Source organism: Spirosoma pollinicola (genome assembly GCF_002831565.1).
GTDB lineage: Bacteria > Bacteroidota > Bacteroidia > Cytophagales > Spirosomataceae > Spirosoma > Spirosoma pollinicola.
Genome location: NZ_CP025096.1, coordinates 7,409,393 through 7,467,063 on the forward strand (window position 1 = coordinate 7,409,393; position 57,671 = coordinate 7,467,063).

The window sequence follows — 57,671 nt, forward strand, 5'->3', positions numbered from 1 at the left end:
GGCCCGGCTGGCGATTCCAACCGGGTTGGCAGCCCTTTTAGGCTGGTTCTTGGGTACGCCCCGGCCAGCCAGCGCCCTGCGAACCGAGCCGATCCCCCCGGCTGCGAACGAGGACCGGCCCGCGGGCGTAGTTTGGTGGCGCTGGCTGCTCGGGGCGCTGGCTTTACTGGCGCTGCTGTTTTTCTTACTGCGCGGGTGTAACCGCGATAAGACCCAGCAGACCGTTGACGCAAGCTCTACTGTGGCCTCTGACACCATCGCCAGTGATGGGAACGGCAACGGTCCCGAGGTGCGGGTGGGGGTTGATCTACCAGGGGGTCGAAAATTAAGCGTTGTCGAACATTCCTTCAACGATAGCTTAGCCCGCTATCTAGCGACTACCGGTAGCCAGACACCACGCGTGTTTACGTTTGACAACTTAACCTTTGAAACCGATTCGGCCCGCATTACGGCCCAGGCCCGGCCCCACGTGGATGATCTGATCCAGATCATGCAGGCCTACCCGACGCTGCAAATCCGCATCGAGGGCAACACCGACAGTACGGGCGACGAGGCCATTAATGACCCCTTATCGGGAGAACGGGCCGAAACGGTTAAACAAGCTTTGATCCAGGGTGGCATTGCAGCCAGCCGGGTGAGTACCCGGGAGCGGGGGGATACCAAACCCGTAGCCAGTAATCAGACCGCAGCCGGTCGTCAGAAGAACCGCCGAATTGACGTGATAATCACTAAGATCTAGTTTGATGGGCTGGGTTCGTTAATTACTTGCGTGAACCCGTTTTTATTGGTTCACGCAAGTAATGGTTTCTCGCACTCACCGAACCACTAAGGTAGCTCAGGACCGTTTCAACCCGTTGGTTCGGTGAGCGCGAAACCAACCATTGCTCTGCTTGGAAAATAAGCCTACCAGAGCGATCAATGAGATAAGCGTCGAGATCAAATCGATCACTGTCGACCCGGGGTGCAGACTATAGGCCAACGAAAAAGCGGATAGGGAACTGATTAGACCCAGGCCTATAATTCCCGCTAGTACCAGTCGGGCCCAGTTAGCGCCCCGATGGATCAGGCGCAGTAGCCCGTAAACGCATAAAGTGCCCAGTATGACACCCAGTATACTGCCCAACGAATAGCCGCCCGAGAAGGCAAAGCCCAGTAGTTCGATGCTGACACAAAGCACCACTAAGCGCAGGGCATTCAACAGGGAGGTCGGGGGACGGGTAAGCGATGGCATAGGTTGGTCCAAACGAGTTAGCGTAGGGATAACGACTTGAGACCGATTAAGTTTAGCAAGTCAAATAAGCAATAGTAAACGATGACGAGTTGATGAAACTAACCGAATTAGTTGCCATTCACGTGGGCCATACGACCCTCAGTCCTGCTATGGTAAGAGGGTTTCTGCAAACGCCCCCCCGATACCGGCAGTGGGGGGTCTATTGTCACCTTGCCCCGGCTTTTCTGGATCAACTTAATGCGACCGATCTGTTTGAGTTTTATCTGCGTCAGTACCTGATAGGCCGCCACAAAACCTCACAGGCTGTTTTGCGAGAAGTGCGCACGTTTGTTGATCATGACCCCAAGGGAGCGTATCACTTAATTAATTATTCCTTATCGAATATACGCTATCAACTACTCTCCTTGGAATGGTACGAGTTACTGCCTCGATTAGAGACAGCTAGGAAACGAATTGTCGAGTTGGCTCCGGAGATTGATCATCAAACCCGGCCTTTGGGGTCGGCTTTTCGAGAGAATCTTAGTAACTAGTTGACACCCTAGAAAGAATTCATTTACTGGCAATTAAAGGGTTCAATACGGCATTAGTGAGGGCAGTGGTTTTCTATCAGAACGTTCTAGTACCGTATAAGATAGATCGGGCATTTAACTCTGATTGTCGTTAACCGCCAGCTAAGGAGCGCAACTACCGACGTCAATCAACCAGAAATTGCCTCCTAACTGTCTATATATGGGCAGTTAGTCAGATAATACGATGCGAAACCGTTTTTCGTCGACTATAGACGAGTCTTATCTCAAGGACTAGCTTTGGAAATTCTCGTTACCTCGGTTAATTCTAAGCTTACTACTAATGGCTAAAAGGGCAGTTAAACAGATAGTAATAGAGGAGTTAATTGATCGAATTAACTTATCAGGACTCTCCTCTGCTGAAGAAGAAACTTTTAAAATCTGGCTGATCAAAAGCGCTCCTCTGCATACCTCGATTGAAACAGCATTGCGGAGAGGACACTCCGTGAAAGCCTGCGCAAACACGTATCGAAGACAAACCGAATACTGGGTACAAATTGAAGAACCGGAGAATTAAAGCTGATAATACTCGTCTTACTTAATTGTTACATTAATTTTGGAATGAGGGATTATGAGATATTATTTGAAACAGCCTACAAATATGATGTTATCGTGGCTAGATGATAGGTAGTGCCATTGATAAAAAGATGCCAAAAATTACACCGAGGTAGCCAATTATGAATCGCTTATAGTCAGTTCGAATATTTGTTGGCGACCATTGGTTATGCATTGAGTGTTAATCTGTTAACTTGTATCGCTTCACAAATGGGCGATAAGTGTTCTAGCGTTATGACTTTCCTGATTTCCAGCTTATATACATCAGTTTGGTTCTTGGGAAGAATTTGGTTCTTCCTATTTATGGGATTCTCTCCTGTAGCCTGGGCTCAAATCGATTCGATTCACGCTAGTCCAATCCAAATAAAGATGGCCCCCTTACCTCTTGAGAAATTCCGCAAACAAGCTATTAGGGCGGGAGCCATCGATTCGTCGATGGCTCTTAATATTACGGCCCTGTCGCCTAAAAGTAACCAGCGCGACAGCGTTTTTTATACCCGATTGAAAACCCGCATGTATAAACACCGGCTTACTCACCAGTTATATGACGCGGTTTTTCAAGATGTCTATAATAGTCATTCCCAAACGGGCGAAGTCAGCACGCTGGCCGTGAACCCCTTCTCAGCGTTTAAGGGTCAAACCATAGGTGCCATTTATATTCGTCGCCTGGGCGTGTTTGGCCGCTCGGTCTATGATACACTGCGCCAGTCAGGCAATAGGTTCGAAAAACTGGGCAGTCAGTTGCATACAAACACTAAAGAATATGTAATTCGCCATTCGTATTTACTCTTTAAGGTCGGCGATGCGTTGGACCCAATTGTACTTCAGGACAACGAGCGGCTTCTGCGAACGACTTCCATCTTCCATGATGCTCGGATTCAGGCCGTTGCTCGTCCGAGTGAGGAGTTTGTAGTCGATATCTACGTAATTACCCAAGATGTTTGGTCATTATTGCCAACAGGAGGCTTTGGTGGATTTGACAACTTTAGTGTTGGTTTACAACAACTAAATTTCCGGGGCCTGGGCCATCAGGTATCCGCCCAACTAGCTTATTCGGGTAGCGACCCTCGCCAGACCTTGGAGTACGAGGCTCATTATAAAATACCCTTTATCGGCAAAACCTTCTTAACGGCACAGGCAGACGGGGTATATCTACGTGACTTGAAACAAGCCTCGGTCAAACTCTACCGCCCATTCATAACGCCGGATACCAAATATGCGGGCTCATTTGAACTGAACCATACCCAGCTCAACACTCAGGTGATCACCCGACTGGACAGCGTAATACGGGTTCCGATCGGCTATTATTATTCTGACCTATGGCTGGGCCGCTCGTTTCGCTTGTTTTACAAGCCGTCGGGTACGGACACCAAGGGCCGTTCCCGGCTGATTGTAGCCCTGCGCAATACGAATTATGCGTACGTACAACGTCCCACCGTCACGGCGGATACCAATCAGGCCTACCAGAACAACCGCACTACGCTGGTTAGTCTGGGCTATTCCCGCCGCAAATACGTGAGGGATGTGCTCATTTATGGCTTCGGCCGGACCGAAGACGTCCCGGTGGGGGTCTCCCTGATTGCCACCGGGGGCGTTGATTACGCCGAGCTGGGCCAGCGCTTATACACTGGTCTATCATTCGCCCAGGGTAATTACGTGCCCCATCTGGGTTATCTCTACAGCTTAGTGAGTATCGGGGGCTTTCACCGGCGGCAGCGGATCGAGCAGGGGGTGTTCTCGCTGGAGACCAATTACTTTAGTCCCCTGCTACTTAACCGATGGGGCAATCTGCGGCACTTTCTCACGGGTCGTTATACGGCGGGCATTGGCCGGTTTAATAACGAATACATTTCGCTCAATACCAGCAGCGGCAACCAGAACGATGCCATCAGTGTAGCCAGTGATGCCCTACGGGGGACCCACCGCTTATTCTTGGGCTACGAGAACATTCTCTTCACGCGGGTCAGTGTGGTGGGCTTTCGGGTGGCACTGCTCAGCTTCGTGAGTGTAGGGCTGGTGAGCTTTGCCGATCGGTCTTTCTTGGCGGGTCCGCTTTACCAGGGTTACGGGCTGGGCTTTCGGTTGCGGAATGAAAACCTGACCTTTAACAGTATTCAGATCCGGCTAGCGTATTACCCTAACATTCCGGGCAACGCCACGCCCTTTCGACAGGCTTTCGAAGCAGTTCCCTCGGTTCGTTTTCGGGATTTTGATCTACCGGCTCCCCAGATTATTGCCTACCAATAACCGATAGAGTAGGGTCGTATGCTATTGATGGCGTTGGACAGTTATTAAAAAATCATTGTCTCACAATTCGCTCGTGGCTGTTGCACAACTCACGCATAGTCAAAAGTGTGGTTAGTAAAGCCACTGGCTGGTAAAAATCCTGTGTTTGTGGAAGGCTAAAACGACCCTTGCAGTATATAAGAAACCTCGGACTGCTCTTTGTTCTAGTTGTGCAACAGCCACGCTCCATTTGCATTACACAGAATTGAAAGCAAGTGACGAAATTTGGGTAGTTCTGCGGGAAAGTACATAATTCGTCACTTGGCTTATCTAATCGAATAAACTGCTCAAATAGGACGAAACGGCCTTAGGGTTCAAAAAGCCATACCTTTCTGAACCACAGTCGATTAAAAGTTTTACCAATCAAATCGTACCAAAAACTGGGGCCAGAAAATAGGTTCAATAATTCTATTGGGTTTGACTTTATGATACTAACTTTTTAAACCATAAAGCAAAGAGTATCAGATCACTAACTAACGAGGTTAGTTCAAACGACGAATTATGTACTTTTCCGCAGAACTACCCAAATTTACGCTTCGTCGCAACGATACAAAATGGCGAACCCACCCATTGACAACTACTACCACACCAACAACCTGTTTGCCCTGCTAAATGCTTTCATTCAACAAAGGGTAACACCCTTCCGGAGACTATTGATCAGCGATCCGGCTGCTGTCGATCGATAGCCTTACCTATCGGCGGCTTGGTGCCTGTTTCCAGGGTCAAACCTAAACAACCAGCAGGTAAGGATTGTCCAGGGATTAAACAGGCTTAACCTACTAGAGAATAAAGTCTACCCATTAGCTTGCTCATGCGCTATTTATCTCCGAGCAATTACTAGAAGGATCAATCACCTTGGGCTAGAATTGATCGTAGAGCCGAAAAAAGAATAGTATTCCCTTGTAGACTATGACCAAGCTTCGGTAATACGGTTACACTTACCAGAGAGGGCAGATGCTGAGTGGCCCGGCTCAGGCTGGCCTGATAGGGGTATAACTTATCTTGAGCGCCCAAGACTAAATAAAGTGGAGTTTGAACCGAAGCCAACTCCTCTTTAGCCAACGTCTGGTGCCACCAGGGAGTGAGTTCGAAGGAACTCAGCGAGTAGCATTGAAAATCAATCAACAGCTTTTCCTGCGCTGGGTTCAGCGGGGGGGCCAGTGGGCTAAAAACAGCTTCTCGCAGAAAAGCCTGTAAGGAGGCATGAGAGGGACCTCGTAAAGCTAGTAAGTAATACCGTAGCAAGGCGATCGAGAGTGAAAGTGGCTGAAGACCAGCGGGATTAACTAAAATTACTTTCTTGACAAGCTCAGGAGATACCCGGCAGGCTTTGAGACAGATGAGAGCACCCAAGGCGTGTCCAATCAGAGTCGCCCGGCTAATGCCCAACTGCTTGAGCACCTGGCGGGTCCAGTGACCATATTCATCTGTTCCCGGTTTGGGAATCATCCCTTCACTAAAGCCCGGCTGTCCATTGATATCAACCAGACACAACCGGTAGTTCTTGCTCAGGCTATTGATCCCCTGGCCAACCAGCCAGACAAGAGAGCTCGCGTTAAAGCCGGGAAGAAGCACAATTGTTTCGTAGATACGGCGCTGGGGCGTGTGAATCCAAACGCGGGTCTGGCCCCAGTCGGTGGTCAGGGTATGGGGGTGCAGCTGAAGCCCGTTCAGTTGCTGAAGTGCCTGAGCCCATTGATCATTGAAGTGGGCCGCTTGAGTGGGATCTTTGTAACGAGAGACCATGGACATTGAAGAGAGACTAATTAATCAGGAGGTTTCCTAAAGATGGGCGAAAAAGACCTTACTGTACTAGGTTATCAATGATTAAAATGCATTGATACCTACTAAGATGCTTAGTACAGCCATTTTGACTAGTTTATCTTTATTGTCGGCACGACTGTGTGGTTTCCGATTAATAGGTGGTGATTAAGCACAATTGACGCACTCTATCCCGGGAGCGTTAGTGCAATGAGTGCGCCGATAATATCATATTTGTCGGGTCTAAATCCATCCACCTTCCAAGCCCACAGAAGAGCCATGACAATGAAAAACCCGCCATAGGTGGTATACACGCGGCCAAATCCGGCCGGTTGAAACGTAGCTACAACACCATAAGCTGCCAGGATGATGCCACCTAAGAGGCCGTACCAAAGCGGTTTACCTTCTTTCATCCATTGCCAGACCAGATAACCGCCCCCGATCTCGCACAAGCCAGCTAAAATAAATACTAAAATAGATTTTAAGACAGTTAGAAGCCTACTCGTAAAACTCTAATTCGTTCGGTCAAAGATAGAGCTAGCAAGCGATGCGCAAATCTTCTGCATAGTTCCTGTGTAAACGCTCGTTTGATTGTGAACGAAGGATCAAATCACCCTTTCTTAAGCAAGTAACTATTACTTACTTATTCTCAAGTTACGCTCCCATGTGAGACAGAAGGAATTTAGCATTTTATAAACAGGGCGTTTTGTGATACGCATTTGTTTCATTAAAACCACTCAAAATGTCACAATAGTGAGTAATTTGTACTAGTTTTGTGACATGAAAGGGACGAAGGAAAAACTGATTGAAGCTGCTGTTGTCGCCCTCAACAGAGATGAATCAGCCACCATAGAACAGATTGCTAACGTTGCCGGGGTGACTCGACGAACGATACATCGCTGTTTCAACGACCGAAATACATTAGTGGAAGAATGCAAACAAACCATGCTCCGAGTTTGCAATCTCAAAATGACGGAAGCCTATCATAGTAGTGAACAACCTGCCGTCCAGATTGAAAACATGTTCTATGCGGCCCTAGAAGTAGGTGTTCAGTATTCGTTCGTCAAAAAACTGTTCAAACGCAATCAGTATACGGATCTGGGCAATAACCATGAAGTGGCCTATGACGATGTCAAAGCCAACTGGTTTAGGTTGGTCGAGCTTCTTCAGCAACAAGGAGCAATCGATAGGAAGCTGTCAATTCCCTGGATCTATAATTTGTTTGGAGGAATGGTGGACATCGCTATCGAAGCCCAACAAGCAGGCGACGTTGCTCGTAACGACATCAAAAAGTTTTCATGGACCTCATTCAAAGGAAGTATTGGCCTTCACTAACCAGCCATCAAACGTATGCAATCAATCAACACAGCCGACACCTATTTCGATAGCGAATTAGTCAAACAGCTCCCCGGTTTCACCAGCAACTATGTAACGGTTAATGGCATTCAACTGCACTATATCCTGGGTGGTCAAGGTAAGCCGCTAGTCTTATTACCGGGCTGGCCTCAAACTTGGTGGAGCTATCATAAAATCATGCCCTTGCTCGCTGACAGCTATCAGGTCATTGTAGTTGAGTTGCGCGGTATGGGAAGCTCGGATAAACCGATGACGGGCTATTCGAAAAAGAGCATGGCTAGTGATGTGTCTGCTTTACTCGACCAATTGGACATTGAGCGAACCTACATCGCCGGTCATGACATTGGGGCTGCCGTAGCCTTCAGCTTCGCGGCCCATTTTCCTCAAAAGACTGAAAAGCTGGTTTTGCTGGATACACCCCATCCTGACGAAAACATGTACAAGCTTCCCATGCTCTCGACTGGGGCGGGTGTTCATCCATGGTGGGTCGCTTTTAATCAAGTTAAGAACTTGCCGGAACAGGTCCTGGAAGGCCGTTTCCATCTGGTACAGGATTGGCTTTTTGACCAACTGCTCGAGGACAAGACGGCCATCAGTGGGTTTGACAGACAGGTGTACGCCCAGGCTTACAACAATCAGGATGCTATTAGAGCTTCAAATGGCTGGTATCAGACCTTTCCTGAAGACATTGAAGATATTAAAGGCAAGCATGTCGAGGCACCAACTATTGGCATAGCTAGTCCTACCGGCTACCAGATGCTTTCTTATGCGTTACCCCCTTACGTTGCTAAGTTGGAAATAAAAGAAGTGGTAGGAACAGGCCATTTTGTGCAGGAAGAGAGGCCCCTTGAAACGATTAGACTCATACACGATTTTCTTGGTTAGCCAGGCCCATAAATAACCGCAACTAGCTTGTTACGATATAAGTATTAGTTACTGAAGTTCAGTGGTTGCTGACCAATACTCTCGTTGATCTTGATTGGAAGTCCCGTTTCTTTAAACGCTCCTGCTTGAGAAAGGAAGGAGAATCCTTTTATGAATCAGCTCAATAGAATTAGAGCAGCTCAAAACTATAATGTCAATTATTCGAAGCGACAAAAGGTAGGCCTACTCAGAGATCATGTTCGGTTCTTTTCCCTTCACTGTCTTTATAAAAGTCGATAGGACCCTGGGGCTTATAAAAAACCAGTCCGGCTTGTCACAAAATCACCCGTATCCAGTCTTTGCTTAAAACGCTAACGCAAATGGATACGCCTTTTCTGACCCCCATTGAAAAACCCAAGAGCTTACTCTGGAAAGTGCTCTACTTCTTCACCCGAAAACGCTTCGGGAAAGTGATTACTCCCTTGAAAGTTATGGCCGTCCGGCTCCCGCTGGCCTTTGGCTCCTTTTCGGGCAAAATTGGCCAGCTCGACAGAAAGCTCAAACTACCCCCTGAAACGGTTATGCTCGTGCGGGAGCGGGTGGCTCAACTGAATGTATGCCTTTTCTGCATCGATATAGGCCGAGCCTTCACCATTATGGCCCACATGAATCAGGCGAAGTTTGAGGCCTTATCTGACTACTCACGCAGCCCCCTCTTTTCGGAAAAAGAAAAGGTTTTGCTCGATTTTGTCACCCGGCTCACCCGGGACCGCCAGATGGAAGCCGAGTTGTTCGACAAACTGGCTCAGCAGTATGACGAACGCTCAATCTGCGAGATTGTCTGGATTGTAGCTTCCGAGTTTTACTATAACATGAGTAATATTGGCCTCAATATTCACTCCGACATGATCTGCGATATAGCGCAGAAAAAAGTCATTTCTGATAAAAAGGAAGTAGCTGCTACGGCGCAAATAAATTAAACGCTGGCTTTATTTACTATCTGTCAACGCCTTATGCTCATTACAGCAGAAATCCTTCACCTTCGGCCTTACCTGTTTCGAATTGCTTATGCAATGTTGGGTATGATCCAAGAAGCGGAAGACATCGTTCAGGACGTGTACGAAAAATGGCTGTCGGTTGATCGTGTCCAGAATGCAAAAGCCTACTTGGGACGCATGACGGTCAACAAAAGTATTAACCGGCTCGAGGAGCTAAAAAAGCAACGGGAAATTTACCCCGGTCCTTGGCTCCCCGAACCCTATATCACCCTGGAGGCCGAGCAGCCACTGACCCTTGAATACGGTCTGCTGTTTCTAGTGGAACAACTCAATCCCATCGAACGGGCGGTGTTTATCCTGCGGGAAAGCTTTTCCCAGGACTACCGCAGTATTGCTGAACTCACGGGTCTTTCGGCTGACAACTGTCGTCAGCTGTTGCACCGGGCGCGGGAAAAACTCGCTGGTCGTAAACCTCAGCCGGTAGAGCCTGTTACTCATGGGGCTCTCACGGAAGCGTTCCTGGTGGCTTTACACCGTCAGGATCGAGATGCGCTCAACCAGTTGCTACGATCAGATATCGAATTGTTCAGCGATGGAGGCGGCAAACGTGCCGCTGGCCTCAAGCCCCTGTTTGGCCTTCAGAAGGTGCTAAAGTTTTTATTGGGTGTCATGCAGTTGCCAGCGAATCAGGGTAATGACTTTATCCACCGACCAGCTTTTGTCAATGGGCAACCTGGTTCGCTTATTTTTGAGGGGCAAACCGGTGAGCTAGACTCGATGACCTACATTGGCTGGGATGCTAACCAAATCACTCGTCTTTTGTATGTGCGTAATCCTGATAAACTACATATTCAGGCCAATCTGTGCTAATCGTTAATTCGCTTACTGTAGAAAATGGCACAAATCCCCCTCATTCTCATTAAATCCTCCTATTTGAGACAAGGGGCATCTACTGAGACATTATAGTAAGGCGATATACCCAGGAAATAATAGGGCTATTTCTTCCCAACGAGCAGATTTACACGGTGGGCAACTCTATATTTAGGCGAAGTTTAATTATCAGCTTCTCAACTTAATAAGTATAGGTAGTTCTGCCGAAAAGTACGACACGGACAGTCAGTCGCTGCTGCCGCCCCAATAGTTTGTCGTTTGGCCTTTCTAGCCAAGTTAACGGCTTTTATAAAAACAGATCACTCGTAAGGTGCAGTTAGGCATGCTTCGTTGACTGCTGCCGAAGCTTGTGAATTTTAGGCTGGTCCGTCGGCAAGAACGGCAAAACTACTCCTCTGCTAAAAACAACTGACTACTCATTTTAACGCACGCCTATAGCATGATTAAACGCCTTTTTTTACCTGTTTTGACTTGCTTTCTGCTTACCGCTTGTGTAGCCCCAACGATCCATCAGGATAATCCAGACTTAGCGGCCCTTTTCGAACGCTACTATCAGGAGCGGATGCAACTCGTCCCGATTGAATCAACCTTGAACGGCGAGAGTCTGAATAATGATAAGCTTTATCCGTATTTCACTGACAGCTATAGCCGGAAACTGACCCACTTTTTTATGCACTATCGTTCCGCCATTCAACAATTCAATCCTAAACAGTTAAGTCCTACTGATCAGCTTAGTTATGCCATCTTTATCCGTGAAATGGATATGTCCCTTCAGGGATTATCGGTCGGCTATTTCAACGGTTACTTTCAGGATCATCAGTATATGCCCTTTACCCAGAATGGAGGGGTGCCGCTGCTAATGGGTCAATTTGGTAGTGGCTCAGGCGCACAACCCTTCAAAACGGTCAAAGACTATGAGGACTGGCAAAAGCGAGCTACCGCTTTTTCGGCTTGGGCAGACAGTGCCATTGTTTACTTCCGCAAGGGGATGGCAGCCCATATTGTACTACCCGCTGTTTTGGTCAAAAAGATGATTCCTCAACTCGATGCCATGCTCATAAGGGATGCCACAAAAAGCCTCTTTTATGGACCCATCCATCAGTTGCCGATTAATTTTTGTGAAACCGATAAGAAGCGATTGACCAACGCGTACGTTCGATTGATCAACCAGCAGTTGGTCCCTTCTTACAAAAAACTAAGCTATTTTTTAACCACGGAGTACCTACCCAACGCCCGACAAACCACTGGTATCGAAGCGCTCCCCCACGGCAAGAAACACTACAGCTTCCTGGTTGCCTACCATACCACAACCCGCCAAACACCCGACGAAATTTATCAGATCGGTCTTTCGGAAGTAAAACGAATCCAGCAGGCTATGGATAGTGTTCAACAAACCTTGGGGTACAGGGGAAGCCAGCAGGCCTTTTTTCAGTATATGCTGACGGATAAGACGTTCATGCCCTTTACCAAGCCCCAGGATGTACTAACCACTTATCGGGCCATCCAGGCTAGGATTGATCCCCGCCTTAAAACGATGTTTAACCACGTGCCCAAAGCTAGTTTTGAGGTACGTCAGACCGAAGCGTTTCGGGCGGCCAGTGGCGGCCCTGAATACGTGCCGGGTACGCCAGACGGAAAAAGGCCTGGTATCTTTTATGTGCCCATTCTAGACGCCAAAACCTATAATGTAACCATTGGTATGGAAGCTCTTTTCTTGCATGAAGCCATACCAGGCCATCATTATCAGATCGGTCTACAAATGGAAAATGAGCAATTACCTACGTTTCGTCGATTTATTAATTTCAGTGCGTATGGCGAGGGCTGGGCACTCTACGCGGAAACATTGGGAAAAGATTTAGGGGTATACACCGATCCTTACCAGTACTTAGGCGCTCTGGTCAAAGAAATGCACCGGGCTGTTCGTCTAGTAGTGGATGTGGGCATGCATACGAAGGGCATGAGTCGGGAGCAGGCGATTCGCTACATGATGGCCCATGAGCCCTTAAGCGAAGCCGGGGCTACGGCTGAAATTGAGCGTTACATGGCCATCCCTGGTCAAGCCCTGAGTTACAAAATTGGCCAGTTAAAGATTAGGCAATTACGAACCGCCTATGAACAGCAGTTAGGGAAGCACTTTCAGTTGGGGGCTTTTCATGATGAACTGTTAGGGGGCGGTTCTATCCCTCTGGAAATCTTGGATAAACAACTGGCAACTTGGGCTAAAGGTCAGCTAAACTAAAAAGAACATCGAATGTCTAGGGTTTAAAGTACGGTTTGACGCAGTAGGATAGACGGGTCTTTTGCCGAATTGAAAACCCCCTCATGGCTACGATAACAACCGTATGCTATTGCCTGAAGTTGACATGTCTTATAATCCTATAAAACGCTCCCGTATGAGACGAAGGAACGTTCATGTATCTGCTCCATAAAACGGGCGTGGCTGTTGCACAACTCCTGCATAGTCAGGATTGTAGTTGGCAAAGCCGCTGACCGGTCAAAATCCCGTGTTAATGGAAGGCTAAAACGGTCCTTTCAGTACATCAGACACGCCAGACAGCCCTTCGTTTCGAGTTGTGCAACAGCCACGGGCGTTTAATTGGACAGCTTGTTTTGATAATTGTCAACTACAATTAGTCGCATACGGTTAGCTACTGTCTTCTTGTAAAAAACTACCTAGTTTGCCTTCATCAAAAGCGCTAAATATTACGGTCAACGTGTCACAGTCACCCGTAAGAAATTAACGGATATAGAGGTTTTATTCGTGTCGGTGCTTTTGTTCTGACTGGTAAACAAAACCTCTAATTCCTGCTGCAATTCTACGGCCTTACCACTCTTTTCCGCGGCCTCAAAAGCATTCATGGTTGGGCCGTAAAAGTTTTTGAACGTCTTCACGTATTCTGATGGGGGATAAGACGTGTTAAAGGTGAACGTATCTTTAAGGAAGGTTATGTTTTCTTTCGCCACACCCGCTTGTTCAAAACGTTCGATAACATGGCTCTCGACACCCCATAACATGGGACTAAGGAAGCCTTCGGGCGGTGGGGGTGTATAGGCCGAGCTGATCTTTAAGATTTGCGCCACCAGCGTCGGATCGCCCGGTATCCAGTTCCCCATCACAATTCGTCCACCGGGGCGGGTAACACGAACCATTTCCCTGGCGACATCAAACGGTTTTGGCGCGAACATAGCCCCAAATATGCTCACGAGCAGATCAAAACTCTGATCGGTCAGTTCATGCAAATCGGTCGCATCCCCTTCCTGGAAGGTGCAATTGGTTAGCCCTTCCGCTTTGGCCCGATCCTTGCCCGCTTCCACCAGATTCCTGGCAATATCAACCCCCAGGACAGTAGCGCCAAGTTTTGCTTCGGGTATGGCCGTGGTGCCATCACCACAACCCAGGTCAAGGACTTTTAGACCTTCGGTGATGCCCAGTTGGGCGACCAGTGCTGCACCGCTTTGGCGCATGGTTTGGGCAATTTGAGTAAAGTCCCCTTTTTCCCATAAAGCTTGGTTGGGATTCATCTTAGATTAGCGGATTAAAAAGTAGAAACGGTCTTTAATGAAAACCGGGGCTACATGCCTAAACCTAGCAAAATTGTTTTTACTAGATTCTCTTTTGATGTAGCAGATATTCCTAGAAACCGAGTACCAATTACGTAAAACCTATAATGCTATCTACGTACTATTTAGGAAACGGTTGTTTTCGCATATGCTACGGCTAGGGTTGGACAGATATTAAAAACCAGCGTCTCAGCAAACGCTCATATGCGAGACTAATTGGCTTTGATGGGTTTGCTTCTTAATTGGGGCGTTTACCAAACCACTTTTGAGCGATACAAACTGTTATGACTACGAAGGGAGAGCCTATTACAGTTATTACCTTCAAGTGCTCGGCAGACACGGGACAGGACCTGGTAGCTCAATGCTCTTTAGAAAGTTTCGGGTCGCAGGCCGCCTACGTCCATTTGTAAAAACGGATTTACTAGTTACTGCCAACGTGTTGCACCACCACGGTGGAACGTCACTTCGGCAGGAAACCTGAACGATGCGGGTTGTGACGAACTACGAACTAACTTAATTACACGGAGTCAATACAAATCAACGTTGATTATGTTTCTATTCCCTAAGTAGGTCGATCAGAATAAGCAGGGCGTCATTTGATAAGGCCTCAAACTCTAATTCTCCACTCTGTTCAAATTCTAAAGCCAGCCCGTCTTTTTCGTGAAGGAGTCGGTTAGCTACTTCAAACGCACCTTGAAGGATAAACACGAAAATCCGCCGTTTCTGACCACTCATGAAGGGCCGTACAAAATAAACACCATTTTGCCGGCCGGAATAGCGACCAATAAATCCCTGGTAACCAGTTGCTCCTTCAGGATCTGATTCACCAAATAAGGGTAATAGAGTATTCTGCTGAGTCAGGTCAAACCCAGTCTGACTAGCAACCGCCGAGAAGTCATTAAGCGGTTTTTTCAGCCAAAACTGAATGAAGTTAATCGACTCAGATGGGTAGGGGTTGGTGACACTGTAAGAAACACCAGCCACTAGTGACAATATACCGGCTTGACCCGGTACCAGTGAAGTCACTAAGTCGTTGAAGCTATAGTCAAGCTCACCCTTCACCGGTAGTAACACAACTTCAGTGGGTTCATCAATTTGCCAGCTTAGACTGGATTTTGCGGTAAGTCGTTCATCGTTTACAAGGTATAAAGCACCGAATGGCTCCCTACCTTCGGCCGAGTAAACACCGTAGTTAAAGGTATAATCACTTTGATGATTGCCCGACTCTGAATGGCCACGCTGCCCGGCTAAGTAGATCTGTACTTGAGCTTGCGTGTTCATTAATCGATCGTGGCAGGAAGAAGAGGCTGGTACGTCCATATGGTTAAATAGGGCTGAAGGGCGATTAAATCGGTGTTAACGACTTGCCCGGCTTGTAAGGCCGAATGCTGGTCACCGTAGGCGATTAAGAGCTGCCCATCAATGATATCAATCCAGCTGAGTGGGTCACTAAAAAAGGTAATGGCGATTCTATGCGCTTCTTTCCGCTCGACATACGACTCCAGGATCTCAAACTTGAACTCGGTAAAAGGCAGGCAAGTCTTTCCAAATGCATTTACAATGCCGGGAACGACCTGATTTAACTGCTTTAAATAGCCCATAGCGACCCGACTAGTTAGATAATGCAACCGGTCGGCATTCGGCGCATTCGCCAATAACTCCTGAAACGTTTGATACTTGTTTCCAGGGTTAAACAGCTGAGCTTGCATGAAAAACTCCTGGTAGGTTTCTTCAAAAACAAGCTTATCCCAGGGTTTCGCTGACGATAGATCAATAATCTTATAATACGCTAAACGAATCAGACCTTTCATCACTAGAGTCACTAAGTAGTCATGGGTGGTTAGTCATTGGTAAGTACACCTTTTGCCGTCGCTGGCTTAGGTGGCCGACTGACCACCCATGACCAACCGCCCATGACTACGAAGCGATGACAATACATCAAGCGTTGACGACGATTGTGTGCGTGAGGGTGTAGCCAGCCGTAATGCTGCCTGATACCGTTGCCAGCTCAGTGGTGAACCCATCACTGAACACGTTATCCCGTTCGTTCTTTGTGTCTTGTGCGCCTTTCGTATACCCCTGGGCTTGGGCCGTGGTGTAAACCGTATTGGTTATGTCATACGGGAAAGCAATCTGGGTTACCAGCAATGACTTTCCTGATGCATTATAAATGTGCACGTGAATATGGGGCGCCCGACCCGCATACCAACCTGGGAAAATCGACGTAAAACCAACCAGACCATTGGCGTCAGTCGTTTGCCGACCGCGCAGAAAGTCAACGCTTTGGAAGTTAACGCTTTGCATGCCGCTGCCCCCATACTCAGAATAGTAGCCATCTTTATCGCAATGCCAAACGTCCACGATTGCACCAGCCAGGGATGCGCAACTAGCGCTGGCATTCTTGATGGTGATGTTCATGGTCATCGGAATACCCGTCCGTCCGTCGGTAATGTCTTTCCGAATAAAATTGGCGGGCACCTTCGTAGGGAAAGGCCCCTCCGTTTCCGAAGGTGTAACCGAACAATCGCTGGCTGAACTCCCATTGGTCGAGCCCGATGAGGGGGTTGTACCGGAGTTCGTCCCGGTGGTGGCCGGGTCAATAGTTGTGTTGCTGCAGGCACTTAAGGCAGCTATACCCAACAGGCTACTAAATCCGCGCTTAAGAAATTCGTTGCGTTCCATTGTATGAAGAGAATACGGTTAGATTAATTGAATGAATTGTTGGTGATGGTTGCTTTGACGTCTTGCGTGGCGGCTTTAAACTCGCGAATGCCTTTCCCTAAACCACAGGCTAAATTGGGTAAGTTTTTGGCGCCAAAAAACAGAAGGATAGCGGCCAGAATCAGGTTGATTTCAGAGGTGCCTAAGCCAAACATATACCCGGGGTTTTCTTGTTAAGTTCTTGCTCTACTTGTTGGTATAACGCTACCGCTAAGGGGCTTCGTTGCAGGCCGAAGTCACTTAGCGGTAAACCAGAGCAATGTGTCGGTAAATGGGGGCTTACGACCGGAAACGCTCAATCAGATCCGGTTCATAACTGGCACCTATGGGAATGTCACGTCCGGCTAAACGAATGGTTTTACTACGGATGCCTTCGATTCGGCTAAAGGGAACAATGAACGACCGATGCACGCGAATAAACGGATGGGTAAGGTCATCAGCCCCGGGAAGTTTTTCAAGAATCGCCTTCATGGTCATTCGGGCTACGATAGGGCGGCTAATGTTCTGGCCAGGGGTTGGCGCGAGGTGAATTTTGAGGTAGTCGTCTAGTCCCTCAATGAATAGTACATCATGTAAAGCAATCTTGTAAACGGTATAATCGGCCTTGATGTATAGGTAGTCGTTGGCAGGATCGGTGCGCTGTTGCCAGCGGAAGAAATCTTGGGCCTTGGTCACCGCCTGCAAAAAGCGTTCGAAGGTAAAGGGCTTCAATAAATAATCGATCGCGTTGAGGTTAAAACCGTCTACGGCGTATTCGGCATAGGCAGTTGTGAAAATAACCATCAAAGTCTGCTCACCGTTGGCACTAATAGCCCGGTAAAAATCCGTACCGGATATGAACGGCATGTTGATGTCCAGAAACAAGAGATCGGTACCTGACTCCGCAATAAACTGCTGGGCCTCGTCGGTCCGAGTAAAGGTCTTTTGCATGTTAATAAAGGCGACTTGCTGACAGAAGTGGCTTACTACCCTAAGCGCTGGTGGCTCGTCGTCTAAAGCAATGGCGCGGATCATGAGAGAGTCAGGTTAAGTTCGACCGTAAAGCAATCGGGTTGGTCGTTGATCACCAACACATGCCGACCCGGGTACAAAAGTTGCAACCGCACTTTGGCGTTGGTTAAGCCGATGCCGCTACCCAAGGCTGTTGAATCAGCCACGCGTACTTTTCGGTTAAACACATAACAATAAAGCTGATCACTGTTTAGCTCAATGAGTATGTCGATGCGGGCCGGATCTTGCGGGCTAACGCCATACTTAAACGCATTTTCTATGAACGATATTAGCAACAACGGAGCAATTTGTAGCCCATTCGGATTGACAGTGGTAGAAAAATCAATGGGCACAGTTTCAGCTAAGCGCAACCGTTGCAGCGCAATATAATGACCGATGTAGGCTAACTCATGGCTTAGGGCGACGCGGTTCTGCCGTCCTTCATCAATAACATAGCGCAAAAATGACGATAGTTGCACAATGGCATCGGCCGTTGGGGGCGATTCAACGATGGCCAGAGAATAAATACTGTTGAGGGTGTTGAACAGAAAATGCGGATTAATCTGCGCTTTCAGGTACGATAGCTCCGTATCCAGTCGTTGGCGCTCTGTTTCACGCCAGCGGTTATTAATTCGTATAGCCAGCGACAGCAGCAACCCCACCAGAAACAGAAAAAACGTCTGGCTGATTTCCGGAGGTCCAACTGGCGGGGGGCGCATGGGGCTGGGGCGGACGGGTGGCAACGGCGGACGGCCCAAATTTGGAAAGGGGGGCGGGGGCCGGTGGGCACTGGGGTGGTTAAGTGGACGCTGATGCCCTTGTCGAACAATCGTTGCTAAAATTCCCTGTATAACTAAAAAACAGCCCAGCGCGCTCAGTCCATACACTACGTAATTCCGCCTGAAGAAAAGCCTGGAAATCAGGACGTAAAAATTTAGATAGAAGAAGCCAATCGTCAGCAGGTATGACGCCACATTGCGCCGTTCGTGCGAATTGTAAGGCAACTCGGCTAACTTAGCCATTCCGTCTTCGGCAAAGACGTACGGGAAAGCCAGAAAGGCCAGGCACCCAACTATATGGATAAGTAGAAGTACTGCTTTGCGATTCATAGGTGTTTTCAACCCTGGAAAGTTAACCTATACAACACAAAAAAGGGATCAATCGCGGTAAAGAGGCAGGAACTATCGGTAAATGCAGTCCGTCACTGCTCAAAAAGTAGTTATGATAGGAAACTTTAGCCGCAATGACGGACCCTCGAAAAGTTCAGTAGCGGTTGGCTGTATTTTCGTCACTTTTGTATCATTTTAGTGAATAGCTTGTTATTCTGGCTACTCTGGCCAGTGGTTAAGCGTTGTACTTCGTGACAACACTTGTAAAAGTAATCATTTGGTGAGTGGGTGAAGTAACCGATTAGGAAAGACAAATACCGGAAAATCTCCAGTAATGGTGTTAAAAACGGGCCACTTCAATGGAAGAAATTACTAATTGGCGAGGTTTTCCTACCTGCCCATCCACTCTTAGTCAGAAGCGCAACAACCCGTTAAAACCCCTGCTAATTCTTTCCACTATACAAGTTATAACCTGGTAGGGGCGGATTGACTTGTTACTTCTATTTTACCAATTCATTCAAAATCAGGATTCTCTTAAAACGCTCCCGCTTGAGACGCAGAAGGGTTTATATGTGCGCTTCTTAAACGGGGGGTTAAAAGGCACATCTTGTCTTAATAAGTGTCAACACCTGTCAGTAGAATACGGACTCTTGAAAAAAGGAAAAGTGCCCTGCTTAAATAGTTGCTACAAATACTTAAGCATGGGACTTTTCCAAGGCCCGTATGCTACTGATGGTGTTTGACAGATATTAAAAAATCACTGTCTCACATTTCGCTCCCGCGTGAGACGAGACGACATTTGAGTATCTGTAATTCGGGCGTTTAAAAATACGGTCAACAGCTAGGTCATAGATCAGACGAAGCCTCGGATTTCTCAACCAACCAAGGTGAATTTGTTGACGCTCAACTTCTTTATAGGGATGTTTCAATAAATTAATATACCTTTGCCATTAACCAACTGGTTAGTTAATGGCTATCATTCAGCAATCTACTCAAAGTCGGATTTTAACCGAAGCGGTCACCATCTTTCAACAAAAAGGGCTTCATGGGGCCCGCATGCAAGAGATCGCCGACAAAGCGGGCATCAATAAAGCCATGCTGCACTATTACTTTAAAACCAAAGAGGAGCTATTCCAACAAGTTTTCCAACTAGCCCTCGACCTGTTTATCGCTAAAATTGAGCTAATCCTAACCAGTGAACTACCCCTGGCTCAGATCGTCATCCACTACGTTGACCATACCCTGGACGCGCTGTCGGCTAACCCGACAATACCCGCCTTTGTGCTGCACGAAATTAATCGAGATCCACAACGAATGATCGATGTATTTGCCGGTAACCAGCGAATCAATTTAGCCCAATTCGCAAAACATTTTCCATCCGCTAACCAAGCCCAGCAGTTTTTTACCGATATGGTCGCTTTGTGTGTCTATCCGTTCGTGGCTCAGCCCATGTTAGAAAAAGTGCTTGACCTGACCCCGACGGGGTATCTACAGTTTATTCAACAGCGTAAAAAACACATTAAAGATCGACTGTTGAACCAACCACTCAACCCAACGAACTCATGAACAGGACCAATTTATCCCCTCAATTATGGATTGGTTGCTTGGCGATCACCGTTTCGGTTAGTCTCTTTACCCAAGCCGGTATAGGTGTAGGCCTAGAGTATAGTTTGCTGAGTGGAATAGCCCTACTGGTTTGGATTCGTCGGGCTAAATCAGAGCCAATTCCTCCACGGGTCGTTGTTTATTACCTAATAAATATTGTATCTCTATTGGGATTAAGTACCGTTCGCTATGCAGCTCACTATGGTGAGTTCGTTCAGGCGCAATACCCTACCCTGTTCCAGGCTCACATGGCCAACACCTATAGCCACTGGTACCTAGTCCAAGTTTGCCTCCCCGTCTGTTTGCTTTTAGTGGGGGGCTACTTGCTCATCAAACAGCCTGCCACCGGGCTGTTCTTCGCGCTTTGGGGGTTTCTCTTTTGTGGCCTTGAAGCCTTGATCCAAGTGGGCGTAGAACTAACCCAGTTAACGCGATACCCGCATAGCTATTTTCTGGGTGTTTTTATCGGTATTGGGCAATTTTTGCTTAGCGCCTGGGGCTTATTAACCCTAGCCAAGTCAACTCCAACGTCGGTCGTTGCCCAACCTATTGAGTCAATGACAACTCGACGGATCAACTTATGGTCGGGTTTATTTGTCAGTTTTGGGGCCGTGTATGCAATCACCTTGTACATTCAGGCGGGGCCGCTTCCGGTTGGTGTCATTATTGGCTCCATGATGGGTGGCCTCATGGGGTGGCGAAAAACAACCGCTCACAATAGCGCCGATCCCCATAAAGTTGCTCCGCTATATCTGCTCTTACTCGCTTTGTTTTATGGCCATGTCGGGGAGGAAGTATTGACGCATTTTAATCGGAGTATTGCCGCCATTTCACACCATCCCTGGAGTGATGCTGAATTTGATTATCTGATCACTTTGATTGGTCCTCTTGTTTGGGTGTTCGCGGGTTATAGCCTTTGGAAAAGGCAGGCTTTCGGCAACTTTATTTTATGGTTCATGATCGTAGGCATGATTGTCGGAGAGCCCACTCATTTACTGGTTTTTCCGGTTGTTCGCATGGTTCAGGAGGGAGTGCCTTACACTTACTTTTCAGGCATGTATACGGCCTTGTTTCCCATGATTCCAGCCATACTTGCTTTAGGGCTTATTCTGAATGATCATAAGAAAACGAAACAACATCCGACGAGCGCCCTTAGCTAAGGGATGCTTGTTAATCAGCTTCCTGCTAGTGTGGATTCAGCCTTGTTGGGGTCATGGTATGGGGGGCACGGGTTTGTTGCATCCGCTCACAGGTTTAGACCATCTGCTGGCTATGCTGGCCGTAGGGGCTTGGAGTGCCCAACTGGGGGGGCGCTCGATTTATATCGTGCCAGCCTGTTTTGCCGGGATGATGGTTCTGGGTGGTGTAGCGGGAATACTCTACCCCATGATCCCGTATTTGGAAACAGCTATTGCGATGTCGGTACTGATGCTGGGTTTAGCTGTCAGTATTGATCAACCGACTGGTTGGTTCGTAGCTAGTTTTGGGGTGGGTATTTTTGGTTTTTGCCATGGGTTCGCCCATGGCTCAGAAATGAACCGAACCGAGGGGATCACGGAATACATCCTTGGCTTTTTAATTACAACGGTTAGTCTTCATTTGATTGGTGCCTTTGGCGGGCTTCTACTGGTGGAAGCGAGTCAAGGCAGAAGGCACTTACGCCAGATCGGTGTAGTGACGAGTTTAATCGGCGTTTACTTGTTAGTGCGATAAATGGGTAGGCATATTGGATCGTATATCTAGCCTGAATGCATTACTGAGTGAAAAGATGACGCTTAACGGTTTGATCAACGTATGTATTACTTCTCTTTAGCCATAGCTGGATCAGCTTTTATTAGAAAAGTTATTATGGCATTCTCAAAAAAGACTCTAATTATAAGAATACGATGATGCCCGATGACGAATTTTGGGGCCCGTAGTTTGGATTCAATTCAGTAAGAATCTCTCATTTATTGAACGTTCGTGGCTGTTGCACAACCCTGCTTAGGGATATGAATGGTCTTTTCTGTATCTTAAGGGGATGCAAGGCCGAAAAGACTATACCGAAAAACACATCACTTATTTTCAGCTGTCCAGCCGCGTCCCTGAGCACAACTTTTATCGCCGGTTAAAGGAGACGCTCGACTTGACTGCTCCGGCAGCCCGGCTTCATCTATGAGGCCACTAAACAGCTCTATGGCCATACAGGCAACCCCTCTATTGACCCCGTCGTATTCTTCAAGTTCATGCTCATCGGTTGCCTAGAGAATATTACTTCCGACAGAAAGTTGGTCGAGCATTGCTCTATGCGGATGGATATGCTGTATTTCCTGGGCTATAACATTGATGAGCTATTACCTTGGCACTCCACGTTGAGTCGTACTCGACAACTGTATCCGGAGGTACTCTTTGAGGCTGTGTTCGATAAAGTATTCAGCCTCTGTGTAGCCCATAACATGGTGGCTGGCCGTAGAGTAGCCATTGACTCGGCACCCGTCAAAGCCAATGCGTCGATGGAACGACTACTAGAAAAACAACCCGATTTACCTGGTCCTAGGCTAGTTCAATCGGTCGAGGATCAGAATCAGGTAGTGGACACGATACCTCCACCCAGCAAGCGTCACGCTGGATCGATTATTACCGCGTCCGATCATCAATTGAAACAGTTGAAAAAGCACCAGCAAAACTTGAAGAATGCACCTCCTACTTCAGGAGCTAGCCACGAAAAAGCCCAATTGCTGAGCAACAAGACGCACTATAGCCCTACCGATCCCGATGCTCGTATCTCGGTCAAGCCCGGCAAAGCCCGCAAACTCAATTACCATTGTAGCCTGGCAGTGGATACCGCCGAAGGCGTCATTAGTCATGTGCAGGCCGATTTTGCTGATGGCCGCGATAGCCAGTGCTTACCCGATATTATGGTGAAGCTTCAGCAGCGGTTGGCCGCCAATGAGCTACGTTTAGAAGAGGTATTGGCTGACACGGCCGGGCCGATTTCTATGGTTCAAACAAGGGTTGGCGTATAATTTTTGTTATATTTTTTACCCCGCTTGACGACTGCATAGACCCGATGGATGAGTTTGTTTCTTAGTGCGTTGATAACTAACATCTTATTCTTGCCTTCTTTAACTTTTCGCTGGTAATACTCCTGTAATTCACCGGGCATTTGAAGAGCCGACATAGCCGCCATATGCAGTAAGGTTTTCAGTGATTTTCGGGCATGATGATTCACGCGAGTCTTACCCCCTACACTACTGCCCGAGGAGTGCTCAAAGGGAGCTACTAGCTAGCTAGTGTGCCAAATCCGTTGGGGTGTTGGCTAAATAATTCACTGTTAGCAATTTGTATCTGTCCGTAACGCGTTGTCATCTTTTTTTTTACGTCGGTCAGTTGGCACATCACTCAGGCTTTTTTCCAAGACTTGCCGACCCAATTCCTGCCAAATTTCATCGAACGACTTTTCATAGTCGTAGAAAGTTGGCTTGCTTTTAAGTTGTTGCAGGTCTTGATATTTTTGGCGGGCCAAGGCTATGTATTCATCTTCAGTCATGCCCTAAGCTAACGACATCAGGCGACAATTTGAAATGCACCCTTGGGATCTCACAGTTTCTGAAAGATTTAATAAAGATAAGTTTGATAAATTAGAATGCGAACCGTTCGAAAATTATATTGACTTAAATTACGATGAATTTATTTTTTTTAATATATGGGAATTTATGAAAATAGAATTTATGGATATATCTGAATCTGCATTAATAAATAAAATGAATTATTTTGCTAATAAATATAAAAATCATACTGACAAGTTGCTAGCAAAAGATATAAACGTACTGTGTACAGAGATTAGTATTATAGCTGAATTATTAAATATAGGACATAAAATTAAATATATTGACAAAATAAAGACGGTTTTAAATAAATTAAAAAATAGATTATATAAATATAAAACATTATTTGACAGTAATGAAATATTTAATACTATAAGCACTCAAGTAGAATTGGCTTTATTTGAAGAAAGATTTTATACATATTTTAGTACGACGAAATCAGAAATAATTCCCAAGACATCTTCAATTAAAAATTTTCATATTTATTGTGATAACTTGTTTAATGAAATTGGTGTAAAATATACTTTTGAAGATAGCTTCGACTGAAATAAGCTGAAATTCAAAAGGCACTATTTTTTGATGAATGAAGACGGAGTTTTATCAAAATATATTTCAGAAATAGAGGTTTTCTTGGAAAATTTAATTATTAATAAAAAATTGAAAGAGGAGTTGAACATGCACGATAGTAAAGGAGTCGGTCTTGTTATAGGAAAAGTAGATTTTCAAGGCATTTCTATTAAAAAGAGTTTAGATTGTATTGGGAGTGTTTTTTACGGATTAAAGATATATAAATCAGATAAGGTAAAACATTTCATAATAAATAGTCTTTTTAGAATGTGGCTGTTACAAAAAAAGAAATATAAATTAGATCAAGTAAGATTTTATATTGATACTAAAGACATAGCTCTTAACCTACAATATGCGCAGATTGACAATGATCTTTTTCTAAATGATGGATATTCTCAATATCCATATTCTTTTAAACCTTTTGGGAATGTAAACTTACATTCCGTAAGAGTAAACCAACTTTTTGTTAGCCCACAAATAGGTATTCATTATTTAACTCGGTGGAAGGTAACAGGATTAATCTATAATTATATATATAGTAAAAGTGATAAAGATATAAATGATTCAGATCAAAAGTTGTTACAAGAATGCAATTGGTTTGATGACTTCTATAACGAAGACAATTTAAGACAACCGTATGAGCAATATGCTAAAGTACTCATGGCTGTCGGTGATGATGCTATAGCTAGGAAAGTTTTATTAAAAACAGCAACTCGTAATTGGAGAGAAGCATTTTTGTTTTTTCTTTTAAAATTTTTTTCCGCTTTAGGTGTTCCTGCATATAGGTCATTGTTCGGGTTATTCATATTAACCATTATAGGTACTTGTGTTTATTATTATTCTGCAATAAATGGATATGTGCTATATAAATTTCTTAATCAAGAAAAATATATATTATTAGATTCTAAAAATTTAATCAATATTGGGGAAAGTAAATTATTATTAGAAACGTTTGTATATTCTATACAAGAATTACTGCCAATAAATGTTAGCGAAAAAGATATTTTTAAGCCTTATAATATTTTTACAATAGTTTACTCTTTGATACATAATTTCTTCGGCACCATATTACTCGCAATGTTTGTGTTAGGTATCGCTCGTATTACTAGAAGATCGTAACATAACTGCTAAATTGTAGTCACTTTGTAATCTTTCAGGTTCAGGTAAACCTGAAATTACTAAAGTTTCATTAGTCATATCTATTTTTCCATTTTTGTAGAAATTAATATCGGCTCTAAAAAGACTATCTTTAGATACCATATATGACCTGTAAGAAAATACCAATGTATTTCTTTCATTTTTTAAAATTTCTAGCTCAATTTTTGAAAAAGGATTCAAATCTTCAAGAAAGATCAAATCATAACCAATTATATTATCGTCTTCACTAGTCATATCATTAATAGAGTCGCTAATCCAACTAGTGTATTTGTTATGTATATATTCATGTTTAGTTTTATTGAACACCTCAAATATGCTTATCTCTTCTTGAGATAAAGCCTCATCATTCGCAGCTAATATTCCTTTATTCAATGCTTCTCTATAGCTTGAATTACTATAATACTGCTCGATTTGAAATTCCATATTGTAAATATTGTTTTCATCTTTATACATATCACGTGCAAAATTTAATAACCATTTGCCAAACTGGTACAGTACGGTATTTTCTTCTGATTTTTTCTCTTCTGTATTTTCTTCTTTTTCATCAATATATTTCAATAACTTATTAATGTCTATATCTTTTGTTCTATTTGTAATGTAATGTAATATTTCTTTAAGAGATTCATCATTTTTATATGAATCTCTTAAAATATTTACGAATTTTCTATAAATATATTCATTTGTTGAAATTCCAATTATTTTATCATTTATCTCTGATATTATATTTAAATAGTACTCTTTATCTTCTTTAGATATATGTGTATTAATATCTTCACCTTTGTCTATTAATTCTCTATATTTTTCGTCAAGATCATTAAAGTAGGAATTATTTTTTTTGTAATTGCCTATTAATTGGGATTTTTTTTCATTAAGTTCTTTTAGTATCATTACTACTAATAGAATAGCACTTTCCCCAAATTCGGTGTATAATATTTTCTCCTCTTCTTTCGTTAAATCATCTTCTAATTCAGTAAAGTAATTCCAACAAAGCTGTCTCTGTTTTTTGGTTACTAAAGTATATTTTCTTTCAAGTTCATTATATAAGTTTTTTAAAATTTTTCTGTTATCAACATCAAAAATCACTGCAATATTTTGATTTTGTATATTTGCTAAGCCTTTATATGTATAATTTTCATAACTCTTTATAATCACTTCATTTTTTGAATATGATGCCCATCTGGCTTCCACCATTTCTTTTGCAGATTCTACAAGGTAGAAATAGCCGTGTCTCCCTCTTGCATTATTAAAGAAAAGTTTGATAAAATCTTTTATTAATTTTGTATCGAATTTGTATATAGTTTCTTTTATGAATTTATTTTTATTATCTGATATTAATAGATAGATTTCTGATAAATCATATATTGGTGTATTACTACCATCGAATTCTTTAAAATCGCCTAGCGTAGGGTTGTAAAAGCCAATCACTGATTGACTTCTTACAAGAGAATACTCACTTAATTTTATAAGTATATATCCTGGAAAAACACTTGCTATATCGCTAGTAGAGATTTCAACTTTGGTATCTTCAGCATTAAATTTAACCTTTAGCAGAGATTTATTAATTGCCGTAAAATGCCTGGCTCGTCTCCTTTTTTTTTCGTCGCTCAAATTATTATTGTTTTCTGTCTCATGTACTTCATCGTAAAGTTTCCATTTGTAAAAACTAGCAAGAGATTCATTCCATGCATCTCTATACTCATTTTGTAAATACTCATTATATTTATCGTTAGACACATTATCCATAAAATAGAGTTTTAAGAGTCGTTTGTTTATTGGCTAATTTCCACTGACTGTAACAAGTAATAGCTGTCGGTATACATCTCATTCTTGCTTTCTAATTTTAACCTCTGGCTTGTACAGCTTGGCTTTCCTGGTAGCTTAACTTGTTTCCAATTGAATTTAAAGATTGTCAGCTTGCTTGTAGTTACCGATTCAGTTGTAATTACGTAAGCGGCTTTGTATTATATAATGTACATTAAAACCGGAAAAGTATATAAGCTATTCTTTTTTAGCTATCTGCTCCAATTCTTCAAGGGCACTACCTATGTAACTAAATTCTTTCGCCCGGCTTTTTGTATCAAAAAAGTAAGTAATTGAGCTGAAATCCATTGGATTAAGAGCCTTTTTAATTCCTTCATGACCAGCTACTGAATTTGCATTGCCAGTATAATTATCTATTGAAGATATTAGCTTCTTTACTCCGTTTTTGAAGTCGTCCGAACAGTTGTTTATATTCAAGTAATAGACATCATTACGCCATTCTTTAAAAAAAGATGTGTGATCCCAAAGCAATTTTGTTACTGACACGTTATTCTGTGCCTCACTATATTGTTCCTTAATTCTTTTTAATGCTGTAGCGTCGTGCTCACTCATAAGTAGAGAATAGGTTACAGTTAGTAATTATAATTAAACTTTAATAAAGACTTATAAAGGTGTAATTTCTACTCTATCATACTATACCACCGTTGCAGGATTGTTATCTCTGCTAACATGTAAACGTTATTATATATATAGTGACGCTGTAAGAGCCTAAACTCGTGGTTCTATGAGAAGATATAGATGATAAATGGCTAGAATGGGCCTGATCTACCTTGGCATCCAATAGTATTCCAAGCGCCAGTCAAATGAGCCAAAATGATTTCGTAATCTTTCCGCTAGCTTCCAGTAATCATCTTTTTCGAGTAGGGTCCACTTAATTGATTTTAGATCAGAGAGCCCCGGCAAAATTGAAAGGCTTCTAAGTAGAATACCATCAATCGGTGGGTGGATGCTGCTGCTTCGGTAGCATTGACCCTTGTTGCATAATATGACCGATGTTTTAAGATAGATCGAAATTAACTTTGATGCTCTGCCATAAGTGACTGTCTGAACGCCTTCAGCCTTTAAGGCAGAAATGATTTGTTCAGCCCAACGCTGATGCAGAGTAGCGAACTGTTCAACGCTGACTTCATTATCATCTTGGGCGAAACGTTGAAGACTCGACTGCTCAATAGCATATTTGATTTTGGCCGTTGTTGTAAAGTCCCTTTGGACTGCTCTTGCCGCTGTCCAAGTTGCGTAATTATGTCGATGCTGATCAAATGTATAATTTTTCATGGTGCGGAGTAAGACCCAATTTCTAGTAGTTTATTGTAAATTATAATCAATAAGCTACAGGAACAATTGATTTTACCTTTCGGTATTATAGAGCTGCTTTTATACTGAAACAAATAATGAATGGAGGACGATAGTCAGCGATAGTTAAGATAGTTTGTTACAAATGATAAACGGACGTTTAACATTTGTAACAACTAACACTTTTCCCTTATCTTGTCGGTCTAAATCACTCCTTGATGGAAAGTCAACCTCTATCCCATGTCGCTTATTACCGGGTCTCCACCAAACAGCAGGGTCAGAGCGGTCTTGGCTTGGAAGCTCAGCGTACCCAAGTGCTAGGCTTCATCGGTAGTCATGCCCAATTGGTGCGGGAGTTCATCGAAGTGGAAAGTGGTAAACGTGATAGTCGTCCTCAACTCATCGAAGCTTTAGCTTATGCCAGGCAGCACAAGGCCCGACTCGTCATTGCCAAACTGGATCGACTCAGCCGCAACGCTGGTTTTATTTTCGCACTCAAAGACAGCGGTGTGGATTTTGTCTGCGCCGATATGCCGGATGCCAACACTTTAACCATTGGCATTTTTGCCACCTTGGCCCAGCACGAGCGGGAACTCATCGGTGAACGAACCCGAAAGGCACTGGCGGTTAAGAAGCAACAAGGGTTTCAACTTGGATCACCACAGAATCTGACACTACAGGCCCAGCGAAAAGGGGTAGAAGCCATTAAACTGAAGGCGGCTACCAATGAAAATAACCGGCGGGCGTTGCTGACGATCAAGGGATATCTCCAGCAGGAGAAGACTTTACAACAAATTGCCGACGAGCTGAACGCGTCCGGATTCCGCACTGCCAAGGGACACATGTTTCAGCGAGTTCATATTTTCCGCTTAAAAGCAAAACTTTCATAGATCCTCATTCGATTGTTGCATCAACCTGATTTGCGCTTCATAAACCAAGTGAACTTCACTTAAAATAGATACCTTTTACGCTTATTTTGTCTTTCCATTGGCAACCAGTATATATCAGCGACTTGCCATGATTTCATACCTAGCTAAATGACAATCATTCTGACCATAGATGACTTGCTCTTGGAGCTTTTTCCTAACGTAAAAGGAGCCAGTAATCAACGAGAAGCACTCAAAGAAGAGTTAATAAATTACTACGCTTATTCCGTCCATAAGCCCCAGGTTTCATTTGATGGGCAAACTGTTATCATTACTATCCCTACTCAGGCTATCGCCAGAGAGGAACAGGAGTATAATAAAGTGGTAGGACTGGCATCAAAAGGTAACTACCGAGAAGCCAAACAGGCTCTTGACGCGCTCATAAAGCAAAATCCTACCAAGTCAGAATATTACCGGATTTATGGCCAAATGTTGTCTGACGAAGGCGATCAGGAGGGAGCCATTAATCACTTGATTGATGCGTTGCGGTGGGATCCAACCAACGGATTTGCGTTGATCATGATGGGTAATGTGTATGCCCGGCATAAAGATGATGTAGAAACGGCGATGAAATATTACGATCAAGCCGTTAAGCTTGATCCTACGAACTACATTGCGATTAATAATATTGGGGCTAATCTGCTTCAAAAGGGCCAGGTAGCGCAAGGAATCAGCTATTTGGAACAAGCCTATGCCATCAACCCGGCCTATGCCAACACCTCGTTTGGGTTAGCGTTAGCCGCCCAGCGGCAGGGGGATATGAACAAGGCCTTTGCTATGAGTACACAGGCGCTTAAATCAACGACGCCTAAAGACCCTGTTTATCAAAATGCAATGCCAATTGCGCTTGAATCGGCGAAAACCCTCACCCAATCAGGTAGAGGCCAGGCGCTGTTTGACGCGTACCGATCCACGTTGGAAGAGACGGGGGGGAAATCAATTGAGGTTATCACCGACCCCGATATTCCAACGGCGGCAAAACTGGAAATCGCTGAAAACTACAATCGTCCGGCGCATACCATCCGATATAAGCCTACGTATCCGGCGGTCGAACACCTGATGATGCATGAGCTAGTTCACCTTGACTTTATCGTACAAGCCCGTCAGGAAAATCTCAACAAGCTTTTCGTGTCGACGCAGGAGCAGAAAGCGACGTTTATAAAAGAGATATATGATACGATTAAAAAACTAAAAAAGCAGGGATATCCCGAATCCTCCATTGCTAGTTTTAGTACGGCACTTTTTGATGGATTGAATCGCCAGATTTACAATACCCCGATTGATTTGTTCATTGAACATTTCCTCTACGTGACCTTTCCAGAATTAAGACCTTACCAGTTTTTGTCCCTGTATACTATGATTGGGGAGGGAATGCAGGCGGTTACCGATAAGCGAGCCGTTGAACTATCACCTCGGAAAGTGCTGAGTGACAGTAAAGTTTACAACCTCGTCAATGCTCTCCAGTTAAAGGAACTCTACGGTGTTGATTTAATGGCCGGGTTTAACAGTGTATCGACGGAAGAAAAAAAGGCGCAGACCTTTTACAATGAGTACAAAGAGTACGAAGCTGATCGCCAGCCTGCCGAAGAATATGAGCTGGTTCAGCACTGGGCCGATGACTTACGGTTGAGCCCCTACTTCGAGCTGATTGATGAGGCTGCCTACCGCAGGTGCACCGCCAGCCCCCTGGATACCCTGACCGCCATTGAAAACGATCCCTTTGATCTGGCAGGCGACGAGTCCTACAAAAAGAAGGAGATGGAAACCTTTCAGCAGCAGGCCAAAGAGCAGGGGTTAAATATGGCCGTTGTCATGTACATGGTTGGTGCCCTTCAATACTTCTCAACCATGAGCCCCGAGCAAATTAAAGCGATTGCCTTCGAAATCGCCATGCTGGGTATACACGGTATCAGCCCTGAGAAGCAGGGGTATAAACTGAATGGTATTCCAGATAAGACGTTTTCGGGCTATCACTTGATTGCTTACTATTATGTCAGCTGGGCCCTAGCGATTCCGGAGATGCTGGCCGGATTGCAATTGCCCTATGAGCAGGAGTACGAAACGGCAAAAAGTATAAATGGGATGACAAACCGGTAACACGATGACGCAACTCGAATCACTTCTTGCCCAACTACACGCTTTCCGGGATGAACGGGACTGGCAACAATTTCATAATTCTAAAGATCTGGCCCTGGCAATTTCCATCGAAGCGGCTGAAGTCAATGAATTATTCCTTTGGAAGTCAGCTCAGGATGTAGATCCGGTAAAGCTCAGACATGAACTAGCCGATGTTATGTCGTATTGTCTGCTTCTAGCTGATAATCATGCCATCGATCTGGCCCAGGCTATAACCGAAAAAATCCACCTGAACGCCCATAAATACCCGGTAGAGAAGGCGAAAGGCAAGGCTACTAAATACACGGATTTGTAATTATAACTACCCGAGATGATTGTTTACCAAGCCTCAAAAGGCCAGTTTTTGGATGATGTTTTATCGAATGAAATTGAAAACATAATTCTCAAATCATTCAAGGATAAATTACACCGTACTACAAGTTCAAACGAGATCAGATCCTGGAAAGAATCGCTAGCCTACATGGATCGAATTCTACAGGATCCAGCTATTCCTGAAGACTGTGGTGTAGCCGTGGAGTACCAGGTTCCTCAAACCTCAAAGCGGATGGATTTTATTCTGTCGGGCTATGGGGTAGCGGGGGAGGAATATGCTATTTTGATCGAGCTGAAACAATGGGAGAAGGCTTCTCTAACCTCAAAAGACGGAGTTGTTGAAACCTATGTAGGTGGTGGCGTACGAGAAGTCGCTCATCCGTCGTATCAAGCCTGGTCTTACGCGGCATTACTACAGGGATTTAATGAAGCTGTATATACAGGAGATATTCAGCTGAAACCATGTGCCTATCTACACAACTATCAACCAGACAGCGTCTTAAGCCATGAGTTCTATCAGGAATACATAAGAAAGGCTCCTATTTTTCTCAGGAGTGATGCCGTGAAGTTACGGGAGTTTATTAAAACGTATGTAAAACGTGGGGATCAGTCGAAAGTTATTTATAAAATAGACGGGGGGGAAATCAGGCCATCAAAAGCACTGGCTGATAGTATGGTTTCTCTGTTAAAGGGAAATAAGGAATTTGTGATGATTGATGATCAGAAGATTGTTTATGAAACGGCCTTGTCTTTGGCTAAACAATCTTCTTCGGTTAATAAAAATGTGCTCATAGTACAAGGGGGGCCTGGTACTGGCAAATCGGTAGTTGCCGTAAACTTGCTTGTTGAACTGACAACGCTTGGTTTACTCGCTCAATACGTCTCGAAAAACGCAGCCCCAAGAGCCGTCTACGAGAGCAAACTAACAGGGGCTTTTCGCAAGACTCTTATTAGCAACATGTTTAAGGGGTCAGGTGGGTTTTATTCTACAGCAGAAAACGAAATGGATGCCTTGATCGTAGACGAAGCGCATCGTCTGAATGAAAAAAGCGGTCTTTATTCAAATCTAGGCGAGAACCAAATCAAAGAAATAATTAACACCGCGAAATGCGCCATTTTCTTCTTAGACGAGAATCAACGAGTAACGTTAAACGACATTGGAGAAATAGACGAAATTAGGCGCTGGGCCAATCTGGCAGGAGCTACTATTCACGAAATGGAGCTTAGTTCACAGTTTAGATGTGGTGGGTCAGATGGGTACCTATCGTGGCTAGATAATATTCTACAAATTCATGAAACCGCGAACTACGATTTAAATGAAACTAGCTATGACTTCAGAGTTATTGATTCTCCAGCCAGCCTGCGAGACCTTATTTTTGAGAAAAACGAAATCAACAACAAGTCCCGATTAGTTGCTGGATACTGTTGGCCCTGGGAAAGTAAAAAGAATCCACAAGCCGATGATATCGTTTTTCCACAGTATGATTTTTCAATGAAGTGGAATTTGACAACAGATGGGAGCTTATGGATCCTAGGTACCGAATCGGTTAACGAAGTAGGCTGCATTCACACGTGCCAAGGTTTAGAAGTTGACTATATAGGCGTAATTATTGGCCCAGATTTAGTAGTTAGAAACGGAGAGGTTATCACCGACCCGTCAAAGAGAGCCAAATCAGATTCATCGACTAGAACGTACAAGTCTTACCTGAAGAAGAATCGGGAAAGCGGGCCTGACTTTATTGATAAAATCATTAAGAATACCTACCGCACATTAATGACCCGTGGTATGAAAGGCTGTTACATTTATAGCGCTGATCCGGAAACTCGTGAGTATTTCAGTGAGAATCTATAAAAGCAGTTTGTGTATAGTAAATCCACTTAATCAGCCGCAATTTCACGGACGATTTTCGATAAATAATTATCAATAAACTCGTAATTCCATTCATTATGATTTTCAAGCAGCGTAACAAGGTCTCCATCATCAAGTAAAATGATTAATCCTCTGTTATCTCTGTATGTATCTCGGCAGCGTTGTATAAACAAGTTCTTATCCTTAAAACTTCGACACACAATTATGCCCACTTGACCCCTATTAACTGAGAATCTGCTTGATATCTGATCTAGTTCTGGATTTCCTAAATCAGAAGAGTAATTTTTACATTCCACAAAAATATATTGACAAGGAATTCGCCAAATCGTAGAAAATCTATTGAATATGCCGATTCGTGCAGCATTATCAAATGTTATATCAATTCTTTTACGGCCTTGATGTATTTCTTTCTCTTTAACAGGATGTATTAAGTTAGGATAGAATAGTAATTCTAGAATACCAATTATCTCTTTATGGAACGTATTTGCGTTATCATTACCTGGAGGAATATTTCTTAGCCGTTCTATTAGAATAGTACAAATGCTACGCACATCTATGTTTGTAATTTCTGGGTTGGTGAGTGAATCCAAAGTTGTTCTATTTTTAAAAATATCTAGCACTTCTGGATGGTCTAATGTGAATTTCCTTAAAAACTCTTTAGTGCCAGATTCATCACTCTTTATAGTCTCTTTTATAGAATCTTTTGTAACATATCTCGTTCCGTTTTTTCTCTTTTTTACTAGAGCACTATTCAATTTTAGATGTTCATTCTGAAGAAAATTAAGCACAAAGTGAGTCATATATTTATCAGGTGTATATGCCTTAGAAAAAGATACAACACCTTTTGAAATTAGTAGTATAGGCTTATTATCTATTATAAGCATATTTGTGTGTTCTGCAACCCAATCGTTTTCTTGACGTGACCAAAAGTAACCAGATGGCACCCCTGCTGTTAAAGGTATTGAATGTAAATTGCATTGTGACTGCGTATAATCTATTAGATGTTTTTTTATAATATTGGTCGTCATATCAGATAACTTATCTTTCCCGAATTTATCTACGAATAATATATTGTCTTCTATATCTTGTATCAGACCAGTTTGTATTGCTTTACTTTCTAATAGACTTTCATATATATTTACAGTATCACCTTCTCCCACACCATTACCACTAGGATTACCTTTTGACATGCCTAGACATGTGGAATTAGGTTCATGTAAATTTTGGAATAATATTTTAGCATCTTCAAAATTGTTTTCTCGTATTAGATCTATTAGTTGCTGAAAAAAACTACGAAGTGTAAGCGTTGCTTCTATTGACCAATTATCATTTCTAATACTTAGGAAAAATGGATCTAAGAATATAGGTAAATCAGCTTTTGTATCAATATCTACAAAATCTAGTTCAGCTTGTGTTTTCTTCAAACTGAAGTGGTCACTTATTTTCATGAGAGTAGTATTTTGGTGTGATAATTGATACCTATGCAATTAAAATTATAATAAATCTAACTATCGATATCTAACATTTAAAAATACTGTTTTCAAGAGCAGGTTTGTTACTATACAAACGAACGACTATGGAAGAACATTTATATAAACTATGAGCATGTGTTTTCTTCACTTTGTAGTTCGCTGGATGTGTCGATACAATTGTTTAGACGGGGTGTTACCAGACCCCTCAAAATTGGCTCGGCAACCGAAAAAAATAAAGGCTTCTTTCGCTCGAGAAACACCGACGTTTAACATATTAACACCTGTGTCAAAGAAGTAGAGCTTACCCACATCATTTTCTCCATATGTTGAGGAAAACAAAATAATTGGCCGTTCCGCCCCTTGTAGAGCATGAACGGTACCAATGGTCAAACGAGTCGTATTAATTCCAGCTTTTTGCAATGCTGATCGTAGTAACTGTTTTTGACCCGTGAAAGGAGTAATAATACCTAAAATCGACGATAAATCAATCAGCTCGACCGCGCGGTTTTGTTTTGAGGCCATAGCTATTTCCTGTTTTTGGTAATGGTGTAGAATTAGTTCTTGGTTATACCATATCCAATTGGCAATTTGGTTCGCTTGTTCTTCATTGCTCCGACTGTAACCAACTGCTTTCGAATCACCTGTCGTATCAATAAACTGCATTGGTGGTAGAAGATTATCTTTAGCAGGTCCTTTCATCGGTTCCAGTAAACCTCTGTAAGCCAATTTATTACAATAATCAATAATCTCGTTAAAGCAACGTCGGTGCTCGGTTAATAGCATGCCCCGTTCTCCTTGAGGAAACTGTTGATAAGCAGACGATTTTTGAGCTAGCTTTATCAGGCTACCAGCACTACTGAGAAACCCTTTATTAAGAAGTTCTTCGACGGCTGTAAGGTCATCTACGGTCGCTATAAGGGAATGACGAACCAAATTGGCGTAGTCTACCTTAGGAGGTACGTTCCAGACCGGTTCAATTTGTAAACTATCTCCGACAACAATTGAACGCTTGGCTAATGCGAAGGACGCTGCTCCTACTTCGGGGGAAACCTGTCCTGCTTCATCGACAATCAATAAGTCGATGAAGCTTAATAGCGGAGGTGAAGGCGACTCAAATTGATTGGTTTGGGTTATAAATCTAGAGTAAGTAAAAAAGCGCGGAGCTGTATAAAAGGTAGACACAAAGCAAGGAGCCAGCATGGCATCCCGTCGCCAGCGGTCTTTGGTGTGTTGTAATCCTTTTTTCAACAGTAAATTCTCATCGAGCGCCCGACGGGTTGCCAGAATCCATCGCCCTTCCCAGTAATGAACGGCTAAGTAGAATAAATCATATTTTAACCCTTTTTCCAACTCATCGTAATAATGAGGTAAACCACTTTGCCCAGCGACTCTAAAGTCGGTATCGCTTAGGGGGGGATTACCTCTAACATGGTTCGCCTGTTTCCAGGTCATCCAAGCGTTGGTTAATTCTCGAATTTGTTTGATTAGTTTAAAATTACGGTCAAAGAAGGAGTGAACAGTGCTTAAGTTATAGCCATTGACTGCCTCCGTATTCATAGGACAGTCCCGAAAAAATTGATTAATTCGGATAGCTCTTTTCTCCTTTATGGGTTTTAAGAAGGCAAATAGTTTAATCCAGAATGACTCGCTGTCTAAATAAGTGCTCACCTGCTCTTCTAACACTTTCAAGGCCGTCTCCCAAGCGTTAATTTGGGTCATAGATGGCCCCTCAGCGGAAGGTTGTTGCCCCAATTTGATCGTTAGTTCATGAACAGACTTATATTGTTCCCAAAGCCGAACCCCTTCTTGGAGTTGATGTTGGCCAGCTTTCAGCCTATTTTGTAGATGGCCGATAATCTGTTCAATGGACTGATTCGGTTGGTTAGAATGAGCAATAAATTGACTGATGTAGAGCTTCTCCGCTCGAGCAACATAGTCTCGATTTTCTATGTCACGAAGAAACCCGCCCTTTTTACGTTTTAAGTGCAGTATATCGTCGCCAACCTGTTTGCTTTCACTGGCTAAAAACAACCCAAAGCTTTTCAGGCCCGGTAGCCACCGCTCATATAGTACTCCCTTCTTCTGCTTAATACTTGAAAAGCTTTCAATGATATTCGTGATGGCTTGGTTATTCGTCGAACAAGCCAAAATGATGGCTGGCTCGTTTCCAGCAATAGCCTGTTTAACTACTTCGCTGGCTACGATGCTTTGTATCAGCGTTGTTTTACCCGTTCCAGGCGGGCCATTCACCGCTAGTATTTCCCCTTCGTTTAATTGATTGACTTGGTAAAGACTTTTGCGTTGAGAAAAAGATAAAGCGTATTCGTAGTTCATCTGGCCTAGATGTGAAACGCTGCCTTGTACGAAAGAATGCTCAGAAAGCAATGGCTTGACCGATTGATAAGGCCGTCTAGCCAAATTCGTTAACAGCGCAGGGAAAGGCGGAGCACGTAAGATGGAATCATAAAGTGTAATGATTCCATCAGCTGCGCTGATCAGCAAATCATTGATGACTAATGTTGGTTCATAAGTCGTCACATAATTTTCCTGTTGATAGTTATAAAGGTCCTGGTGCGTGATGGCAGAAAATGTTTGATCGATGTATTGCCAATAATCACTCCATTGCTGGCTGAAAGTAAACGGTTTTGAAAAACTTAGATCAATGGTATCAACAGACGAGAAAATATAATGTATTTGCTCGTCCACTTGCGGCTCTAAATAGGCACGAGGTATATATGGAAAGGTATCTTCATCTAGTTGCAAAGTTCCTTTGCTCGTTAGAATGGCTCGAATCCAGAAAGGATAAAAGACGCCTGTTACTCGGTTCGCTCGAGCGAATTCAGGGACTGGACTAACTCGAAATGGTGTTATTAATACGGGTATTTTGTCAATGACTCCCCGATCAGAATTGAATGATGAACCAAGTCCTTTTGAATCATTGTGCCGCCGTTCAATCCATTCGAATAGTTGTGCGGTCTGCTCTAAATCGATTAGGCCAGCATGAAGATCAATTCCAACGTTACGTATTGCTAGCTGTTTATCAACCAAGATTTCATGGCGCGCGGCATCAGCCAGTGTATTACGCCAGTAACGAAGTTGATTTGCGATTGTCTTATTGTCCATTGTTTTCGAACAAACTATCGACTTAAACTGTATATCGGCAACCAGAAGTTGACAGATGCGGGTGAAATGAGAAGATGTACCTTAACAATCCTTCCTCTAATCATTAATGTTGCCAGATTGGCAACATTACAATAATACTGATTTATAGCTTCTTAAGATTTTTCACTTCACTTACCAAAGCTATAATTTTGTCGCAAGTGTATTCAAGCTCTGGTGAATTAGCGTCCAGTTTAGCTACCGTACTAGTGATTTTCTTTATGATTTCAGCAGCTTTATCATCATAAGTTATCTTCTTAGCATCGCTCGATAATATTGGTTCTTTAAACGCTTGTAGGTCGGGGAGAGAGAGAGGAGAAGCTTTTATGTCAGAGGCTCGTCCAAGGCTCCTAATCAATTCTTTAGCTACTTTCTGTTTGCCACTTAAAACTTCTTGTTTTAGATCAGGAGTTAGTTTATCAATACCTTCTGAATATTCACGATCTCGATGAATTGTGCGTGGTGACACCTTAAATTCCTTTGCTAAACGATCTTGAGTCCGCTGAGCTATGCTTTGTTCGTCTGTAATTTCTTCTTGAACAGGTCTACCAGCGGCATGACGTTCATTTCGGTACTTTAGTCCTCTTAGGTAAGATGTCTGCTCAGGCGTTAGATTACGGCGTCCTAATTGATTGTTAATCATAAAGTCACGAACATCTTGCATATTCAGAAATTCGCGGACCATTACTTTGAAATCAATTGAATGATTTTTACATATCGAATATCTATTATGCCCATCAACTAATACATTGACAGGTGAATCGTTCTCGGTTCCATCGATTGTTCGTTGGCTTGTTTGCCATATTAGAAGCGAATCACGGCAACCCTCCTTGCGAATATTTGTTTCTAACTGCTCGTATTCCCCTTTTTGTAATTCTGGAATAAGGGATTGCAATTCGGGCAAAATTGTAATGCTAGCTTTTATTTCATCCAGCATACCTTGCATTAAATTGGCTGAATTCCTGTGTAGAACAGGGGAGTCCCCAGAAGCCGTTGCAAATCGTTTCATAAAACTGAAGTGAGCTTAGAGAGAATGGTTAGCAACTACCTCGTCGGCTAGAGATTGATAGTCAATAGCTCCCGTTGAGGTTGGTTTGTAATCAAAAATGGTCTTACCGACATATTGTGATTCGGCAACGGCGACGTTTTGTCGAATTTCAGTTTTAAAAAATGGTTGACCTTTCAAATTATCCCGAACCTTGCCCATTAATTCACGATGGAGTACTAATTGGGGATTGACCTGTGCTATCACAATACCTTCCACCTTTAATCTTGGATTAAAGGATTCCTGAATATCAGCAATAAGTTCTAATAGGTTGTACATTCCTTTAACAGCCGAAGCTTCTGGTTCCAGAACAACAAGAGCCCCAGTAGAAGCAACTAGGGCGGAATAAGTAAAAATGTTTAATGATGGGGGGCAATCAATTAGTATATAATCGTATTTAGTCAGCAAAGGAGCTAATGAATTTCGGAAACGTAATACTCCGCTCGGCGTTTTAATGAGTTCAGCTTCAGCCCTAGATAATTCTAAATCACTTGGAACAAGATGATAGGCATCAGATAGACTGAGCACAGGCATAGCAATTCCTGTTGTAAGTGCTTGCATCAATTGTTGATCCGGATTATGAATACCCAGACTCTGGGAGAGGTTTCCTTGGGAATCCATGTCAATTAGAAGAACGGATTGATGGCGGTTCACTAATCCCTTCCCAAGATTGATTGTAGTGGTAGTTTTCCCTACTCCTCCTTTATGGTTAACCACCGAAAGAACTGTTGCTCGGTGATTGCGAAATTCTTCGATACCGTACTGAATTAGAACAGGTTCTAATGCTCGTAAATGGGATTCTGTTAGCTTCCGCTGGCCATTTACTGCCTTTGCTAGGGTACCTGTTGGAAGGTTAGCTTCCTTGGTTAAACCTGAATGAGAGAGCGTTGGCTTCTTTTTCAGAAAAGCGCATACTTCTTCGTGAGTAAGCATAGCAAAAGGTCGGGTTTTGCCTTAAAATTATACCTTATTTGATATAAATCCATTTCTATGGTATAAAATTATACCAATTTCTCTTTTAAAAATTGGAGAAGAGAAGCATTACCCATTATTGATATTTAATAATCTATTGATTACCAACAGTTTACCCTTTAACTTTCAGAGATTGTATGAATCTTTTATGTTAAGCTTTGCTGTTGAATTTTAATAATACTGAGTTTTCATGTATGTTAATAAACTGATTTACAATAAATTAACCTTTAACTTTCAGAAATTATACGATTTTACAATTTCGATTTTACATCTATAGAACTGAAATATAAGAATAACTGACTGATAATAAATAGGTTATGCATTAACTTTCAGAAATTGTATGATTTATTTATAAGCTCAATTTCACATTCAATATAATTATATTATTTTTCTAGTTTATTGATTATCAGACTATTATATTCTAACTTTCAGAAATTGTATGGTTTGGTAATATTCTTTCAAGACTTATAAGTTTTTGAAATTATTACTTCTTTACAACTATTTGATAATCATAGACTTAATTTCTAACAATCAGAAATTGTATGATTTATTTACTGGATAAGCTCGAACTTATTTAATCATAAAATCCTGATATTCAGCATTTTATGATCTAACTTTCAGAAATTGTATGATTCGGCAAAAATCAAAAATTTCTACTAATTGTTTTTTTGCTTTTTTATTCCTTTTTCAACTTGTGTAGTTATCCACATTTTTTTATCTTTAAATACCCACAGTCAAATATTGTGAATCAATATTTTATTAAACTATTTGATTCTTTGAGGGCCTTATAACTTATTAATAATCAATAAATTATGTTACCTTATTTTCAGAAATTGTACGTTAACTTTCAGAAATTGTATTGTTACTTTCAGAAATTGTCAGAATCAACTTTCAGGGATTGTATGTTCATAAGGGTTTAACTTTCAGAAATAATCAGAGAGTTTTCAGAAATTGTATGGTTGATAAGTATTCCAATATTATACATCATGGCAGAAGTTAGTAAACGTATTGAAGGCAGAAGTAAAAGTGATAAGAACGCTAAGGTCGTACACACACTGCTCTATCAGGGAAATAGCATCACTACTGCTCGCTACGAGATGAGTGAGTTACAAAAGAATTTAATGTATACTCTTCAAGCTGCGGTACGGCCTGATGATACAAACGATACAATATATACCTTCAAAGTTCAGGATATAATGCACGATCTGGATCGAGATCCTGACAATGGCTATCGGAATCTACAGGAAGCTACAAAAGGAATGATGCAGGTTGTTTTTGAGATGTATGTGAATGGGCAGCTTGTACAGGTGAATCCCTTTTCAAGTGCTGTATATGATTACGGGAGGGGTACTATCAGCTTTCGCGTTGATCCTAATATGCGTCCTCTACTTACTGGGTTAACGGGTAATTTTACCACATTTGGTAAGGAAATGGCTATGCGTCTAACGGGGAAATATGCAAAGCGGTTATATGAAATGTTTTCTCAGTGGAAGGACATAGGTACATTTAAAATTGCTATACTTGATTTAAAGCACCGTCTAAATTTATTTGATCCTGAATCAGGAAAGGAAGAATATAATATTTCAAATTTCTTTCGATTTGTTATTGACCCCGCAGTTAATGAAATAAATCAACGGAGTGATTTATTAGTACGATTTCGCCAACATAAGACTGGTCGAAAGATTACTGACTTAACATTTACAATTAAGCGGGTTAGGCTGGAACAGGAATTATTTCTTCCAGGAATCGAAAATGACACAACACTGCTAGGGGAGAGGTTAATGTCTCGTTTTGGTCTTAGAGCAGATCAAAGAGACCGCGTCTTAGCTAACTTTGATTTAGGAGCCATTAGGAAAAAGCTTTTAGAAATTGAGAAACGAAATTCAACCAAAGCTATTGAAAACTGGGGAGCTTACACTGCAAAAGTATTTGGAGTATAGAAATTTACACTAACTAATTGAATATCAATTAGTTAGTGCCGAATAGTCAGCGTAATTTGATATTATCATTAGTATGTTTTATAGCCTACTAAAACTTGTAATTAGGCTTTATGTACCGACTAAACCTTGTATTTGCAGTCTAATGATTGTTTTTAATACCATAAAAATTGAATAAATATTATAATTAGTATAATATTTTGCTTAATGAAATAGGATATTATTAATAAAAACGCACTTAACAGTAAAGCTTTGTCGAATAAATTTGCCTCCGATCAAAACTTGTAATTGTACCCTCTAAACCTCCTTTTGTCCGCCAGAAAATTTAGGAAAAAGCTTTACAAGCGGAGAAAAAGTCTATTTGATGCCAGAAATAAGCCGATTTACTCTCAATTTAGTCGCACCTACAAAACCTCCTTTTTATACCCTACAAACCTCTTTTTTAAAGTTAATTTATTGATTTATAATGTTTTATGTTTTTTCAAATTAATGAAAAAAGACTATTTGATAATGGAAATAATTAAATCAGGCGTGTGATTTTCGAAAATTGAAATAACTGTATTGAATAATTAAGATAATTTATTTACTTTTATAGTAAATAAAAGGCTTACAGTTCAAGCTTGTAATAATGCCTAGAAAACCTGCCAAACGCAATGACGAAGCCCCCTTGGATGGCTTGCGCACCGTCCTCAAAACCCAAGCCGTTACGCTGTCTCCAGGTATCAACCAGATTAGCAATCCACCCCCAGCCGATCAACACCTAGAATACTACTTCATCCCCATGCAATTCATGACCCAGTATCAGGCGTACAACCGACCCGGCAAGCCCCTGAAAAACCTCAAACTAATCAATTATGATAAGCCCGCTATTTCGCTCTCCTTCTTTTACAAGCACAAATATTCCATTGAACGTCAAGTAATTTATGGAGACGTGCTACAGCATATCAAGAATTATCGGGATGACTTGCTAAACCGATCCCTGATGGAGCAGCTTAGCGTGGGCCAGCTCAAAGAACTTCGAGAAACGGACGAACTCCTGCGCAGGGTGAGGCAAGAGCCGGATGCCTACCAGGCCTGTTTTTCCAATTATCACCATAAATACTACTACTGGTATTGTACCTACCGTTATTTTGATGATCTGGCCAGTATGAAAACGACCACCAGTAGTGAACACTTACTCAAGCACACCGAGCGAGTTGGCCATCAGGTACATGAGCGGCTCAACATCATCTTCATTGATCCGGAGTACATTAATGAATCGGTGCCCCATGATCACAAATTAATTGACCGGGAATTGAAAAACTACCCGATTCACCTCCGACAAGGCATTACAACCCTGTATCTTCGAGAGCTTTGAGAACAAAGGTCTGCACTGCAAAACGGGGCCAAAATGAAAATAGAGAGTTAGAAAACTCAGTACTCGACGCAGCTAAGCTTAATTTAATAGGTTTACCGCCCGGCGGCCCGGCGGGTTTATTGCCTTTAAATGGGCCAAAATAGGCTGTATTCTGCTTGGTAACCAGCCAGTAAAGAAAACGGTCGTTTTCTTTACTGATCCTCAAAATCAGCATTTTTTGAGATCAGTATTGTAGTAGAGGAAAATTGTCCCTCAACTAACAGCTTCCTAGTTGAGTTCCTGTTGTTTTGTAAATTACCCAACTCCGAGATTAGCTCCCTATGCCCCCTTGCTTTGGGTGAAGGTAATTACATCTGGTCTCCCTCTAAAATTAGTTGCATTCAATACATTTGTGGGATTTGCCATGTAGAGCATACGTTGACCTTTTTTACAATTTCAGGTTTACGCACGTTATGTTTGAGTACCACGATTTTTTCACTACCCCGCCACTCGACCAGACCATCCGCAAGTTTTGGCTGTTGGACAATCACGCCAATTCCCAACCCGTACTCAATCAACATGTACTCCCCAATGGCTGCTTTAATGTGGCCTGCGTAAAGGGGGAAGGGGCGGTAATTCGAACCCGGAATGGGGAACTGACTATGCTGCCCGCTTACTATTTCTGCGGACAAGCTACCCAAAGTGTCGATGTGCTGATTCGGCCTTTTACGCAGCTACTCATGCTTCAACTTCATCCTTGGTCCCTATCGGCTTTAACCAATCAATCAGTAAAGGATATCACTGACACCGTATTACCACTGACTGACATTTTACCTCAGCTTGCTTCTTTATTCGACCAAGTTCGAACCCAAAAGGACCAAAGCAATCATTGGCCTAATGCAATGATGTCGGTAGTGGAATCGGGTTGGCTCTCTCTGTTGACCACCACGCCTCATCCACTGCTTCAGCAAGCTTGTCAACGACTCATGCAACAAAAAGGCAGTAACAGCGTCCAAGAACTGGCTCAAACTATGAACTGCTCGACGCGTTTGTTGGAGAAACTGTTTAAACACTATATTGGCCTTTCACCTAAACGCTTCTCAACGATTCTACGGGTACGAGCGGTCGTTGATGCCATCCGAAGCAAACCAGCAGACCAGTCGCTAGCCCAGGTAGCGGCTGATCACGGTTTCTACGACGAAGCTCATTTTAGTCATACCGTCAAAGAATTGATCCATCATTCGCCTGGCAGATTTGATCCCACTCACTATTTGTTACCGCTCACCAGCTCCGGCTACTAAACCGTTCGCATTTTTACAATTTCTGAACTTGAGCCCTGAGTAGCTTTGTAGCAGCATTCCTTTCTAGTATTCATTTCATGAATCGGTTTTTTCTTTGTTTGTGGCTGATTAGCCCTTACCTATTTGCTAGCGCCCAAACCAAACCAACGGATAAAGCAAAAGTGAACTACGCCTATTCCCTTTATCTACCCAAAGACTATTCCTCTACCAAGCGCAGTTATCCACTGGTCATTTACTTACACGGTGGTTCGCAACGAGGTAACGACTTAACGAAACTCAATGAGTATGGACCACCCCAACTCGTCCATCAAGGCCAGCAGTTTCCCTTCATCATCGCTTCGCCCCAATGCCCGGACGGTAAGTACTGGTCTTCCGATAATTGGTTTGACCCTTTATATACCGAACTACTAACTAGATACCGAATTGATCCTAAGCGGGTTTACCTAACGGGTATCAGTATGGGGGGGTACGGCACCTGGCAGACAGCGGTGGCTTATCCTGACAAGTTTGCCGCCATCGTGCCGCTTTGCGGTGGGTGCGATGATTCCACCCAGATCTGCCGCATTAAGCACTTGCCGGTGTGGACGTTTCATGGTACGGCCGATGATAAGGTTTCCTTCGGCCTCACGGATCGGTTAGTCAAACGCCTGCGGGCGTGCTTAGGGTCGGACCAGGTCAGATTTACCAAGTTGGCTAAGGAGGGACATGAGATTCAGTACCTCTATCAAGAAAAGAAGCTCTATCGATGGCTGTCAAAACAGCACCGATAAGATTTAGGGAATGTATATCAACCTGTTGTTACGGCTTTCTCGTCAATGAGGGTCGTTAATCAAACGTAGTATGAACCGCTTTACTGTCTTTCTGCTGTTGTGTATTGGCTTGATGCGCCTGGGCTACGCCCAAACCACTATGCCAAAGTTTGCCGCTACGGATGTAAAGGCCGATTTGAGGTATTTGTATGAAACCTTAGCGGCTTCGCATTATAATCTGTATGCGAAAACACCGAAGCGAGTCTATGACAAAGCCTACCAGGAACTGTACAATTCCATACAAGATTCATTGACGCCTTTACAAATCAATCGGTTATTTCAACCCTTTGTGGCTAAGGCTCAGCTAGGGCACTGCGTAACGGGTTACCCGTTTAAAAGTTATAACGCTTTTCTGGCGAATGGAGGCCGGGTATTTCCCTTTGATGTGCGGGTTAATAAACGGCACATGTATGTGGTCAGTAATCATACGACCGATACGACCATTCATGACGGTGATGAAATTTTAGCCCTATACGGGGTCACTATGAGTCAGTGGCTGACTCGGATCTATCGCTACTTATCCGGGGAGAACGAGTATTATAAGAACACCCTGATCGACTTGGTTGGCTTTCCCCGGCTGTTCTGGATGGTTTACGATCAGACGGGACAATTCTCCATCAAGATTAAGCGAACCGATGGGCGAGTGGTGTTTGTTAATACGCCCGGAATTCTAGCTTCTTCATATCGGGAGATTCGCAATCGTCAACCCGCTTTGTTCACCACGAGCCGCCAACTCAACTTTATTCAGACCATAGCGTACCTACGTCCTGGTCAGTTTCTCAATAGCGAATCAAGCGGAAATACATCTCGCCAAGAGACGTTTCAAAAGGGGGAGTTTATTCAGTTCATTGATTCAGCCTTTGTCCAAATGCATCGTCGAAAAATAAACCAGTTACTGATCGATCTACGGGGCAATCCGGGCGGCGACAACACCTTCAGCGATTATATGGTAGCTTATTTCGCGACTCGTCCCTTCTCGTTTTATTCCACGTTTCGAGTCAAAACCAGTGCGGTGACGAAGTCGTTTTGGCGAAACGTCACGGACTCTTCCCTAGCCACTTTAAAACGAGATATCCTCTCAAAAAAAGATGGCGAACAGTTTGCTGTTAACCAATCCCTTTACCCCAATCGAGAGGACTCATTACGCTTTACGGGTAACGTGTATGTCCTGATTGACCGGTACACCTACTCGAATGCTGCTACCACAGCCGCTCAAATTCAAGACTATAGGTTTGGCACGTTGCTAGGTGAGCCAACGGCTGAATCACCAACCTTATATGCCTCGGTTCATGAGTTTGAGCTACCGAAGACAAAAACAGAGGTCACTTACCCCAAAGCGTTTATGATCCGTCCCAGTGGAAACCAGTTATTGAGGGGTGTAACGCCTGATATTATAGTCCCTGAGAAGGTATTGATGTCATCCGACGATGTATTGACATTTGCCCTTGACTATATTCACCAAACCAATGAATAAACAAATGTTTCAGTAAAAAATAACGTCACCATTACAGGCAAATTAGTCGATGAGGGAATCCGCACCGTTAAGAAACGAAAACCAACGTTTTAGAAGACGGTGATTAAAATATCTGTCCAATCTAATCAGTCGAATACGGTCAACAGGGTATTATTAACTCATTGCAGACTTTTACGACAGCCACTACGATTATGTTATGTGACATTAACTGTAAAAGGGTATATTATTTAGCGATAATTATCATTAGAAAACGTCAAATTTTGGTCCCTACTTATAAAACTCTGCTGATTCTATTCTTCCCCTTTTTTCTATGCCATGCACAGAGTAAAGACAGTACCTACCAGGCTAAAATAGGGGCTACTGGTGTACGCATGATCACCGTAGATGGTAAGTACAAAGTCTGGACTCAGAAAATTGGGAACGGAGCCATCAAACTCCTTTTACTGCATGGAGGCCCAGCCAACACGCATGAATACTTTGAGAATTTTGTCTATTACCTACCCAACGCAGGTATAGAACTGTATTTTTATGACCAGTTAGGTTCTTACTACTCCGATCAACCAAAGGATAGTACAATCTGGAATCTGGATCGATTTGTGAACGAGGTGGAGCAGGTTCGGCTAGGCTTACAACTCGATTCAATCTATATTCTTGGCCATTCATGGGGGGCCATGCTGGGGCTTGAATATGCGGCTAAGTATGGTCAACATTTGAAAGGGTTGATTGTCTCTAACATGAGCTATTCGACCTTAAACTCGTACAATCAACGGGTAAAGTTGTATCAGGGTATTGCCAAACGAGTGCCTAATGGGTTAGTTCTGTTGGATGCCTGGTATCGTGGGCAACCCATCAGTGATTCACTGAAGCTTCAGCAAATACGGGACAAATTTCAATCCACTTATGTGATTAGGAAGATTCCAATACCCGATGCCTTGAAGAGAAACTTTGCGCACACAAATCGGGCCGATAGTAAGTACACGAAACCAGCTCAATGGGATTTTTTAAGCCGGTTGCCTAGTGTAAAAGTGACTACTTTACTGCTAGGGTCAAAGCATGACTTTATTCCGATTGAGGATTACCAAAAGATGCACAATCTAATGCCAAAAAGTGAAGTATATATCTGTCCCAATGGCTCTCATATGGCGATGTGGGACGATCCAGAACACTATTTCGCAGCTCTCCGCACATTCTTGACAGATGTACAGTCTAAGCCGCTAATTGGGACCAAAAACTAGTTGTATAAGTAGCTACATGTTAACCTGAGAGCGATCTACAGCGTTGGCGACATAACCAATACTGTAGATCGGTCTCACTACTTTCTGACTGGACTAGCCGGAAGTGCTCCTGTTGCTGAGTAACGCAAATTCATTTTGTAATCTTCACCCGGCATTCTGATCAGGTGCTTTTCGTTCACAGCCAATGTTTTCACTACTACTGTTGAATAAGCACTAGCGCCTGTCTCCTTGTCTCGAACAAAGACAATATATTCAGCTTCTTGAGTTGGTACTAGCAAGACTTCCGATGCATTATTTGGCGGCACGGCACCTGGTGTGGTTAGACCCCAGGCGTAACTGTACTTGCCAGATCCACCAATCGCTTTAGCCTGAATAAGTTGCTTGCCCGTAGCAGCATCACCACTGACCTCGGTAGTAACCTTAACTTGAGCCAGTAGAGTAGTCGAGCTGATCAAACCCATCAGAACTAGAAGGGTACGCATTGAGTGTTTCATTTTGTAACGAGTTTGGAGAAGTAAAGCTGTAAAAGGGAAATTCTTCTGTTATATAATCAACGTGGCTGTTACAAAAGTCTGAACCGGGTCAAACAGACACCAACTCTATGTAAATTAATACAAGTTGTAAGACAACCGAAGGCCGAAGCTGTTATGATTAATCTAGGGAATCGGTATGTCTTAAAACGCCCCAATTAAGAAGCAGACCTCTGAAACCCTATTTGTCTCGCGTAGGAGCGTTTCAAGAGACCCTAATTTTTTAATAACTGTCAACTCCATTTAGTAGCATACGCTGGCTATTCGGGGTGCTGCCAAGGTAAGTTTATAGTAGGAAAAATAAAGACATTTTGCTAATCTGGCATGTTATAATCAAATTTCTAACCACGGTAACCTCAGGGAAGAATCGGCACAAGGCGGATTAGGCTACCGTATTTAACTTAGAATCAATTGACCTAGTTAAGGAAAGCGTTTGGTAATTTCTTTTCTGTTATTATTGAGATGAGCTACGTTCAACGTGAAAATCAAAGCGTATGGAAAGTTATAAGAAAGCGTACATAGCCGGTGGGTGTTTCTGGGGAATGGAAGATTTATTTAGAGTACAACCCGGAGTAACCGATACGGAGGTAGGTTATATTGGTGGCGAAAATGAAAAGCCAACTTACCGAAATCATCCCGGCCATGCCGAAGGAATTGAATTGACGTATGACCCTGCAAAAACGAGTTTTAGGGAAATTCTCGACTATTTTTACAGGGTTCATGATCCATCAACAATGAATAGACAGCGAAACGACCGCGGCTTGAGTTACCGATCCGCGATTTTCATCCAGGATGAAGAAGAAAGAAAGGTGGCCGAAGAGGTAATTCAGCTCGTTAATGATTCCAAAAGATGGAGTGGTAAAGTAGTAACCACATTAGAATCATTCAGCAAATTCTGGCCCGCTGAACCTGAACATCAGGATTATCTGCTCAGGAACCCCAACGGATACACCTGCCATTTCGAGCGATTCGGGACATTTTTATGAATTAACCGCGTGGCAATAATCATGCGGAAGTAGCGATGAAAGCGCACTACTCGATCTGCTTTCATACACGACAAAAGTGTCACCGGTAGCTGCTCATCTAATGGTCAAATGGCGTGGTTAATCCTCTTTCGTTACTGGCACTAATCTCCATTTTCGCCCTTGGGGCTACCATGGTGTGGTTCGCAGGTATTCATCTGGCCAAAACGACCGACATTCTGTCCCGTCGGTTTAAACTCGGCGAAGCTCTTGGGGGCATCATTGTGCTGGCCGTGGTCACCAATTTACCCGAGATTGCTATCACAATCAGTGCAGAAACAGGCCACCGGCTGGGATTCAGCAATCTGAGCCATTTCGGCCGGTTGTTCGAAAAACACTACGGTGCTGAGCAAAAACGGTTCGCAACAGACAGGTGAATCGTATGCTACGAATAGTAGTTGACAGTTAATAAAAACAAGCCGTCTCTTGAAATACCCAAATTATGAAGCATATTCATGTAAGCTTTATTCGTCTAAGATAGGAGCGTTTTTGTGCGACGCATATTTTTGAATACCTGTCAAGTGGTCCCGTACCGCGGGGCCGTCCGTAGGTGCGACCCCACTTGACAGGTATTGAGACAAGCCGTCCAGTTAAACGCCCGCTGATGACTGGTCAGTTGATAAGCCTGGAGTAGGAAATCGTTTTGGCTATTGTCCCCCTCAAAAACGAAACCCACCTATAGGTATCCACTTATTAACTACCTCAAAGAGCTTACCATCTTGGGAATTGTTACGTTTACGCAAACTTATATTGCTCGACGATTCGTGCTCCAATGAAAGCTACCCTCACTTACCTCGTCCTACTACTATCCGTTGCCTGTTCATCACCCAACCAGGGAAGGGCAACCCAAAGCCCTAATTCTAGCAAAGCAGATTCAGCATCAGTCGCTAAAGCCAAGTCCTCGCCTGCTACAGAACCCCTGAAGATTCCGCTATTCAATGATGTGGCCAGGACCCAAAAAAAACTTGCTACAATTAGCAGGGGGGGCATAAGAAACTGGCATTACGATGGGTTAGGCTGGTCGGCTTCAAGTCTTTACGAGTTTGGTTCCCCTGGCATTGGCCAGCTAAGCAATAACCTCACATTGTATCTTGAATCGTCGAGGCAAAATGAGGTGCAGACCCTGAAAGTAAAGGTTAGTATACCAAATATGAACCAAAAATCGAGAGCCCTTACCCAGTATGCATCAACGGTAGAGAAGGCATTCAAGGCTATAGGAGAACCCATACCGGATGACCTGACGACTGCGTTAAGGCGGGGCAAACCCTATGCAAAAGAGACGCCAACGATGTCAATCGAGAATAGGCTCGAAGAGGGCCAGTACAATTCGTGGGTATTGATTGTTTCTTCGTATTAACAGGCCCATTCACGGGTCCGTATGCTACGGATAGCGTTGGACAAATATTAAAACCAGCGTTTGGCGAGATAGTGTAAAGTAAGGGTAACAAACCAGCAACGACCCTTGCAAATCCGTTATCCTGTCTTCATACACACATGGACAAAACAGAGTCATTCCCTACAGGCCCGACTGTAGCTTGCTGCAACTTCTACCGTTTTGTTGCCTATTCCCTAAGTGGGCAATGCTGAACTACCGACCTGGACAGTCAACTCTCTTATTCTTGTTAGAAGGGAGCCACAAAATGTTTGACCAGAGTGCCTTTGCGGCATTTGATTAAATAGAAGGGGTACTGTTCGTTGATCCGTATCGATTCAAATAGCCCCACTTCGCCGAACTCCTCACCAATGGATTCATCGTCGTAGAAGAACATCTTTATGCCCTCAAAGACTTCGTAGTAATCTTTACTAATGAACCGACCTTGGCCGTAGGTAGGCGCTTCCTTGGAGATGGCTGCAAATACCATATAACCCCCCTTGGCCAGTTGGTTATAACAGTCTCGGATGAGTTTTGCTCGTTCGTCATTGCCTAGTAAATGAATTAAGCCGTAACAGAAAACCCCATCATACACCACCGTATCGAAAGGCATATCCGTCACCGAACCTTGATGAATTCTCATCTTGGTTCCATAATGCTTTCGGCCTATTTCAATCGCCGTCGGTGAGATTTCGATACCGGTTACGGTCATACCGTTTTGTAGGAAAATCTGTGCGTTACGACCGTAGCCAATGCCGGGTACCAAGATGCTTTTTAGGGCTTTCTCTAAAAAAAAATCGTTTGTCAACACCGCTGAGTGGGCCGGTTCAAAGCCCCACATGGCTTGCTTTTGTTTAAAGTTAACTTCCCAGATTTCGGCCATTTAGTTACAAATTTTATCCTCTAGTATTTCGCACCGGTAACCCAGTCGGTTTACGGCTTCTAGGATGCTTTGAGCATCAATAGCCTTCCCTTCGGCTCGCAGGACAGTATGACGACAAGGAAAATGGGTTCCCTGTTTGGAGTCGTCTAAATCCAAATTGAACCTCAAGTCGGCAAAGTTGGCCTTAAGCAGGCTTGTCGTTCGCTTTACCTGCTTGGCTTCGTCAATATTGGTTATAAATACCTCTACCATACATCTGCTGCTTCGTTTTAGCTTATAAGCTATATGGAGGCTACGACGGCTTCTATATAGTCCTACTGATTTTTACGGTTAAAACTGCTCAGTAGCCAGTTCATTATTAACCATGACACCGGCTAGGTTCCCGCTGAACACAGCACTGGCGACGGTTCGCATCATATAACCTGAATCACCACAGGCAAACACACCCGACAGGGTGGTCTTTTGAAACCCATCCACTTTGATCTGGCCCTGTTCGGTCAGTTCACAGCCTAGTGAAGCCGGTATATCCGAGTGCTGCACAAAGGGGACACTGCCATACGCTACATCGAAAGCCAGCTTCTTGCCGTCCTCAAAAATGATTTGTCTGAGGTGGCCGTTTTGATGCTCGATTTCCGTAATCTTTGCGTCAATAACCTTGATTTCGTGATGCTTCAGTTTAGCCATCTGCTCGGGCTTGAAGTCGGCTTTGCCCGACGTCAAAATGGTGAGTTGAGGGGTCAGATTAGAGACTAGTGAGGCCAGGTGAAACGCCCGGTCTCCGTTGGCAATCATCGCCGTATTTTGGCCGCGATATTCGTAGCCGTGGCAGTAAGGACAATGAATGACTGAAATTCCCCAGCAGGCCGCAAAGCCCTTGATGTCGGGCATGATGTCTTTCATACCCGATGCAAAGACGAGTTTCGTGGCCTGAAATGATGAATTGGACTGGGTTGTAATGACGAAACCGTTATCGATTTTCCTACCACTGATGGCTAGGTCATGGAGGAATTTCACCGTATTGTAGGCCAAGACTTGAGCCTTGGCTTTCTGGGTAATCACCCCCGGCTCTTGGCCATCTTGCGTGATGAAATTATGCGACTGGGGCGTCTGTCGGTTGCAGGGTAGTCCACTATCGATGATGAGCACATTCCGCAGTGAGCGGCCCAGGGCCATTGCTGTGGAAAGCCCAGCATAGCTTCCCCCGATAATGATTACATCATAACTGGTATTAGTCATACGATCTACTCTAGTAAAGGTTGATAAGGGCCGTGATGCTGCCAATGCAGCGAGGGTGGCACTCCCCCTCTGATGACTTCTCAACGGGTCAGTTTTGCCAAGACTTTTGACAAAAGTAGAAAGGATTTTTGTTAATGCAACAGTGTTGCATTAATTATTGCGATAGATTTGCATTAGTATGATCAGAAGACACACGCCCGCCAAAGAAGCGGTACTTGCGGTGCTTAGCTCGACGGCCAAGGCCATGAGCCAGGATGCGATTGAACGCAGGATCGGCATCGATGTTGACCGAGCTACCATCTATCGGGTGCTCAACCGGTTCTATGAAGATGGTATCGTGCACAAGATCGTGGCTGAGGATGGTAAACAGTATTTTGCCGTCTGCCAAAAATGTGAGGGCCCGAACGAGCCCCTTCCTCATTTTCATTTCCGCTGCACTCAGTGTGAAACCATCCAGTGCTTACCCATACCGGTTCAGTTCACCTTGGCCGAGGGTTACCAGGTAGACCATGTCAATTGTGTACTGACTGGCGTATGTAAGGATTGTCAAGAAGATGCATTTAATTTACACTAAGTCTCCTACAGTCTGTCCGTCTTCTAAAACGCCCTCATTAAAGATTCATACACATGAAATTACCTTAGTCTCAATTAGGAGCGAATTATGAAACAATGATATTTACTATCTGTCCAACGCCATCAGTAGCATACGATTGGTAATTCGGCTTGTTCGTAGGTAAGAAATAGAGGTACTTAGTTGGAACGATAGCTTCTTTCGGTACTACTATCGGCTGAGTTGTTACTATAGTCAATAGGTATTCTATTAATTGTTACTATATTTACCCATAGTAATAAGTAGCATCCGATAACCGATATCGACTTGATCGTCACTCGAGTTCTATGCCTACTGTTCGTCGCTCTAGGGTTCGCCCAGCTAAGCAAAGCACAGTCGCCCACCCGCAGGTTTTCCTACCTGACCACCAATCAGGGACTCTCCCAGAATAACGTCACCTGCATCCTCAAGGACCGAAAAGGCTTTATGTGGTTCGGTACCCGCGATGGACTCAATAAATTCGACGGGTATACCTATACCCTGTATCGAAATGATCCCCTTAAGCCCACTAGTCTGAGCCATAGCTATATTCATGCCCTGCTGGAGGATAAACAGGGCCGATTGTGGGTGGGTACCGATGATGGGGGGCTTAATTTATTTGATGCCAGCACCGAAACCTTTACCAACTATCAGCATAGGCCGGGTCGACCAAACAGTCTGGCGCACAACAAGGTCATGGCCATTGCTCAGGATGCCGGGGGCTTCCTGTGGATCGGCACGGGGGGAGGGGGGCTGGATCGGTTTGATAGTCGACATAAAACGTTTACTCATTTTATCCATCAACCCCAGCGACCGGGTAGTTTAAGCCATGATCAGGTCAGTTCCGTCTTTATCGATAAAATGGGCGTCATCTGGGTGGGTACCCTGGGGGGCGGTTTGAATAAACTGAATCCATCGACGGCCTCCTTTACGCATTACAGTCATAATGCAGCCGATGCCCGCTCCCTGAGTCAAAATCGGGTAACCTCCTGTCTGGAAGATTCCAAGGGCCGCTTCTGGGTGGCGACGGAAGGAGGATTGAACCAGCTGGACCGGGTAACGGGCCTTTGTACCCGCTTTTTACAGGGCACGAGTTTGCTGAGCCATAATGATGTGAAAGCCCTGGCCGAAGACAACACCCATACCCTATGGATCGGCACCCAAAATGGAGGGATTAATCTGCTACACCCCGATGGTCGCTTTTCCTATTACGCCTATCAGGTCGACAATACCGGCGGACTTAACAGCGGCTCCATCTATTGCTTGTATCGGGACGCCATCGGTACCATGTGGATTGGTACCTATTCGGGGGGCGTCAATAAGCTTGATGTAACCCCCTTGAAATTTGACCTCTACCAACGGACCCGCCTCAACACCAATAAGCTGAGCAATAATAATATTTTGACGGTGCTACAGGACCAAGGGGGGGATTTGTGGTTGGGCACCGATGGGGGCGGGCTCAATCGACTCAAAAAAGGAGGGTCGGTTTTTAGGGCTTACCAAGATATCAGTCGGCTGGCCGCTTCAATGAGCCGCAACTTTGTCCTTACCCTGTATGAAGACCGGCATAAACAACTCTGGACGGGTAACTATAAGGGGGGGCTAACGTTATTGGATCGGGCCACCAATACGTTTAAGCCGAAGGGAAATTTAAGTCCGGTAAGTATAAGTGCTATTCTGGAGGCCCGCGATGGGATGATGTGGCTGGGCACCTTCGAAGAGGGCTTGATTCGCTACGACAAAACGACAGGTCAGCTAACCAGGTACCCCGCCCGGCCGGGGCAGACGGGCCAACTCAACAACCAAACCATCACGGCCCTGTGGGAGGATCGGGCCGGTAACATTTGGCTGGGGACTGATGGCGGTGGCATCAATGTGTTCCATCCGTCTCAGCAGACCTTTACCCAGTACGTTCAGGACAGGAGTAAGCCCCACAGTCTGAGCAATAATCGGGTCAACTGTCTGTTTGAAAGCACCAGGGGACAACTTTGGATCGGTACCAGCGGGGGGTTGAACCGATTTGACCCGCGCACCCAATCGTTTTTAGTTTACCGCCAGAAAGATGGATTAGCCAACGAAGTTATCCAAAGCATTCTGGAAGATAAGCGGGGCGTACTGTGGCTAGGCACCAACAAGGGCCTGATTGGCTTTGATCCCCTCACGCACCGCATTCGCAACTATGATGCCCGTGATGGCTTACAGGAAAGCCCTTTCAACCGGATGGCCGCTTTTCAAAGCTCGAGTGGCCAACTTTTTTTTGGGGGTTTAAGCGGGCTAAATAGTTTTTATCCCGACAGCCTGCGGGACAATCGGTTCATCCCCCCCGTCTACATTACGGATTTCCAATTGTTCAATAAATCAATTCGAATGGGCGATGAGCAAACCTTATTGACCAGGCCCATCAGTGATACCCGTGATATTACCCTTTCCTACCAGCAATCGGTACTCTCCTTCGAATTCGCGGCCCTGAATTACACCGTATCGGAGAAGAATCAATATGCCTATAAACTGGAGGGTTTTGATCAACACTGGATTCAGGCGGGTACTCAGCGCAAGGTAACCTATACGAATCTGGATCCGGGCGACTATGTATTGCGGGTAAAAGCGGCCAATAACGATGGGGTTTGGAATCAGCGGGGAACGTTTGTTAAGCTCCATATTATTCCACCGGTTTGGCAGACGGGTTGGTTTAAAAGTTTGGTAATCTTGTTGCTGTTGGGTAGTTTGTACGCCCTGTACGGTTGGCGGATCAAGGGTATTCAGGCCCGGCAAGTCACTTTACAAAACCAGGTTAACGAGCAAATCCGCCAGACGACCCAGCAAAAACAAACCGAACTGGTTCTTCAGCAATCATTGGAGCGGGAGAAAGAACTCAATCAACTTAAGTCCCAGTTTGTAGCCACCGCCTCGCACGAGTTTCGTACTCCCCTAACCACCATCAGTAGTAGTGCTCATCTAATCAGCATGTATCTGGCCAAACCACAGCATATCGCTACGCCTGCCATTGAAAAGCACCTGAAAGTGATTGCCCGGCAGGTTAAAAATGTAGACGAGTTATTGACTGACCTACTCACAATGGGCACGATCGAAGCGGGGAAAGTGACCTCCCAGCCGCGCTGGGTTGACATCAGCGGT

General features: G+C 43.8%; 48 protein-coding genes and 4 pseudogenes (2 of these 52 running past the window's edge). 30 read left to right on the forward strand and 22 right to left on the reverse strand.

The features are described from left to right. On the forward strand, nucleotides 1–739 hold the 3' portion of the coding sequence (locus CWM47_RS31190; protein WP_100992470.1) for an OmpA family protein. The gene continues 482 nt to the left of window position 1, outside the view; 739 of the gene's 1,221 nt are visible here — the last part of the coding sequence; the start codon falls outside the window, past its left edge; the stop codon is at nucleotides 737–739. A gap of 96 nt (nucleotides 740–835) precedes the next feature. On the opposite strand, the gene CWM47_RS31195 is transcribed toward CWM47_RS31190, so the two are convergent. Then, nucleotides 836–1,231, reverse strand: coding sequence for a hypothetical protein (locus tag CWM47_RS31195; protein ID WP_100992471.1), 396 nt, complete (start codon nucleotides 1,229–1,231; stop codon nucleotides 836–838). A 92-nt stretch (nucleotides 1,232–1,323) separates the two neighbouring features. Between CWM47_RS31195 and CWM47_RS31200 the strand changes: the two genes are divergently transcribed. From CWM47_RS31200 to CWM47_RS39860, 3 genes are all read left to right on the forward strand, one after another. Continuing rightward, nucleotides 1,324–1,761 (forward strand): hypothetical protein, encoded by a 438-nt coding sequence (locus tag CWM47_RS31200; RefSeq protein WP_100992472.1) that lies wholly within the window; start codon nucleotides 1,324–1,326, stop codon nucleotides 1,759–1,761. A 960-nt stretch (nucleotides 1,762–2,721) separates the two neighbouring features. Continuing rightward, nucleotides 2,722–4,599 (forward strand): BamA/TamA family outer membrane protein, encoded by a 1,878-nt coding sequence (locus CWM47_RS31210; protein ID WP_100992474.1) that lies wholly within the window; start codon nucleotides 2,722–2,724, stop codon nucleotides 4,597–4,599. Between the two features lie 593 nt (nucleotides 4,600–5,192). Further along, the gene (locus CWM47_RS39860) at nucleotides 5,193–5,324 is read left to right on the forward strand and encodes a hypothetical protein (RefSeq protein WP_262511983.1); all 132 of its coding nucleotides are present in this window, start codon (nucleotides 5,193–5,195) and stop codon (nucleotides 5,322–5,324) included. A gap of 160 nt (nucleotides 5,325–5,484) precedes the next feature. On the opposite strand, the gene CWM47_RS31215 is transcribed toward CWM47_RS39860, so the two are convergent. Both CWM47_RS31215 and CWM47_RS31220 read right to left on the reverse strand, forming a co-directional pair. Beyond that, the gene (locus CWM47_RS31215) at nucleotides 5,485–6,384 is read right to left on the reverse strand and encodes an alpha/beta fold hydrolase (RefSeq protein WP_157816095.1); all 900 of its coding nucleotides are present in this window, start codon (nucleotides 6,382–6,384) and stop codon (nucleotides 5,485–5,487) included. Between the two features lie 203 nt (nucleotides 6,385–6,587). Then, nucleotides 6,588–6,878 (reverse strand): annotated as a pseudogene (locus CWM47_RS31220) (YnfA family protein); the annotation flags it as partial. Nucleotides 6,879–7,179: 301 nt separating this feature from the next. Between CWM47_RS31220 and CWM47_RS31225 the strand changes: the two are divergent. The 5 genes from CWM47_RS31225 (at nucleotide 7,180) to CWM47_RS31245 (ending at nucleotide 12,747) form a co-directional block, all read left to right on the forward strand. Then, a complete protein-coding gene (locus CWM47_RS31225; RefSeq protein ID WP_100992477.1) occupies nucleotides 7,180–7,734 on the forward strand; it encodes a TetR/AcrR family transcriptional regulator in 555 nt (184 codons plus the stop codon). A 15-nt stretch (nucleotides 7,735–7,749) separates the two neighbouring features. Further along, nucleotides 7,750–8,640, forward strand: a complete 891-nt coding sequence (locus tag CWM47_RS31230) for an alpha/beta fold hydrolase (RefSeq protein WP_100992478.1) — start codon at nucleotides 7,750–7,752, stop codon at nucleotides 8,638–8,640. A gap of 359 nt (nucleotides 8,641–8,999) precedes the next feature. Continuing rightward, nucleotides 9,000–9,599, forward strand: coding sequence for a carboxymuconolactone decarboxylase family protein (locus CWM47_RS31235; RefSeq protein WP_100992479.1), 600 nt, complete (start codon nucleotides 9,000–9,002; stop codon nucleotides 9,597–9,599). Nucleotides 9,600–9,632: 33 nt separating this feature from the next. Continuing rightward, nucleotides 9,633–10,487, forward strand: a complete 855-nt coding sequence (locus tag CWM47_RS31240; protein ID WP_100992480.1) for a sigma factor-like helix-turn-helix DNA-binding protein — start codon at nucleotides 9,633–9,635, stop codon at nucleotides 10,485–10,487. Between the two features lie 460 nt (nucleotides 10,488–10,947). Next, nucleotides 10,948–12,747, forward strand: a complete 1,800-nt coding sequence (locus CWM47_RS31245; RefSeq protein ID WP_100992481.1) for a DUF885 domain-containing protein — start codon at nucleotides 10,948–10,950, stop codon at nucleotides 12,745–12,747. Between the two features lie 470 nt (nucleotides 12,748–13,217). Here CWM47_RS31245 and CWM47_RS31250 read toward each other — a convergent pair whose 3' ends face one another. From CWM47_RS31250 to CWM47_RS31280, 7 genes are all read right to left on the reverse strand, one after another. After that, a complete protein-coding gene (locus CWM47_RS31250) occupies nucleotides 13,218–14,030 on the reverse strand; it encodes a class I SAM-dependent methyltransferase (RefSeq protein ID WP_100992482.1) in 813 nt (270 codons plus the stop codon). Between the two features lie 594 nt (nucleotides 14,031–14,624). Continuing rightward, nucleotides 14,625–15,350 carry a pirin family protein gene (locus CWM47_RS31255; protein WP_100992483.1) on the reverse strand — a complete coding sequence of 242 codons (726 nt, stop codon included), beginning with the start codon at nucleotides 15,348–15,350 and terminating at the stop codon, nucleotides 14,625–14,627. Beyond that, nucleotides 15,350–15,880: a hypothetical protein gene (locus CWM47_RS31260; RefSeq protein WP_100992484.1), complete on the reverse strand. Its 531-nt coding sequence runs from the start codon at nucleotides 15,878–15,880 to the stop codon at nucleotides 15,350–15,352. The genes CWM47_RS31255 and CWM47_RS31260 overlap by 1 nt, the downstream gene beginning before the upstream one ends. 127 nt (nucleotides 15,881–16,007) lie before the next feature. After that, nucleotides 16,008–16,751, reverse strand: a complete 744-nt coding sequence (locus CWM47_RS31265; RefSeq protein WP_100992485.1) for a dioxygenase family protein — start codon at nucleotides 16,749–16,751, stop codon at nucleotides 16,008–16,010. 23 nt (nucleotides 16,752–16,774) lie between these two features. Continuing rightward, nucleotides 16,775–16,945: a Sec-independent protein translocase subunit TatA/TatB gene (locus tag CWM47_RS31270; RefSeq protein ID WP_100992486.1), complete on the reverse strand. Its 171-nt coding sequence runs from the start codon at nucleotides 16,943–16,945 to the stop codon at nucleotides 16,775–16,777. A gap of 124 nt (nucleotides 16,946–17,069) precedes the next feature. Further along, nucleotides 17,070–17,804 carry a LytR/AlgR family response regulator transcription factor gene (locus tag CWM47_RS31275; RefSeq protein ID WP_100992487.1) on the reverse strand — a complete coding sequence of 245 codons (735 nt, stop codon included), beginning with the start codon at nucleotides 17,802–17,804 and terminating at the stop codon, nucleotides 17,070–17,072. Next, nucleotides 17,801–18,889: a sensor histidine kinase gene (locus CWM47_RS31280; protein WP_100992488.1), complete on the reverse strand. Its 1,089-nt coding sequence runs from the start codon at nucleotides 18,887–18,889 to the stop codon at nucleotides 17,801–17,803. The genes CWM47_RS31275 and CWM47_RS31280 overlap by 4 nt, the downstream gene beginning before the upstream one ends. A gap of 969 nt (nucleotides 18,890–19,858) precedes the next feature. On the opposite strand from CWM47_RS31280, the gene CWM47_RS31285 reads away from it, so the two are divergent. The 4 genes and pseudogenes from CWM47_RS31285 to CWM47_RS31300 form a co-directional block, all read left to right on the forward strand. Then, complete coding sequence (locus CWM47_RS31285) at nucleotides 19,859–20,455, forward strand: TetR/AcrR family transcriptional regulator (RefSeq protein WP_100992489.1); 597 nt, start codon at nucleotides 19,859–19,861, stop codon at nucleotides 20,453–20,455. Next, a complete protein-coding gene (locus CWM47_RS31290) occupies nucleotides 20,452–21,654 on the forward strand; it encodes a hypothetical protein (protein WP_100992490.1) in 1,203 nt (400 codons plus the stop codon). Before CWM47_RS31285 ends, CWM47_RS31290 begins: the two co-directional genes overlap by 4 nt. 28 nt (nucleotides 21,655–21,682) lie before the next feature. After that, a complete protein-coding gene (locus CWM47_RS31295; RefSeq protein ID WP_157816096.1) occupies nucleotides 21,683–22,207 on the forward strand; it encodes a HupE/UreJ family protein in 525 nt (174 codons plus the stop codon). Nucleotides 22,208–22,514: 307 nt separating this feature from the next. After that, nucleotides 22,515–23,457, forward strand: a pseudogene (locus CWM47_RS31300) (transposase); the annotation flags it as partial. 20 nt (nucleotides 23,458–23,477) lie between these two features. Here the strand turns inward: CWM47_RS31300 and CWM47_RS31305 are convergent. Both CWM47_RS31305 and CWM47_RS31310 read right to left on the reverse strand, forming a co-directional pair. After that, a pseudogene (locus tag CWM47_RS31305) lies at nucleotides 23,478–23,744 on the reverse strand (transposase); the annotation flags it as partial. A 26-nt stretch (nucleotides 23,745–23,770) separates the two neighbouring features. Then, nucleotides 23,771–24,023: pseudogene (locus tag CWM47_RS31310) on the reverse strand (ISLre2-like element ISRsl1 family transposase); the annotation flags it as partial. A 34-nt stretch (nucleotides 24,024–24,057) separates the two neighbouring features. On the opposite strand from CWM47_RS31310, the gene CWM47_RS31315 reads away from it, so the two are divergent. Next, nucleotides 24,058–24,627, forward strand: a complete 570-nt coding sequence (locus CWM47_RS31315) for a hypothetical protein (protein WP_100992492.1) — start codon at nucleotides 24,058–24,060, stop codon at nucleotides 24,625–24,627. A 33-nt stretch (nucleotides 24,628–24,660) separates the two neighbouring features. After that, nucleotides 24,661–25,767 (forward strand): hypothetical protein, encoded by a 1,107-nt coding sequence (locus CWM47_RS31320; RefSeq protein ID WP_100992493.1) that lies wholly within the window; start codon nucleotides 24,661–24,663, stop codon nucleotides 25,765–25,767. Here the strand turns inward: CWM47_RS31320 and CWM47_RS31325 are convergent. From CWM47_RS31325 to CWM47_RS31335, 3 genes are all read right to left on the reverse strand, one after another. Then, nucleotides 25,735–27,549, reverse strand: coding sequence for a hypothetical protein (locus tag CWM47_RS31325; protein WP_100992494.1), 1,815 nt, complete (start codon nucleotides 27,547–27,549; stop codon nucleotides 25,735–25,737). The genes CWM47_RS31320 and CWM47_RS31325 overlap by 33 nt on opposite strands. 255 nt (nucleotides 27,550–27,804) lie before the next feature. Continuing rightward, nucleotides 27,805–28,179 carry a hypothetical protein gene (locus tag CWM47_RS31330; protein WP_100992495.1) on the reverse strand — a complete coding sequence of 125 codons (375 nt, stop codon included), beginning with the start codon at nucleotides 28,177–28,179 and terminating at the stop codon, nucleotides 27,805–27,807. A gap of 213 nt (nucleotides 28,180–28,392) precedes the next feature. Beyond that, nucleotides 28,393–28,902, reverse strand: a complete 510-nt coding sequence (locus tag CWM47_RS31335) for a hypothetical protein (RefSeq protein ID WP_100992496.1) — start codon at nucleotides 28,900–28,902, stop codon at nucleotides 28,393–28,395. Nucleotides 28,903–29,138: 236 nt separating this feature from the next. On the opposite strand from CWM47_RS31335, the gene CWM47_RS31340 reads away from it, so the two are divergent. The 4 genes from CWM47_RS31340 to CWM47_RS31355 all read left to right on the forward strand — a co-directional run bounded on the left by CWM47_RS31340 (nucleotide 29,139) and on the right by CWM47_RS31355 (nucleotide 34,146). Further along, entirely contained in the window at nucleotides 29,139–29,810 is a 672-nt protein-coding gene (locus CWM47_RS31340) for a recombinase family protein (protein ID WP_100992497.1), read from the forward strand. Between the two features lie 147 nt (nucleotides 29,811–29,957). Then, the gene (locus tag CWM47_RS31345; protein ID WP_100992498.1) at nucleotides 29,958–31,943 is read left to right on the forward strand and encodes a tetratricopeptide repeat protein; all 1,986 of its coding nucleotides are present in this window, start codon (nucleotides 29,958–29,960) and stop codon (nucleotides 31,941–31,943) included. A 4-nt stretch (nucleotides 31,944–31,947) separates the two neighbouring features. Further along, complete coding sequence (locus CWM47_RS31350) at nucleotides 31,948–32,277, forward strand: nucleotide pyrophosphohydrolase (RefSeq protein WP_100992499.1); 330 nt, start codon at nucleotides 31,948–31,950, stop codon at nucleotides 32,275–32,277. Between the two features lie 15 nt (nucleotides 32,278–32,292). Continuing rightward, on the forward strand, nucleotides 32,293–34,146 hold the full coding sequence (locus CWM47_RS31355; RefSeq protein ID WP_100992500.1) for a DUF2075 domain-containing protein: 1,854 nt from the start codon (nucleotides 32,293–32,295) through the stop codon (nucleotides 34,144–34,146). 26 nt (nucleotides 34,147–34,172) lie between these two features. Here CWM47_RS31355 and CWM47_RS31360 read toward each other — a convergent pair whose 3' ends face one another. From CWM47_RS31360 to CWM47_RS31375, 4 genes are all read right to left on the reverse strand, one after another. Continuing rightward, nucleotides 34,173–35,612: a PTS lactose/cellobiose transporter subunit IIA gene (locus CWM47_RS31360; RefSeq protein WP_100992501.1), complete on the reverse strand. Its 1,440-nt coding sequence runs from the start codon at nucleotides 35,610–35,612 to the stop codon at nucleotides 34,173–34,175. A 168-nt stretch (nucleotides 35,613–35,780) separates the two neighbouring features. After that, nucleotides 35,781–38,759, reverse strand: a complete 2,979-nt coding sequence (locus tag CWM47_RS31365; RefSeq protein ID WP_100992502.1) for an AAA domain-containing protein — start codon at nucleotides 38,757–38,759, stop codon at nucleotides 35,781–35,783. Between the two features lie 142 nt (nucleotides 38,760–38,901). Next, on the reverse strand, nucleotides 38,902–39,804 hold the full coding sequence (locus CWM47_RS31370; RefSeq protein ID WP_100992503.1) for a ParB N-terminal domain-containing protein: 903 nt from the start codon (nucleotides 39,802–39,804) through the stop codon (nucleotides 38,902–38,904). A 15-nt stretch (nucleotides 39,805–39,819) separates the two neighbouring features. Beyond that, nucleotides 39,820–40,773 (reverse strand): ParA family protein, encoded by a 954-nt coding sequence (locus tag CWM47_RS31375; protein ID WP_100992504.1) that lies wholly within the window; start codon nucleotides 40,771–40,773, stop codon nucleotides 39,820–39,822. A gap of 1,025 nt (nucleotides 40,774–41,798) precedes the next feature. Here CWM47_RS31375 and CWM47_RS31380 point away from each other — a divergent pair. From CWM47_RS31380 to CWM47_RS31410, 6 genes are all read left to right on the forward strand, one after another. Beyond that, nucleotides 41,799–42,752 carry a replication initiation protein gene (locus tag CWM47_RS31380; protein WP_100992505.1) on the forward strand — a complete coding sequence of 318 codons (954 nt, stop codon included), beginning with the start codon at nucleotides 41,799–41,801 and terminating at the stop codon, nucleotides 42,750–42,752. Between the two features lie 625 nt (nucleotides 42,753–43,377). Next, complete coding sequence (locus tag CWM47_RS31385) at nucleotides 43,378–44,106, forward strand: hypothetical protein (protein ID WP_100992506.1); 729 nt, start codon at nucleotides 43,378–43,380, stop codon at nucleotides 44,104–44,106. 452 nt (nucleotides 44,107–44,558) lie between these two features. Beyond that, a complete protein-coding gene (locus CWM47_RS31395; RefSeq protein WP_100992508.1) occupies nucleotides 44,559–45,386 on the forward strand; it encodes a helix-turn-helix domain-containing protein in 828 nt (275 codons plus the stop codon). Between the two features lie 77 nt (nucleotides 45,387–45,463). Then, a complete protein-coding gene (locus CWM47_RS31400; RefSeq protein ID WP_100992509.1) occupies nucleotides 45,464–46,156 on the forward strand; it encodes a carboxylesterase family protein in 693 nt (230 codons plus the stop codon). Nucleotides 46,157–46,226: 70 nt separating this feature from the next. Continuing rightward, entirely contained in the window at nucleotides 46,227–47,669 is a 1,443-nt protein-coding gene (locus tag CWM47_RS31405) for a S41 family peptidase (protein WP_100992510.1), read from the forward strand. Between the two features lie 260 nt (nucleotides 47,670–47,929). Beyond that, nucleotides 47,930–48,904 (forward strand): proline iminopeptidase-family hydrolase, encoded by a 975-nt coding sequence (locus CWM47_RS31410; RefSeq protein ID WP_157816099.1) that lies wholly within the window; start codon nucleotides 47,930–47,932, stop codon nucleotides 48,902–48,904. A gap of 77 nt (nucleotides 48,905–48,981) precedes the next feature. On the opposite strand, the gene CWM47_RS31415 is transcribed toward CWM47_RS31410, so the two are convergent. Further along, a complete protein-coding gene (locus tag CWM47_RS31415; protein WP_157816100.1) occupies nucleotides 48,982–49,386 on the reverse strand; it encodes a hypothetical protein in 405 nt (134 codons plus the stop codon). 542 nt (nucleotides 49,387–49,928) lie between these two features. Here CWM47_RS31415 and msrA point away from each other — a divergent pair. The 3 genes from msrA (at nucleotide 49,929) to CWM47_RS31430 (ending at nucleotide 51,813) form a co-directional block, all read left to right on the forward strand. Next, nucleotides 49,929–50,420 (forward strand): peptide-methionine (S)-S-oxide reductase MsrA, encoded by a 492-nt coding sequence (msrA, locus tag CWM47_RS31420; RefSeq protein ID WP_100992513.1) that lies wholly within the window; start codon nucleotides 49,929–49,931, stop codon nucleotides 50,418–50,420. Between the two features lie 113 nt (nucleotides 50,421–50,533). Then, on the forward strand, nucleotides 50,534–50,833 hold the full coding sequence (locus CWM47_RS38985; RefSeq protein WP_206170558.1) for a hypothetical protein: 300 nt from the start codon (nucleotides 50,534–50,536) through the stop codon (nucleotides 50,831–50,833). Between the two features lie 395 nt (nucleotides 50,834–51,228). Continuing rightward, the gene (locus CWM47_RS31430; protein WP_100992514.1) at nucleotides 51,229–51,813 is read left to right on the forward strand and encodes a hypothetical protein; all 585 of its coding nucleotides are present in this window, start codon (nucleotides 51,229–51,231) and stop codon (nucleotides 51,811–51,813) included. A 265-nt stretch (nucleotides 51,814–52,078) separates the two neighbouring features. On the opposite strand, the gene CWM47_RS31435 is transcribed toward CWM47_RS31430, so the two are convergent. Further along, on the reverse strand, nucleotides 52,079–52,711 hold the full coding sequence (locus CWM47_RS31435) for a class I SAM-dependent methyltransferase (RefSeq protein WP_100992515.1): 633 nt from the start codon (nucleotides 52,709–52,711) through the stop codon (nucleotides 52,079–52,081). A 330-nt stretch (nucleotides 52,712–53,041) separates the two neighbouring features. Then, entirely contained in the window at nucleotides 53,042–53,947 is a 906-nt protein-coding gene (locus CWM47_RS31445; protein WP_100992517.1) for an NAD(P)/FAD-dependent oxidoreductase, read from the reverse strand. Between the two features lie 244 nt (nucleotides 53,948–54,191). Here CWM47_RS31445 and CWM47_RS31450 point away from each other — a divergent pair, with 244 nt between their 5' ends. After that, nucleotides 54,192–54,521, forward strand: a complete 330-nt coding sequence (locus CWM47_RS31450; RefSeq protein WP_240625988.1) for a Fur family transcriptional regulator — start codon at nucleotides 54,192–54,194, stop codon at nucleotides 54,519–54,521. A 303-nt stretch (nucleotides 54,522–54,824) separates the two neighbouring features. Further along, nucleotides 54,825–57,671: the 5' portion of a sensor histidine kinase gene (locus CWM47_RS31455; protein ID WP_240625544.1), read on the forward strand. 453 nt of this gene lie beyond the right edge of the window; the window shows 2,847 of its 3,300 coding nt (coding positions 1–2,847); its start codon is at nucleotides 54,825–54,827; its stop codon lies off the right edge, out of view.

Coding starts and splice junctions, on each gene's coding strand:
- CWM47_RS31355 (WP_100992500.1), top strand. CDS start 32,293: ATGATTGTTTACCAAGCCTCAAAAGGCCAGTTTTTGGATGATGTTTTA.
- CWM47_RS31335 (WP_100992496.1), bottom strand. CDS start 28,902: ATGAAAAATTATACATTTGATCAGCATCGACATAATTACGCAACTTGG.
- CWM47_RS31340 (WP_100992497.1), top strand. CDS start 29,139: ATGGAAAGTCAACCTCTATCCCATGTCGCTTATTACCGGGTCTCCACC.
- CWM47_RS31235 (WP_100992479.1), top strand. CDS start 9,000: ATGGATACGCCTTTTCTGACCCCCATTGAAAAACCCAAGAGCTTACTC.
- CWM47_RS31210 (WP_100992474.1), top strand. CDS start 2,722: ATGGCCCCCTTACCTCTTGAGAAATTCCGCAAACAAGCTATTAGGGCG.
- CWM47_RS31250 (WP_100992482.1), bottom strand. CDS start 14,030: ATGAATCCCAACCAAGCTTTATGGGAAAAAGGGGACTTTACTCAAATT.
- CWM47_RS31365 (WP_100992502.1), bottom strand. CDS start 38,759: ATGGACAATAAGACAATCGCAAATCAACTTCGTTACTGGCGTAATACA.
- CWM47_RS31370 (WP_100992503.1), bottom strand. CDS start 39,804: ATGAAACGATTTGCAACGGCTTCTGGGGACTCCCCTGTTCTACACAGG.
- CWM47_RS31405 (WP_100992510.1), top strand. CDS start 46,227: ATGAACCGCTTTACTGTCTTTCTGCTGTTGTGTATTGGCTTGATGCGC.
- CWM47_RS31430 (WP_100992514.1), top strand. CDS start 51,229: ATGAAAGCTACCCTCACTTACCTCGTCCTACTACTATCCGTTGCCTGT.
- CWM47_RS31385 (WP_100992506.1), top strand. CDS start 43,378: ATGCCTAGAAAACCTGCCAAACGCAATGACGAAGCCCCCTTGGATGGC.
- CWM47_RS31350 (WP_100992499.1), top strand. CDS start 31,948: ATGACGCAACTCGAATCACTTCTTGCCCAACTACACGCTTTCCGGGAT.
- CWM47_RS31400 (WP_100992509.1), top strand. CDS start 45,464: ATGAATCGGTTTTTTCTTTGTTTGTGGCTGATTAGCCCTTACCTATTT.
- CWM47_RS31260 (WP_100992484.1), bottom strand. CDS start 15,880: ATGAAAGGTCTGATTCGTTTAGCGTATTATAAGATTATTGATCTATCG.
- CWM47_RS31240 (WP_100992480.1), top strand. CDS start 9,633: ATGCTCATTACAGCAGAAATCCTTCACCTTCGGCCTTACCTGTTTCGA.
- CWM47_RS31320 (WP_100992493.1), top strand. CDS start 24,661: ATGAATGAAGACGGAGTTTTATCAAAATATATTTCAGAAATAGAGGTT.
- CWM47_RS31380 (WP_100992505.1), top strand. CDS start 41,799: ATGGCAGAAGTTAGTAAACGTATTGAAGGCAGAAGTAAAAGTGATAAG.
- CWM47_RS31325 (WP_100992494.1), bottom strand. CDS start 27,549: ATGGATAATGTGTCTAACGATAAATATAATGAGTATTTACAAAATGAG.
- CWM47_RS31290 (WP_100992490.1), top strand. CDS start 20,452: ATGAACAGGACCAATTTATCCCCTCAATTATGGATTGGTTGCTTGGCG.
- CWM47_RS31330 (WP_100992495.1), bottom strand. CDS start 28,179: ATGAGTGAGCACGACGCTACAGCATTAAAAAGAATTAAGGAACAATAT.
- CWM47_RS31280 (WP_100992488.1), bottom strand. CDS start 18,889: ATGAATCGCAAAGCAGTACTTCTACTTATCCATATAGTTGGGTGCCTG.
- CWM47_RS31435 (WP_100992515.1), bottom strand. CDS start 52,711: ATGGCCGAAATCTGGGAAGTTAACTTTAAACAAAAGCAAGCCATGTGG.
- CWM47_RS31225 (WP_100992477.1), top strand. CDS start 7,180: ATGAAAGGGACGAAGGAAAAACTGATTGAAGCTGCTGTTGTCGCCCTC.
- CWM47_RS31195 (WP_100992471.1), bottom strand. CDS start 1,231: ATGCCATCGCTTACCCGTCCCCCGACCTCCCTGTTGAATGCCCTGCGC.
- CWM47_RS31415 (WP_157816100.1), bottom strand. CDS start 49,386: ATGCGTACCCTTCTAGTTCTGATGGGTTTGATCAGCTCGACTACTCTA.
- CWM47_RS31275 (WP_100992487.1), bottom strand. CDS start 17,804: ATGATCCGCGCCATTGCTTTAGACGACGAGCCACCAGCGCTTAGGGTA.
- CWM47_RS31450 (WP_240625988.1), top strand. CDS start 54,192: ATGAGCCAGGATGCGATTGAACGCAGGATCGGCATCGATGTTGACCGA.
- CWM47_RS31265 (WP_100992485.1), bottom strand. CDS start 16,751: ATGGAACGCAACGAATTTCTTAAGCGCGGATTTAGTAGCCTGTTGGGT.
- CWM47_RS31395 (WP_100992508.1), top strand. CDS start 44,559: ATGTTTGAGTACCACGATTTTTTCACTACCCCGCCACTCGACCAGACC.
- msrA (WP_100992513.1), top strand. CDS start 49,929: ATGGAAAGTTATAAGAAAGCGTACATAGCCGGTGGGTGTTTCTGGGGA.
- CWM47_RS31200 (WP_100992472.1), top strand. CDS start 1,324: ATGAAACTAACCGAATTAGTTGCCATTCACGTGGGCCATACGACCCTC.
- CWM47_RS31245 (WP_100992481.1), top strand. CDS start 10,948: ATGATTAAACGCCTTTTTTTACCTGTTTTGACTTGCTTTCTGCTTACC.
- CWM47_RS31375 (WP_100992504.1), bottom strand. CDS start 40,773: ATGCTTACTCACGAAGAAGTATGCGCTTTTCTGAAAAAGAAGCCAACG.
- CWM47_RS31445 (WP_100992517.1), bottom strand. CDS start 53,947: ATGACTAATACCAGTTATGATGTAATCATTATCGGGGGAAGCTATGCT.
- CWM47_RS39860 (WP_262511983.1), top strand. CDS start 5,193: ATGGCGAACCCACCCATTGACAACTACTACCACACCAACAACCTGTTT.
- CWM47_RS31230 (WP_100992478.1), top strand. CDS start 7,750: ATGCAATCAATCAACACAGCCGACACCTATTTCGATAGCGAATTAGTC.
- CWM47_RS31255 (WP_100992483.1), bottom strand. CDS start 15,350: ATGAACACGCAAGCTCAAGTACAGATCTACTTAGCCGGGCAGCGTGGC.
- CWM47_RS31270 (WP_100992486.1), bottom strand. CDS start 16,945: ATGTTTGGCTTAGGCACCTCTGAAATCAACCTGATTCTGGCCGCTATC.
- CWM47_RS31360 (WP_100992501.1), bottom strand. CDS start 35,612: ATGAAAATAAGTGACCACTTCAGTTTGAAGAAAACACAAGCTGAACTA.
- CWM47_RS31345 (WP_100992498.1), top strand. CDS start 29,958: ATGACAATCATTCTGACCATAGATGACTTGCTCTTGGAGCTTTTTCCT.
- CWM47_RS31285 (WP_100992489.1), top strand. CDS start 19,859: ATGGCTATCATTCAGCAATCTACTCAAAGTCGGATTTTAACCGAAGCG.
- CWM47_RS31315 (WP_100992492.1), top strand. CDS start 24,058: ATGCACCCTTGGGATCTCACAGTTTCTGAAAGATTTAATAAAGATAAG.
- CWM47_RS31215 (WP_157816095.1), bottom strand. CDS start 6,384: ATGGTCTCTCGTTACAAAGATCCCACTCAAGCGGCCCACTTCAATGAT.